The following is a 56765-nucleotide window of genomic DNA, read 5'->3' as shown; positions in this document are numbered from 1 at the left end:
TTTACCGCTCATAGGCACCTCTCTTTGCGTTAGTTTATCTAACTGAAAGGTGTCTAGGAAATTGGTGGCGATTCAACGAGCCTATTTGGTGGTGACTCCAACGAATTCCCCCTAACCATTACAAATATACCCATACAACCGCAATGTATCCTCCAAAGAACACAAACGAGTCCCTAGGTTAAGCGTTGCGGCACTGCCGGCGGCGACGCCAAAGCGTACGGTATCAATGAGATCTGCGCCTTGAGATAGTTTTAATGTCATTGCGCCAACCATGCTGTCACCTGCGCCAACAGTACTCATTTTTTTCACCGGTGGTGGCACAACTTGAACGCAATGATCACGGTCTACGGCGAGTGCCCCTTGTGGCCCGAGTGACACTACTACGCGTTCGGCGGCGCCAGACTGCACTAATTCTTTGGCTGCATTGCGCTCGTCATCAGGATCTTCCAAAGTTCGACCAATCAGTGCAGAGAGTTCATTTTGGTTCGGTTTGACCAACGCAATACCGCATAAATCTAAACACGCTTTTAGGGCATCGCCAGAGCTATCGATGATGCACTGGAGGCCGTTGGCTTTTGCTTGTTGCACCAGTTCGATTAATTTTTCTAACGGTGTGCCGGGAGGCAAGCTGCCACTAATAACCAGAATCGAACCGGCAGGTATGGCATTGACGCGCTCAGCCAGTTGGTCAAACTCGGATTGGGTTAATTGCGCTCCTGGCATCACAAAGCGAAATTGTTCGCCACTGCTGTCTACATGGACATGCAGATTTTGCCGTGTCCAATCGGCGGTGGTTAAGGTCTCGGTCTGAATCCCTTCGCGATCAAGCAGTTCTTTGAGATGCTCGCCTGTGGGGCCGCCAATCGGGAAAATCGCGTGAGCTTGACCGCCCAGATAGACGATAGCGCGCGCAACATTAATTCCACCGCCGCCCGGTTCAAATACCGGCGCGGTACAACGCAGTTTTCCTTCCGGATACATTTTGGCCGTGGTGGTTGCGCTGTCTAATGAAGGAGACAACGTTAACGTGAATATCTCGGTCATGATAATACACCCATAATGGTCGTCATTAGCGCACGACATGGTGCGTGAGCGGGGCGGATGCGAAACTGTGCATCTATAAGCCGCGTATCTAGAAGCTATGCATCTAAGTAAAGCATATAACCGAGAACTGATGAGCTGACATGTAAAAGAGTGTGATGTTGCGTTGAGATATCCCTGAGCAGGCGGCTTCGTGTATAAATGAATCAATCAATTTGGAAAATCGGACAGGGAAAGCAAATGAACATATCTATCCAAAAAATCACACCACATGATGATGCGGTGATTTGCCACATTATCAAAACCGTTGGCGCTGAGTTTGGGGCAATTGGGGACGGTTTTGGTCCTTCTGATGCCGAAGTACTGCATATGAGTGAACATTACTGCGCTTCAATGCGAAGCCAATATTGGGTAGCTCGTATTGATGGCGTGGTGGTGGGTGGCTGTGGCATTGCGCCATTTAATGACAGTACAGAGACCAGTGAACTGCGTAAGCTCTTTTTACTGCCGGAAGGTCGAGGCTGCGGGTTGGGGCGGCAATTAGTGCAGCAATGTTTGTCTTTCGCCCAAGCGCAAGGGTTTACTCACTGTTACCTCGATACCTTAAAAAGCATGCATGCGGCGATTTCCCTGTATGAATCTTTAGGATTTGAGCATTTAGCTCAACCGCTAACGGGTACGCCACATTGTGGTTGTGATGTTTGGATGCTAAAGAAAATCAATAATTAAATGAACACGGGGAAGTGTAGCCTGCTGTCGTACATCCCCCGTATCACAGCATTTTATAAATTGCAGCACTGAATTTACTGCGATTTTTGATCCAGCAGCGGCTCAATAAATGCAGCCACTTTATCGCGGATCAGTGGCTGCGCCTCGGCTGTTGGGTGGATCCCATCACTCATCATCATTTCCGGTTTTAATGCAATATCTTCTATAAAGAAAGGGAGCAGAGGCAGGCTGTATTGCGTGGCAAGCTCAGGGAAGATTTGCTCGAACTGTCTCAGATAACGTGCACCATAGTTGCGAGGAAGTTGAATCTGGGTTAATACCACGTGAGTCTGTTGCGCTTTAGCCAGCTCAATCATTTGCGTGAGGTTTTGGCGCACAAGGGCTGGGGTAAAGCCGCGCAGGCCATCATTACCACCCAGTTCAATCAGCAACCAGTCGGGTTGATGTTCAGTAAGCAGAGCCGGTAAGCGATTCAATGCACCTTGCGTTGTTTCACCGCTGACACTGGCATTAATCAGCGAGTGGTCGGTGCCCTCGGAATGCCATTTTTGCTGTAGCAATGCAGGCCAACTTTGCTCTGCCTGCATTTGATAACCGGCACTGAGGCTGTCGCCAAGAATCAGCAGTGTTTGGGCATGAACGGATGAAACCCATAAACACAAGGCAAACAGGATACGTGCCATGAATTCAACTCCCATTATTGTTGTCAGGGGCCTTGGCAAATCAGTGCGTCTTGGCCAAGAAACTCTCACTATCCTTGAAGGTATTGACTTACAAGTCAATAGCGGCGAAACCGTGGCGCTAGTCGGCGCCTCCGGATCGGGAAAATCCACTTTGTTAGGATTATTGGCGGGGTTGGATTTGCCCTCCGTCGGTAGCATCAGCATCTTAGGGCAATCGCTCACCGAACTAGATGAAGAAGGGCGTGCGAAATTACGGGCGGAGCAGATCGGCTTTGTATTCCAGTCATTTTTACTGCTTCCCACCATGACCGCACTAGAGAATGTTATGTTGCCGGCGGAGTTACGGGGCGAGACCGATTGTGAGCCTCGCGCTCGCGCGTTACTGGAATCCGTCGGCCTTGGCGATCGTTTACATCATTTACCACCGCGCTTGTCGGGTGGGGAGCAGCAGCGCGTGGCGATTGCGCGTGCGTTTATGACGCGACCGCGTTTATTACTGGCGGATGAGCCGACCGGTAATCTCGATAGTAAGACCGGTGAAAAGGTGATTGAGTTGCTGTTTGCCCTTAATCGTGAACATGGCACCACGTTAGTAGTCGTGACCCACGATCGTGAATTGGCGAGCCGCTGTCAGCGACAGGTCGTGATGGTTGCTGGCCATTTGGAGGGGCATGATGTATCGGCATGACCGCGAAAATTCTGCGCACACCTTACCGCCAAAACCGGCCATACACCTAACAATGAGCCTAACCCTTGCACTAACTCGTGCAAACCGACATTCGGCTAGTCTTCACCATAAAGAACTATGCGGAGGGATGGGCATATGACGCAATGGCGATTAGGCTGGCGTCTGTTGCGCCGCGAAGGGTTTAGCGGTGAGCTGCGTTGGTTTGTGTTAGCACTAGCTCTGAGTGTGGCCTGTGTTTTGAGCGTGGCGCTGGTGGCCGATCGCCTTGGGGCAGGGCTTAAAGCGTCAGGGCGTGATTTTATCGGCGCGGATCGCGTATTGCGAACGGCAACGCCAATCCCTTCGGCTTGGTTACAGCAAGCAACGCAAGAGGGATTAGCTGTACAAACCACCGTCAGCTTTAACAGCATGCTGTTTCACGGCGATGCGCTACAGTTGGCCTCAATCCGCGCTGTGCCTGATGGTTTTCCTTTCTATGGCCGCTTAGAGTTAACCCCTAAACAGCCGCCAAAGCCAGGGGAAATCTGGTTGTCGGCCAGAGTGATGCAGCTGTTGGATGCTAAAGCCGGTGACGATATTGAGGTTGGCAATACCGTGTTGCGCGTGGCAGGCCTTTTGGGAGAAGAACCCGATCAAGGGTTTAGTCCTTTCTTACTGGCGCCGCGCGCCTTGATCCATAGCGCGGATATTGAGGCGACGGGCGCTTTGTTACCGGGGTCACGTCAGCAATGGCGATATTTGTTTAAAGGAACAACCGAAGAACTGAACCGTTATGCCAACTGGCTAACCCCGCAGTTACAAGCCGGACAAAAATGGATTTTGCCGGATGACACCGAATCCCAAGTCGGGCGCTCTTTAGGCAATGCCGAACGCTTTTTCCGATTAGCCTCGTTGTGTGGTGTATTACTCGGTGCGCTGGCTATGGGGATTGCGGTGCGGCACTTTGCCGAGCGGCAGACCAACATGGTGGCTCTGCTTAAAACCTTGGGTGCATCGCGCGCCAGTTTATGGCAATTGATGGGCAGCTTATTGTTTTCACTGACATTGCTGGGCGCGCTGTTAGGCGTGGTAGCCGGTACCGCAATGCAGTGGGTGACCTTGCAATTACTCGGTGAGCTGCTGCCTCCTGATTTGCCGGCGCCGTCATGGAGGCCTTTTGCGCTAGGCATTGCGGTGGCATTTTTCATTACCGCATTATTGGCGTTGATCCCTTTCTTACGCTTGCTGAAAGTACCGCCGCTGCGGGTATTGCGCCGCGAACTGGAGGCCGGTATTCCCAGTTGGTTTGCCATTCCTGTCGGGTTGCTTGGGCTATTTGCATTGGTCTGGGGATTTACCGCCGATGTGCGCTTAGCACTAGGGTTAGTCGGCGGTATGGGCATATTGATGGGGCTGCTAGCTGCTGTGGCTGCGTTATTGCTTCGCTTGGGCGCACGCATCAAAGGGCCACATGCCTTGCGATTGGCGCTGTCGCATCTTTCCCGTGAGCGCGCCAGTGGGCTGTTTCAATTAGCCGGTTTTGCGCTGGCGTTAATGCTGCTCGGTTTGCTGTGGGCGGCGCGTACTGACTTGTTGGATGAGTTTGCCGCCCGTTTACCGGCTGATGCGCCTAATCGCTTTTTGGTCAATGTGGCTGAGGGCGAGCGTGATGCAATTGGGCAAGCGCTGCACGCCGCCGGAGCGGTGATGTCGGACTTTTACCCTGTGGTGCGAGGGCGTTTGACGCATATTGCCGGTGAAGCTGTTGGCGAAGGGGCGGATACTGGGCGCGAAGGTGTCGATCGAGAACTGAATTTTACCACCACGGGCACCTTACCGGCTGATAATCAGGTGACCAATGGCAAATGGTTGCAAGGTAAGGGAGAAGTCTCGGTCGATAGCGAATTAGCCAAGCGCCTAAACATTCAACTTGGCGATATGCTCGGTTTCACAATTGAAGGACGCAGCTTCGAGGCGCGCGTGACCAGTTTACGTAGCATCAAGTGGGATAACATGCGTCCGAATTTTTACATGATCTTCTCGGACGATTTGCTGGCGCCATTCTCGCGCACGTGGCTCGGAAGCTATCGCTTACCAGAGAGCGGACGGGCAGCGGAAATTGAACTGATCCGTCAACATCCTACGGTCAGCCTGATTGATGTCGATGATTTGATCACGCGTTTATCGCGGGTATCCGAGCAAGTCAGCCGGGCATTGGCATTGATGCTGGGGTTAGTGACCATTGCCGCTTTACTGGTCTTGTTGACGCAGACGCAGGCCAGTATGGCAAGTCGCCGTCGCGAGCTCTTATTGATGCGTATGCTGGGGGCCGGAAGCCATTTGCTGGGTAACATGTTGCGTTGGGAGTTGGTGGCTAGCGGTGTACTTGCCGGCTTGTGCGCAGCCATCGTGGTAGAGTTCAGTTCGCTAGCGCTGCAGTGGTGGTGGTTTGATGGGCAATGGCAACTGCATTGGGATATCTGGCTGGGCTTACCTTTATTTGGCGCGGTGTTGATTACACTGACCGGACAAGGCATGCGCCGACAGCTGTTGGCCGGTACGTTGAGTGAACGATTACGAGGCTTAGGGCAAGAGTTACAGTGAGGCGTAGGGAATATCGCGCGTAATATTCGTATGCTGAAGGTGTCGCTGTCCGGTCATTCCGGGCAGCGCATTATCCTTGCTTTGTGAAGTGGCGTTGTGCTGTTAACCTGTAATGCGCATTAGGCGGTGATGCGATTATTGCGTACTAACGCGCGTCGTACGTTTTTACACATTTTGCCGAACTGATTGAGATCATCAAAGCCGGGTGCGATCCCCCGATCTAGCTGGTGTTGCCAGTATTGCAATTCAGTATCGACCAAATCCATCAGCTTTTTCGGACATCCGACACAGGAGTTATCCGGCCCACAGGTAAAGGTATCTTGCTGATACAAAGGGAATTCGGCTTTTACCGCATCGATGATCTGTTGCATCGCGGTGATGCGATCAGGTTTGATAGACATGCATACTCCCCAGTCATTCTCCCCATTAACAACACCCACATAAAATACGAAGGCTGTGCGTATATTTAGGTTGTTTGTCTCTGAAAATAACTGTTTTCAGAAAACGGTTGGTTTGAGAGGCTGATCGGATTCAAACGAACACTCAAATTTAGCGGTGTATTGTATCGAGCGATGCAAAATAGTCTATTTTCTGTGAAGTGGAAGATATTGTCTTCGTCGGTTGCTTAATGTTTGTATTGTGTGCAGGTTTATTTGTTTTGAGTGAAAGATAATGTTGAACGCGGGCGACACCTAACTTGTAACTTGAAAATGCGGCCCGCATTCTGAGATCAGCGATCAGCGCTTTAAAATGCGAATTGAGCGAATCTTATTATCAAAATCAATCGCTTCCTGATCACCGCCCTGACGGGTGTAGTAGCCACCGGTGTAGCTGATACCTTCATAGAAACGGACAGTCCAGCCATCAGGAATACTGAAGGAAGAGAGCCGATCCGCGAAACCATAACGGGCAAGATCCGGCATATCACGGCTAATCGCCAATGATGCTCCGCGCTGGTGGCTGCCATCAAAAATCATCAACACGTTTTGTGCGTGGCCATCATCCTCGTCTAATGAGGTGGCTGTGCATACGGCATCTTTGGTTTTACAGAAAATACTGCCATTGCCTTGGCCTTGTTCACAGCGTTGGCTCACTTTGTGGCGAGCGCTGCGCTCTGAGCGGCCTGCATCAGCGTACACATCACTGAATGGAGTCAGGGTGCATACATAGATGCGTTCACGGTAGGCAGGGCGTGAGGCCGGCTCATACACCGGATCTAACCCGATATTTTGATTGATGATAATCGATGCATCGGCGCAGCCGGCAACCGTGAGGAGTAAAATCCCAGATAATTGCTTGACCATAAATGACCTTGTATTACAAATGGGGCGAGAGAATTGCATAAATAGATACGAATGACCAGTGTTTGCTGCGTGATATGCGGCAAATTGTGGTGAAAAAGAAGTAGCGAAGAGGTGGGAAAACGCATTTAAAAGAGACAAAAATGCCGCGGTGTACTGGCCGTGATGTTGATGTCACTGGCCAGCACAACGCGGCGGGAGTGCCGATTTATTCGCTAAGAGTATTAAATATCAAAGCGATCGGCATTCATCACTTTGGTCCATGCGGCGACAAAGTCATGAACAAACTTCGGATGATTATCATCTTGCGCATACACTTCGGCGTAAGCCCGCAAAATGGAATTGGAGCCAAACACCAAATCCACTCGGGTAGCGGTCCAGCGCACGGCACCGGTTACGCGGTCACATATCTGATACAGATTTTCGCCTGCCGGTTTCCATGTGTAGCTCATATCGGTCAAGTTGACGAAGAAATCGGTCGACAAGACGCCAATACGATCAGTGAATACGCCATGCGCCGAGCCTGCGTAGTTGGCTCCTAATACCCGCATGCCGCCCATCAGTGCGGTCATTTCTGGCGCAGTCAGCCCCATCAGTTGCGTTCTGTCGAGCAACAACTCTTCCGGAGTGACCACATAATTTTTCTTCAACCAGTTGCGATACCCATCAGCCAGTGGCTCTAGCACGTCAAAAGATTCTACGTCGGTCATCTCTTGTGTTGCATCACCGCGGCCTGGAGCAAACGGCACTGATACTGCCACTCCCGCTGCTTTCGCCGCTTCCTCAATGGCTGAATTCCCGGCTAGTACAATCACATCGGCAATACTGGCACCGGTTGCTGCAGCGATCGGCTCCAGCACCGCTAATACGCGCGCTAAGCGTTCAGGCTCGTTGCCTTGCCAATCTTTTTGTGGTGCTAAACGAATATGTGCGCCGTTGGCGCCGCCGCGTTTATCTGAATTACGGAAGGTACGGGCACTGTCCCATGCGGTCGTGACGCGATCACTGATAGACAGGCCGCTGGCTACAATGCGTGCTTTGACATCAGCCACATCGTAATCAGTGCGTCCAGCCGGCACCGGATCTTGCCACAGCAGAGTTTCGGCTGGCACATCGGGTCCGAAATAGCGGGATATTGGCCCCATGTCGCGGTGAGTCAGCTTGTACCATGCGCGGGCGAACACCTCAGAGAAGTAGGCTGGGTCTTTATAGAATCGCTCGGAGATCTTGCGGTATTCCGGATCCATCTTCATGGCCATATCGGCATCGGTCATGATGGGGTTGTAGCGAATGCTTGGGTCTTCCACATCAACCGGCTTGTCTTCTTCTTTGATGTTGATTGGCTCCCATTGCCATGCGCCCGCCGGACTTTTAGCCAGCTGCCAGTCATAATTGAGCAGCAACTCAAAGTAGCCGTTATCCCATTGGGTAGGGTGGGTAGTCCATGCGCCTTCCAGTCCACTGCTGACTGTATTGCGACCAATCCCTCGGCTGGTTTTATTCAGCCAACCGAAACCTTGATCTTCGATCTCCGCACCTTCTGGTGCTGGCCCTAAATCTTTGGCAGAGCCATTGCCGTGACATTTCCCTACGGTGTGGCCACCAGCGGTAAGCGCGACGGTTTCTTCGTCATTCATCGCCATACGTGCGAAGGTGACGCGCACATCATGTGCGGTTTTCAGTGGATCTGGCTGACCATCCACCCCTTCAGGGTTAACGTAAATCAGCCCCATCATCACCGCGGCGAGCGGGTTTTCCAGATCGCGTTCACCGGAGTAACGGCTATTTTTGGCGGTGCTGGGGGCCAGCCATTCTTTTTCCGAACCCCAGTACACATCTTTTTCAGGATGCCAAATATCTTCGCGACCAAACGCAAAACCAAAGGTTTTCAGGCCCATTGATTCATAAGCCATGGTACCGGCGAGAACAATCAAATCAGCCCAGCTAATCTTGTTTCCGTATTTTTTCTTGATTGGCCACAGCAGTCGACGGGCTTTATCCAAGTTGACGTTATCAGGCCATGAATTGATAGGGGCAAAACGTTGGTTACCGTGTCCTGCGCCGCCACGGCCATCGGCAGTACGGTAAGTGCCCGCAGAGTGCCATGCCATCCGAATCATTAAACCGCCGTAATGTCCCCAGTCCGCTGGCCACCACGGTTGGCTGTCGGTCATCAGCGCTTTAACATCATTTTTCAGAGCTTCCACATCCAGTGTTTTCAGGGCTTCGCGGTAGTTAAAGGCAGCGCCCATCGGGTCAGTTTTGCTGTCATGCTGGTGCAAGATATCCAGATTCAGGCTTTTAGGCCACCAATCTGCGTTGGTATTGGCTGAACCGGATGAGGTCAACGCACCATGCATGACCGGACATTTTCCGGAAGGGGTGCTGTGTTTATTTTCCATATGAGCTCCTGTTCATTTCCAGTATGAAACGCATTGCTGCCATGGTTAACATGCCAACACTCATCAACGCTAAGGGCCTCTGAGCCCTAGGTTTGAAGCGCATGTTCAGCCATAGCTGAAATCATTATGCAGAACATCAAAACGCTTTCTTGCCTGCATACTTTGCGAAGGCGCAAACAACGTTACGCTGATGTGCATGTACATAAAAACACTGCAAGTATAGGTAGAGAGTGGCCAGTCTGCTGACGACACTCCACCATTTAGATGGCGCTATCACAAACATGCCGTCACCCCTGTGTAGCACAACCTCGAAACGCTAACACTGCTGTATAACCAAAAGTGTTATGCGGTGCAGCTTCTTTAGATTTGCTATAAGTCGCGGTGTTTTAATCTGTTACAAGGAATGTTGTGCTGATTGAACGGTGGTTGTCGGAATCTGGATATGCGCGTAATTGACCACGAGAAAAGAGAATGGCTAAGCGCGGGATAGGATGCTGGAGTCAGCCACGTAATCCGCTTATAGTGCGTTTTTTAGGGATAGAACAGGGTTATTCAAGATGCATATTGTTTGTGAAACCGCACGGTTGCGAGTGCGTCATTTTACCGATGCCGATACCGCATTTATCCAGCACTTGCTGAATGAGCCGGCATTTTTGCAATATATCGGTGACAAACAGGTTCGGGATACGGCAAGTGCATTGAACTATATTCAGCACGGGCCACAAGCCTCTTACGCGCAACATGGTTTTGGTTTGAATTTGGTTGAGCTTAAAGCCTGCGGTACCCCTGTGGGGATGTGTGGCCTGTTACAGCGTAACGAGTTGGATTTGCCCGATCTGGGTTATGCCTTCTTGTCGGCGCACTGGCGTCAGGGTTATGCAAAGGAAGCGGCGCTGGCCGTGTTAGACAATGCGCGTGAACAGCATGGCGTCAACCAAGTGTTAGGCATTACATTGCCCGACAATATTGCATCTAATCATCTGCTTACCGCCTTGGGGTTTGCGCCTCATGGCACCATCGCAATGTATGGATCGGAAAATAATCTCTATCTGCGTACACTGCAGCCGCGCTAACACGCGCCTCACACATAACATGATTAGGGACACGTGCAATGAAGATAGAGATCGGCACCTTAGATGATGTGCTGCAGGTAGATGCGGGGATCCCCGAATTTGATGGCCGGACAACGCGTGCACTATTAGAAGAGCGTTTGGCTGGTCAGCCGACGCTGATCTTAATTGCGCGAGCGGAGGGAAGAGCGGTTGCCTACAAACTGGGCTATGCGATTTCCGAGCGTGAGTTTTACAGTTGGCTAGGCGGTGTATTGCCAGAATATCGTCGCAAGGGGATCGCTAGCGAACTGCGTCAAGTGCAAGAAGCGTGGGCGCGCGCGCAGGGGTATCACTGCGTGAAGGTGAAATCGATGAATCGTTATCCGGCGATGTTGCAGTTGCTGATTGCCAGCGGCTACAACATTGTCGGCTACGAAGAAAATGCGTTAGTGCCAGAATGTGGGGAAGGAAAAATCCTGTTTCAGCGCATGCTGCAAGCATGTTGAGTGCTGTTATAGTTTATTGAGTTACTCTAAATTTAATTTAAATAAATCAACATAATACATAAATTTACACATGGAATTTGTTCATGAAAGTATTGGGTCGGACTTTTTTTCGCGCCGCTGCGGTAGTGATTTCTTGCTGGTCATTCGCGGGTTTAGCGCAGAACTCCTTGGTTAAGGAACAGGATACTGCGGCGTTATCCGCGCAAATGAAATCGGTGGAGCAGACATTAGGGGCACGAGTGGGGGTATCTGTATTTATCCCGAGTCAAGGCGTGGTGTGGAATTACCACGGCGACCAGCGTTTCCCGATGATGAGTACGTTTAAAACGTTGGCTTGCGCTAAAATGCTGTCGGATGTTGATGCGGGTAAATTGGCATTGAACGATACCGTTAAGGTTCGCAGTGAAGATCTCATGGAGTATTCGCCGGTATTGCGTCCACTGGCAGGTACGGATATCACGTTACAAGCGGCGTGTCAGGCAACCATGGAAACCAGTGATAATACCGCCGCCAACTTGGTGCTTGAAAAAATCGGTGGTCCTGCTGCGCTAACAGCATACTTGCAGTCAATCGGTGACAATGTCACAAGATTGGATCGCAATGAGCCAACACTCAATGAAGCGGCCAAAAACGATCCGAGGGATACCACCACGCCGAATGCGATTAACCACACCTTGAACACATTGGTGCTCGGCGAGACCTTATCTAGTGCTTCACGTCAGCAGCTGAAAACGTGGATGCAAGATAATAAAGTGGCGGATGGGTTGTTGCGCTCCGTGCTGCCTCAAGGCGTTCAGATCGCCGATCGCTCTGGTGCGGGTGGTTTTGGCTCCCGTGGGATCACCGCGTTGGTTTGGTCTGCGCAACAAGAGCCGATGTTTGTCTCTATCTACCTGACGCAAACCGAAGCGACCTTTGATGAGCGTAATGCCGCGATTGTAACTATCGGCAAAAGCATATTTGATACATTTTTGACCCGCTAACCGGTATTATTACCGCAATAACGAAGGCAGCCAGCATGGCTGCCTTTTTGTCTGTATTTTGTACTGCATGCCGCTTATATAAACCGAACGTGTTGAGTTTATGATAAAAATTGAATGCCTGAGTGCACATCCACACCTGATTGACCATATTGCTCGCTGGCATTTCGATGAATGGCATTCGCTATACCCTGAGCGCAGCCTTGATGATTTTGCCGCTGACCTGCGCGAATCTCTGGGGGAGCACGCGGTACCGTCAACGTGGCTGATTTTCCATCAAGGTGAACTCTCGGGCACTGCGGCGGTGCTGCAACACGATATGGAAACCAACCGCGAACTCACACCTTGGCTGGCGAATGTCTTTATTAAGCAAGATAAGCGCGGGTTAGGGCTGGGGCGTAAAGTGGTGCATCATGTGATGAGTGCGCACGGTAAACAGAGTGATGAGCCGCTGTTTTTGTTCACGGAAGATCAGCAAGCGTTTTATCAAAGTATGGGCTGGCAAGAAATCAAACAGGAAAGCTACGCTAACAAACCGGTGTCCGTGATGCAGTTTATACCCGCATCTCGTACCGATATTGTGGCGTAACCCAATAGGTATTTACGTGACACTGTCACTTTTGTGCGATTATCTCGAACCATCACGCTCAATCGCAGAAAACAGGTTTTTGGCGCCATATCTGGGGAAAGGGGAACAGCAAGCATGCCAAATTTAGATAATCGTATCCCGCCACCATTGATTGCAGCGAGTGCCGCCTTGCTGATCGGGTTACTGTCATTTTTACCCGGGCATTTTCCGTTGCCGCATGGTCTGCGTATCGCGCTCATGATTGTGTTGTTCGCTATGGGCATATTACTGGGAATTGGCGGTGTGATAGCGTTTAAGCGTGCACAGACCACGGTAAATCCACTCAAACCGGAAACGGCATCTACCTTGGTGGTTGGCGGCGTGTACCAATATTCTCGCAACCCAATGTATACCGGTTTAGCCCTCTGGCTGGTGGCCTGGGCATTGTATCTGGATTCAGTCATCGCGTTAGCTGGGGTAGCCGTATTTGTTAGCTACATGACCCGTTTTCAGATTAAGCCAGAAGAGCGGGCGATGCAGGCCCTGTTTGGCGCGCAATTTGAGTTGTATAAAGTACTAGTGAGGCGTTGGTTATAAGCGCCTTATCAGTCTACTGTGCGGCAGACGCTGGCATGTGTTAGGTAACATCCTCCATACTAAAATTTCATACGAGTAAAGGCAGTGCATGTAGCGCTGCCTTTATTCTTTGTGCCTACAGCGCTACCTCTGATGGGGTAGATTCAGCTTTATCTAGTCTACGAAGTGGCTAACTGTCTGCTTATCAAGATTAATTTTTCAGCACTCACACAACATAATGCGTTTTTTTTAAGGATCGTGGATTAATCTCACATCCTGATACTGGTTTTTGTTTTCAGGGTTTGATATACCGAAATCAGAGGCAACACGGAGCATGACAGAGCGGAGGTATTGCGCATAAAACTGGGGAGATGCAAGAGGGCAACGTTCTCTTGGTTCCGACATCTCTAATGCAACTGTGGGTATGCGGGCTTCCGACATACCGGGCTATCCGTAAGGAGGGCATAATGCTGGTAAGTAAACATGGGATTGGTGGCGTCGGCATGCATGATGATGGATGTGACTACACCGCAGTAATCTTAGATCGGCAAAATGCCGCAGCGAGAGCCAGAACGCGGACGGGGTTTCGTCCCGCAGTAAAACCGGTAAAAGTCTCTGATATTTCTGTACCTGAAATCGCACAGGTTTTTTTGGGTGACAGAATGACCTTTTCAAGAGGTATTCTTGAAGGTATCTATCACCTACAAATGTTAGGGTATTCCGCTGAAACGATAGCGGAGCGAACGGGGATTGGATTGATCACCGTGAAAGATATCCTACGTCGAAAAACAAACTCTCACCGTGCGGCATTCAGTGCTGCTTCTGTTAAGCCGTTGTCTAGCGAACGGGCAATTTTTGATTTGATCCGTATAGCCGATGAGAGAGATAGGCAAGAGCGTCGAGTCAGTTAATACGTCACTCTTGTTTTCAACTACGGTGGTTCTGCGCCTCCGTAGTTGATACCGAATGTTTCAATATGTATCCGTTTATTTACTCATCGTTTGCTAACTGGCGTTATCTCGCAAAAAATAATTGTCTTTATACTTAGTTTATTCGTTGTGTAATAATTAAAAGGTTGTTTTGTTTTATCTCGCTCAATCTCTTTTCTATATGGAAAAGGTGTTTTATAAATGAGCTGGTACAAAAATAATAATTAGGCATCATGTTGTATATTGAATAGAAGATATGCGTTATGAGTGGACACTCTTGGGTATGTATCAGGTGTAAAATGCCAGCCATCCATGGAACAGGATTACAAAAACTACGTAAAAACCTTCTCACGTTTAGAGGCATTTTTGCGCTCACAACGTTTTTTCTTGCTGTGTTTTTCTTTGTTCTTCTCGTATTACAATTACGAAAAGATGAGGCCATGGATTATGAAGCGCTGACGTATTGCTGGGATCTAGGTATTTCAGCTGCGTTTATGGCATTGCTTAGCATTATTGCAATAACCAAAGCGGTTTTTTGATTGCTTAATCATTGTGACTGGCAACAGGCTTACTAAGATGTTCAACGGAGGATAAATGCCGTTTAGCATGTTGGTGAGCCTGTTTGCGTTTGATACGGAATAATCAAGAACGTAGGCATAAAGTGGTTATGAGTTGATTTTATTGGTGACCAGATGATTGCTATGTCACTGATTGGAAAGTAAATAATAGCTAGGTAAACTTAGGATAACAAGGAAGATTGCAAATGGGGGATGTAACCGTACTGTGGCATGTTGCTGTGATTTGGGGATTAGCTGTACTGACTCCTGGCGCGAATGTGCTGTTAACTTTGAATACTGCGTTGACGCAAGGTCGTCACAGTGCGTCTTGGGCTGCATTGGGCGTAACTAGCGCGGTATTTATCTGGGCTCTCTTGGGTGTGTCTGGTCTGCTTTTGCTCTTCAAAACATTCCCTTGGTTGCTCTACCTGGTGCAAGGTGCGGGTGGAATATATTTACTGTATTTAGGCTATAACAAGTTGTACAAGGTCGTGTATGAAATAATTAAACGACACGCAGTAAAAATAGAGCCAGTGCCACTGACAACAAGCATAACACCTGTGTATTCGGTTGCGCCATCAACGAAATCAATGTTTAAAACAGCGATGGTAACCAGTCTTATTAATCCTAAAACAGGTCTTTTTGTCCTCAGTCTTTTTTCTGTCACGCTTCCTGATGTATTTCCTGCCACGCTGGCATCACTGGTTGTGATCATTATGTGTTGCATTACACTTATGTGGCACATGACGTTGGCGGTAGTGTTTTCTAAATCCGCGGCCAAAAATGTATATCACAAAGCTTTTATTCCCATTGAACTTTGCTGTGGCGGATTGTTCACTTACTTTGGATTAAGGATATTATTAGGTTAAATCACTCATCTTGCCGTTGTTGTCCTAATCTTGTTCTTGAACTGGCCGTCTTGTTTAAATGTATAGCGAGCCAGAAGTTTGCAGGATAATCTAACGAGTTGTGATTTATCTCATCCTTCGACGACTTCTCTCTTCGGATATCACTTTTTGACTGGCAAGTTCACCAACCTTAACTAAACTCAATAATGGGTATTGAAAGATAATACCTTTATAAGGAATACCTATAGAGACTTATAGGTGAAAGGCATCTGTTTTTGAAAGAAAAATCAAAGACATCTGCTGCAACATAGAAAAGCAACGCGTAAAACCGAAAGCGTAAGACATGTAATCAGATGGTAATTAAAGGTAACCGGCCTGTATACCCTGTTTGATGAATGGTGGTAATGTGACTCTAGGGCATGTTATCCCAGTTGGGAGCAAACACTTCTGGTATCTGAACGCTGAAATGCAGTTTGGTTTGAAGTGATCTCGCTGGAAGCAAATGATGACAGCCCACTTTTGAATGGTATGTGTGATGATACATGTCACGGAACACTGAACACCGCGGTTGTGGTGTCAGAGTCCGGAAACGTGTAACCAAGTAAAGGAAAGGAGGCGTTATCAGGGATTATAGGTAAATCATTCAAACCAATCCTCAAAGAGGTGGCAGGATGCTGATTCCATTATCGTTAAGTGTTGTCGTGTTACTGGCTGTGGTAGGTTTGTTTATGATGAACCGAAAATCCACGAGCAATGGTCAAATGGGTAGCTTCTATGGTGCGTCCAAAACACCATCAGGCTGGGATCAGGAAACTGATTGAAAACGGTAATTTGATATACTAATGTTTGATTAGTGAATCAACGCGATGCGGTCATAAGGAGGGTGACAAAAGGAAGCATAACTCGCGTATCCTTGCTAGCAACAGCAGGAAAATCCTAGCCTAGCGGCAAGTGACAAGAGGCAACAGCAAGATGCAGGAAAGCTAAGCAAGAAACGCAACAAGCTAGATCTAGATATGGTAAACACCGTAAATATACTCAGGAAAGTAGAGTAAGCAGGAAGTAAAGTCAGTAGTACGTATCAGTGATAAGTAAACGTTATACTGTAATGCGTTACCGGCCATGTAAGGTTCCACGTGAAGATGGCCATCAGGTAAGTGCATGGGGTAATTGACCGGACAGTCAAACAGTAAAATGCAAAGTACCAATACAGCGAGTCTGTAGCTAATACACCTTGTTATAAGGGTATAACTCAAGTGATAGCACATGAATTAACATGCTGTTGTATCGCAAACGAGTGAGCAAAAACTGTAACGTTAAACGTAAAGATACAAATCGGTCAAAACTGACGTTAAATGAGATAAAGCGAAGCAACAAGGTAAAGGTTAGTAAAGATAAATCGCAACGAAACGCAATGAAAATCAAACACGTAAGGCCTGATTTACGAGCTAGCAATTAGCTAACGGAATCAGTGAAGTCCGGCAGTTACAGATGTTAAACGTAAAACAATCTGGCTGAAGGAGCCAAACGAGTCTGGAGATAGGTTGGGCGTGTTATTGTTGTAGTGATACGGCAATGAGACGAGATGAGAATAGCGACATAATCCGTTGTTAAGTAGAGGTTTTGTGGTACGAGTAATAACCGGTGAAGTCCTTGGTGGTGGAAAACATTGCTGATGACTTTAGTGATTAACGTAAACATCGATAGTATGTACACCTAAAACCGGAATCGCTGATAGAGGATTCCGGTTTTTTATTGGCTATGCTTTGTGAACTTACTTTGTGAGCGAGCAGTGTGAACGGTTGCTTCTCAGCTGCTTCTCTCCCTCCGTGACGCTGTTAATACACCCAGTCTTTCAGCTTAAATCGCATCGTATGTTGCCCATCCGTCAGATGAAGAATCTGGTTTTGCCATGTCAGCGTTGCCCCTTGCTGTAGCATATGGGCAAACATTGCGTCCCATTTCTCCCATTCGGGATTCGCACAATTTTGTTGTGTTAGCGGGCGAAGGTCACTGACGAGCCGTTGTCCATCAATACGGTAAGTGCCTTGTAGCTCATGACAAAAGGTCGCCCCCAGTTGGCTATTTTCATAAAAATCGATACCGGGATACATGGTGTTGCCTTGTTGAACCGGAGTCTGGTCAACCTGAGTCAACACAAAATGACGATGCGCTAGCATTTGTGGCGTGATCAATGACTCTGACGCAGAGGATGTTGCTATGGCGTTTGCTGATGTGGCGGCGGTGTTGGTGCATGCGGTCAGTGTTAACAAGGGGAGGAGTAGCAGCAGTTTGTTCATAAGGTCAGCCAGCGATTTAATTTGCTTAGTAAAATAATCAGTTCCAGAGTGTTGGCTCTCTGTAATCTTGATGCGACATAATATGAAAATCATACCTTAAATCTGCAAGCGAAATAGCACTATTCTGACTTGGCTGCGCTTTAATGATAAATCCTTTTGTGATGGGCTAAGGCCAAATTATAATCTCTCTTTTCTTGTGGATGCGGTGAGATCTCGTTCATATGCTGAATGTGTTGGATTTTGTGTTTCCAGTATTACTGGGCATTGCGGTGATGGTCAATGTGGTCATTGCGGTGGTTCTGTGGAAGGGGCAAATCTGTCCGGGGCAGCGTCGTCGCTTGATTAAGCAGGGGCGTGGGTTGACGGTTTTATGGTTGTCAACGTTGGCTGCGGGTGCCGTTTCTCTAGAAAATTCAGTATTGGTATTTTTGGTTGCTGTAGCGGGGATTGCGTATGAATTTTCTCGCCACCAGCCAGTGCGAGCACGAAATGCATTGTTTGCTTCAGCGATTGTCGGCGTGTTTGCCTTTATAGCTGCGCTGTTTGTGCTGCCGGCGAAAGCGGTGATGGTGGTCAGTTTGCTGACATCTGGCGCTGCAGTAACACATACGTTGATGGTTTCTGCACGTTGTCGATTACAAGCATTTTACCGTCTATTACCTGCGACGGGGTTATTGGGTATTTTAGCCGCATGTGCTGAAGCAGTGCGATCCGCACTTAATGTAAATCTTATCAATGCCGTTTCTGCACAATATGCAACCGCAGGGGCATTGCTGATGCTGGCTGTTGCATTTGTCATTTGGATTTGGCCTGAGTTTAGTAAAGAGAAGCCTGGGTTGGGTCGAATGGCGGTTGTAAGTGCTATTTGTGTGATAAGTAACTTGTTTAATGGTGCGATTAATATTGGATATTGGATTTAACTTACTTTGATTGCTTATCGCATGAATGAAATGCTGATAACGGTTTTGAGATAAGACGAGCCGTAATCTCACAGATTAATTGTAGTATTAATGCAGTGAAACTATTTAATAGAGTTAGTGCTGATGTATTGACCGCTGGGGCAATATAAAGGGTAGGGTAACAGGCCGATCCTTGGCCAGTGGTTTACTTACTTTTTAATCCAAACAGCAGATAAAGCATATTGCGTAATTCAGCAAAATAATCATCTAACTGTGCTGTGCTGTCTCGTGAGCAATCACGCAGTACAGCCGTTACAATCAGTGGGATCATTCTACGGATAGTGGGTAAGCGGCTCTCATCAAAATGAGGGTTTAAATGAATAATCAAATTACCCCAAACATCAGATAACCATTCGTTTTCCAACTCATACAGGTTATGCAGCTCTGGTGTAATCGCTACAGAAGACCATACAGCCTGATAGCCGGGCTCTTTACTCAGAAAATGGATATGTACGTTCAGTAGAGCATTAATCAGCTCTTCGCCATCCAATCGTTGATCTCTGACCTGACGGAATTGCTCGCGGAGCTTTTCCAGATGGCTCAGAGCCAGTGCATGAATGACTGAGGTTTTATTAGGGAAGTATCGGTACAGTGAAGTCCGAGTAATACCCGCATGATTAGCGATATCACCAGGGTTAACCGCATCAATACCTTTCTGGTCGAATAGTTCTGCTGCAGCATCCAAGATGCGTTGAACGCGCTCCCGGCTACGGCGTTGTAGTGGTTGTTGTCGCTGCACGACGTGATTCCTCATGTGTTGTGATTTTATCGGTGACCACTGTTCGAACTTGTTTTATCACAATTGGTGTTGTTTTATTTATAAAGCTAGAAGCGAAAGCTTGAGTTCGTCAAATAGCATTTGAATAAATCGTTCAATGTATTTTTGTCGGGTTTCCGACAGCATTGATATCAATTTCCATTCATAAAAGTAACGGTATTCGACGAATTGACATGTTTTGCCTATATTCTGCGCAAAAGAAGGCATAACTTAGCAGAAAATCAGAAACAAACAAGCGGGAGTATAGTGTCGTATCTCACGGATATTTCAGCGTTATTTTTAAGACAGTGTGTTTTAAAATTAATTAACTTAATGAAATATCTTTAGTTCTTTGAGGAGGGCTTGGGGAAAATAGGACAGGAGGTATACAACCCCCTGTCGATAATTTTTTTTGGTCAGAGCTCGGATGTCGGATTATATTTCGACTTTATTTACACAGTGTTTTGTTTTAACGAACTCTGCGATATTGCTCAGTGTGGTTTCGGCGATATTGGTCAGCGCTTCTTCGGTTAAGAACGCTTGGTGACCGGTGAACAGTACGTTGTGGCATGCCGACAGACGACGGAACACGTCATCTTTGATCACGTCATTGGATTTGTCTTCGAAGAACAGATCGCGTTCATTTTCATACACATCCAGACCCAGAGAACCAATCTGCTCTTGCTTCAAGGCTTCGATAGCATCTTGAGAGTTCAGCAGAGCACCACGACTGGTGTTGATGATCATCACGCCTTTCTTCATCTTGGCAAACGCATCAGCATTCAGCAGATGGCGATTTTCCGGTGTCAGTGGGCAGTGCAGTGAAATCACATCTGACTGGGCAAACAGGGTATCAAGATCCACATATTTACCACCGAGTTTAGCCACTTCAGGGTTTTCGTACGGATCAAAGGCCAGCAGATTCATGCCAAATCCTTTCAGGATACGCATGGTGGCAATACCGATTTTACCGGTACCGATGATCCCCGCGGTTTTACCGTGCATATTAAAACCGGTCAGGCCTTCCAGTGAGAAGTTGGCATCACGGGTGCGCTGGTAAGCGCGGTGAATCCGGCGATTCAGGGTCAGCATCATACCGACCGCATGTTCTGCGACGGCTTCCGGGGAGTAAGCGGGCACACGCACGACGGTGATGCCGTACTCTTTGGCGGCTTCCAAATCGACGTTATTAAATCCGGCACAGCGCAGAGCAATCAGTTTGATCCCCTGTTGAGCAAGCACCTGAATAGCTTCACGATCGGCGGTATCGTTCACGAAGATACAGACAACGTCAGCGCCTTCGGCCATCCGCGCGGTCTTCGCATCAAATTTAAAGTCGAAAAATTCGATATTAAAGCCAAAATCCTGATTTACCAGGCTGAAAAACTTACGATCGTATTGTTTGGTACTGAATACAGCGATATTCATGGTCACATTCTCCGCAACTCAAGCTGTAATTAAATTACAGAAATAATTGATGCAAATCAAATAACGTGCCAGGTCGCACTGTAAGTAGACGTTAACAAAGGTGTACAGCTCTAATTTATGTTATTTATTTTCATAAATTGGCGAGAGAACCCGCAGCGACAGAAGCCGCAGTGGTGTTGGCTGCGTTCGTTCACCTCAATCACGTAGTTTGCCTATGCTCATGGGGCTTCATGCACTGGCCACCAGCAACTTCACGTTGTTTGGGTATATCGACTCTCGCCACTTAATGTTTGTACACATCATGTTTCTACACACGTCTCGCCATACTTCCCAATCAATGCTGAACTTCAATCTCAATCGGTAACCTCGGCACGAGTCCCGTATAAGTATGGATGAAGCCAGATGCTCGGTGAGTGGTACGTCTGTGAAATTCTTTGCCTAGGTCATCGGGTTCACACTTTACGGACTATACACTGGCTACATGGACTCTTGAGTCTCGCTGCGGTTGAGTGTCGTGGTCGCATTTTGCTGCGTGCTGACGGCGCGTTGCGGCTCGAATCACCGACAATGTTCAAATAAGCTGGGCTGGTGACTTTGTTATCTGCTGAACCTTGTCTATCTTTAGAAGAAAATACCGAACATTATTCTTTGCTGCCGTGTTTTCTTTCGCTAGAAGAGGGGATTGCCATGGAGTCCATTAAAGTTGCTGATTATATGCATCGCAAGATCGTGACACTGTCACCTAAAATGACGCTGACGGGTGCGCTAAAGGTTCTGCTGGATAATCAGCTGACTGGCGCTCCGGTGGTTGATGCGCACGGTATGTTGGCCGGATTTATCTCCGAACAAGACATGATCAAACGCTTGCTCAGTGCGTCGTACCATAACAGTGAGTTTTCCTATGTGTCTGATTTGATGCGAACCGAAGTCCTGACGGTTGCCCCTGATGACTCTGTGGTGGAGATTGCACAGATGATGGCGCAACAAAAACCGAAGATTTATCCGGTTTGTCTGGATGGTCGTGTGGTGGGCATTATAGATCGCCATGACATTATGCGCGCTATATATAACCATCTTTCCAAGAATCACAATGTCATATAACTGAGTTGGTTTATGGCAGTAGTGATATTAACTGTTCTTTGCGCACAAGTTCGGAGTTTTCCATTGTGCCGTTCCGAGCTGTGCGCTTGGTCCAAAAATAGATATCTAATTGATTCATTATGTTTTTCTGACATAACTCACGGCGATTTTTCCCCAGTCTGAGATGATATCCGTAACTTTTTTATGGATTATTAAAGACGGTGGTTACGCATGGATAGAGAAACCTACGGTTCATGGCGGTTTTGGCTCAAAACCTTGCCCTTTTTGTTGTTTATCCTCATTTTATTAGCTCCTTCCGACTGGTTTATGATGCCGGGCTTGACCACCATCGAGCAGCGCGTGATTGCTATTTTTGTCTTAGCCGCGCTCTGTTGGATCCTCGAACCGATTCCTATCTATGCCACTTCAGTGCTGATTATTGTGCTGGAATTACTGCTGATCTCCGATAAATCGATTTGGCTGGCACTGCCCGCAAACGATGAACTGGCATTCGGCACCCAACTGGGTTACCAAGAGATCATGGCGACCTTTGCCTCGCCAATCATCATGCTGTTTCTGGGCGGGTTCTTTCTGGCCATGGCGGCGACCAAATACCGCCTTGACGTGAACTTGGCCCGAGTTTTGCTCAAACCGTTCGGACGTAATCCACGCAATGTGATGATGGGGCTGATGGTGGTGACGGCAGTGTTCTCGATGTTTATGAGTAACACGGCGACCACGGCCATGATGCTGTCTATTTTGACGCCGGTGCTGGCGGCATTGCCGGCCGGCGATCGTGGGCGGGTGGCCTTTGCGCTGTCTATTCCCGTTGCGGCGAATATTGGCGGGATTGGCACGCCGATTGGTACGCCACCGAATGCGGTTGCACTCAAGTATTTGACTGGCGAGAACGCGATTTCCTTTGGTGAATGGATGATGTTCGGCGTGCCATTTGTGATGGTGATGCTGGTTATCAGCTGGATCTTGCTCAACACCTTCTATGCTTCAGAACAAAAAGAAATTGATGTTCAGATTCGCGGTAAGTTTTTGAAAACCGGTAAAGCCTATCTGGTGTATGTCACTTTTATCGCGACCGTTTTGCTGTGGATGTTTGGCAGCGCGCACAACATGAATTCCTACGTGGTGGCACTGATCCCTGTGGCGGTGTTTGTCTCTTCTGGGGTGATCACCCGTGATGACATGAAAAAGATGTCGTGGGACGTGCTCTGGTTAGTATCGGGCGGTATTGCACTGGGCTTGGCGTTGGAGAAAACCGGTTTAGCGGCGCGCTTGGTGCACAGCATTCCGTTTGCCGACTATCCGGCAGTAGCAGTGCTGTTAGGGGCGGTTGCGCTGACCTTGATCATGGCCAACTTTATGTCTCACACCGCCACGGCCAACTTGTTGTTACCACTAATGGCGGCGCTGGCGGGTACGGTTTCTGGCCTGAATGAAGTCACACTTATCTTGGCGGTGACCTTTGCCGCATCTTTAGGAATGGCGCTGCCGATCAGTACGCCGCCTAACGCTCTGGCCCATGCCACGGGAATGGTGGAGTCATCACAAATGGCAAAAACCGGCACGTGGCTTGGCATCATCGGCGTGGTGCTGTGCTTGATGATGTTGGCGCTGCTTGGGCAGTTAGGGGTGATCTGATGCCCGTATCTGCAACGCAACCGACTGTGTTTGAGCGCATTATCCGCGATTATTTCACGCATCCGGCGCAGCGGATCACCTTGCTGCCCGGTGATGTGCTGATGGACCAAGGCGAGTTCAATGAGCGGCTCTATTACGTGCATTCTGGGCAGCTGATCGCCACGGTCAGTGCACCGGATGATGTGGGGGAAGAGGAGCAAGCCGAGCTGTTTTTGGCAAGCCCGGGCACCTTTATCGGGGTGCACAGTTTCTTCTCTTATCGGCTGGTGGCCTCTAGCCGCGTAGTCGCGCAGACGGAGGCTGAGCTGGCGTGGATAGATATCCGTACGCGGCCGGTCGATCCTGAATTGCACGGCAGCTTGAGTGAGCAGTTTATGCCGGTGATCGTGGAGGAGTTGCAGCGTCGGCAATGGCGTTTGAGCCAGATGGCGCGTGAGCGCGAGGCTGCCAACCGCCGTTTGCATATGGCGGAGAAGCTCTCGACGCTCGGGCAGCTGGCTGCTGGCTTGGCGCATGAGTTGAATAATGCCGTCGGGGTACTGGCGCGCAAATCCGATTATCTGAGCGGGGTGTTGCGGATTTTGTTGCAGGAGAAATCGCCGTCGTTGATCAGTTGGTTTGACCGAGGTCAGCAGACCGGACAAACCGCATCAAGCTCGGTGGTGCGCCAACAGGCGGCGGAGTTGCGTCGTCGTTTTGGGTTAGCGCCGGAGCAAGCGAAAACCTTGGCGCGAGCGCTGGATGATGGCGCTATCCCAACCGAATTACCACAGCCGCTCGAGGGCGCGTTGCAGCTCTGGGAAATAGGGCGTGATTGCTATGACATGCAACTCGCGGCGTCTCATGCCTCTGGCATCGTCAAATCGGTGAAGCAGTTGGGGGGCGGCGATTATCAGCGGCAGTGGGGGATTGATGTCAATGAATCTGTCCGCGAAGCCTTGGCGCTACTGCAAAGTCATTTGCGTGAGGTTAATGTTGATTTGAATCTGGGGCAATTACCGCCTTTGTATGGAAATACCACCGAACTGGTGCAGGTTTGGGTCAATATCATCAAAAATGGTTGGGATGCGATGAAAGATGCGCAAACCCCTGATCCCACCATCAAGATTTCTACCCGCGCCGGTAAACGCTCGATTCAGATCTCACTGGCCAATAATGGCCCGATGATCCCTGAAGAGGTGGCGGCACGTATTTTCCAGCCCAATTTTACGACCAAAACCATGTCGGCGCGTCGCCAAGGGCAAACGGTCGGGTTGGGGTTGGGTTTGTATATCGTTAAGCGTTTGGTGGAGAGTTATGGCGGAGACTTGCTCTTGAAAAGCACGCCAGAATATACCCGTTTTCGTGTTCGTTTGCCGTTGCAGGCGGAGCCGCTGTCATCGCCAGAACGCCATGATGACGATGAATAATCGTGTGTTTGCAGCAGGCAAAACGGGTGTGCGCTGGGGTTGGTGGTGAGTTAGCCATTATCGAGGCTAATTATTTATCTTCGCTACCAAAATCAGCCTTCGCGCCACAACTCGCGACACCCTACGTGAGCCTGTGCAGGTACAAGCAAAGGGATTTTACAGGAGGTCAAAATGGAAAAGCTGTATCTGATTTGTGTGGATGATCAGCGAGATGTGCTGAGCGCTGTCGTCAGAGATCTCGAAAAGCTGAGTGACTGGGTCTGTATTGAAGAGTGTGAGTCTGCCGATGAAGCGGCGGGGTTAATGGACGAGCTCGATGCTGAAGGTTGTCCGATTGCGTTAGTGATTTCCGATCATATTATGCCGGGCAAAAGCGGCGTCGATTTTCTGGCCGATATTGCCCAAGACATGCGCTTTATCCAAACCAAAAAGATTTTGCTGACCGGTCAGGCATCGCACAAAGACACTATAGATGCGGTGAACCGCGCCCGTATTCAGCACTACATTGAAAAACCGTGGCAACCGGAGCCGCTGTTGGCAATTTGTCGTAAATTGCTGACCGAGTATCTGTTTGATACCGGTATGGATGTAACGCCTTATATTGAGTTTGCCGACCAAGCGGTGTTGCTGGAGCGTATGCGCGACTAGCACCATCTTGATTGCCGCAGACAAAAAGAGCCCCAGTATTGGGGCTCATTTGTTTCGGTATACCCGATTTCCCGGCAGTGATTCTAGTTATTCGCGGTACAGCTTCGCCAGCTCAGGATCGAGTACCCCTTGTGGGGTGAGTGTGACGCGCAGACTCATCATCAGCATTAAAGTGGATGACAAGGTGGTGCATGCCAGCAGTGAAAGCATCACCAGAATCTGGTATTTAATTGCCAACAAAGGGCTATTACCGCCCAAAATCTGACCGGTCATCATGCCCGGTAACGAGACAATCCCCAATGTTGCCATCGACAAAATTGTCGGCGACCATGCCGAGCGCATAGCTTGGCGGACGTACGGTAAGGCGGCTTCCCACGGCGTTGCACCCAGCGACAGATCCATCATCCACATCGGTTGTTGATTGACGACAGCGCGATAAAAGCGATCTAACACCAGATAGTTCGCGGTGAGCGCATTACCCAGCAACATACCGGCTAGCGGGATAGCAAAGCGCGCATCAAACCACGGCGTAGGCTGCAAAATCACCACCAGCAAATAGCCGAGGATCAGCAATGCGCCGCAGCTTATCCCCGCGAAAACCGGCAAGAACAGACGTTTGCGTGGCAGCGGGGTGCGTTTGATAGCGTTGGAGGCGGCGGCGCTCATCATCACCAGCAGCCATGCTGCGTTGACCCACAGATTGTTCAGTTTAAACAGGTATTCCAAATACACACCGATCAGCGCCAGCTGCACAATCATGCGCAGGCTCGATTTCACGATGTCTTTGCCCAGTTTCAGTTGTAACCAGCGGCTGAGAAGCAGGGGAATACCCAGCAGTAACACACCGAGCGCGACATCGGTCCAGCTGACAAATAACTCATCCATGTGCCAGTACCTGCAATTGTTGGTTTTCGATATGCCAATGCTGGTTGCAGAAGGCCACCATATCGGGGTCATGGGAGACGCTAAGCAGCGTGCAACCTAATTGCTCCAGCAAGGCAAACACGCGCTGCTTGCTATCGGCATCCAAGGCTGAGGTGGGCTCATCGGCAAACAAAAACGGACGATTCAGCTGCAAGCAACCGGCTAGCCCGATACGTTGCCGCTGTCCGCCAGAGATATCTGCCATGCGTTGTTGCAAGGTCTCCGGCTCTAAGCCAAGTGCGGCCAGCAGCGCTTGTGGCTGGCAAATGTCTGGCGGTGTGGAGGCGGTGGCTTGATTGAGCTTAAAGCTGCGCAAGCGCTCCAGATAAGTGTCTACCTGCATATCCAGTGGTGGGATCTGCTGTGGTTGATAGGCGATTTTTTGCCGAATAGCCTGCTGCGTGAGCGGAGACACCGGTTGGTCAAACAGCCAGACTGTACCACTGTCGGCCGGATACATACCGGATAAAATTCCCAGCAGGGTGGTTTTGCCGCTGCCGGACATCCCCGTTAGCGCGACGCGTTCGGCGCGGCGAATTTCGGCTGAAAACGGAGCAATCAAGGGTTGTCCATTCAGCTCAACGCTAACCTGATCGGCGCGTAATACCGTATTGGTCATAAGTGATGTGTAATGATTCGTGGAGTGATGAGTGAGAGTATGCATCTGGCTCGTATCAAACGCGCTAGGCGATTGACCAAACAGATGTTTTCTGGGTAAGTATCATGCATGGAATAGGTCAGGTAGACAAGTTTCTGCGCACTTTATTCATACAAATCGTATCTGTAATTCATTCAAATCGTGCCGATGGGGATTACCGGGCATTTAGCGCATCTTTAGTTGACGGGCTCGTTGGGGGACGAAGATGATGTTTGTGTTGTTGATGCTTTAGTGACTGAAGGGGCATCAGTGTTACGCGCACTACGGCCAAAGGGCAGGATTTGAGCCTGTTGCCCCATAAACTCGCCAGGGCGGTTCAAAACCTGCTGCAACGTACCGAGTTGACGCATCAGTAAGCGATTCAGTAACACGCAGGTGTGCAGGGGATTTTTGCCGGTCGAAATGCAGCGGTCAATATGGCCTTGCAAAGCGCGCAAATGCGGTTGCGAGCGTGGTGAGGCGGCATTAATTAGCGCTTCGGCATGCGCATGACGCAGCTTTTCCAAAGCTTGCGGGTCTTCTTTGGCCAAACGCACTAACTCATCAAACGAAGGTAACAGCAGGTTCGGCGATGCGGATGTTGCTGACGATGTCATGGCCTTCACCCTCTGATTCGCTCCAGCGGTTCTGTTGTATACCGCCTTCTACACATTTCACACTTAAGTACGCAGGGTACTTGCTCTGAGTATTAGCGCAGTCTGCGGGTTTTGCCATGTTGCACGAGAGTTGGCTCTGTTGTGAGTGCTTAAAGTCAGCGAACCCAAGCACATTGAGCAAGACTTTTGTATGGCGATGATGAAATAGCGCTACATTTTCGGATGGAATGTCAGATGATTCACAGATGACGGCAAAGTTACACACAGGTTCTGTGGATAAAATTGGGAAAAGTGATGAATTCAGGGTTCAGCTAATTGAAAATAAAGAATAAATAAAAAGAAAAGAGGCAGCGTTCTGATAGAACAAAAAAAAGCCCGCAATGCGGGCTCGAGTAAGAATCTGATCTAGTTTCTCATCGGCTATCACGCAGATTTGCGTTTGTGATCCCAGCTCAGTGCGCCTGCGCCATATTGCACCATCATCAGCAGACCACCGGCCATTGCGATGTTTTTCATGAACATGATCATTTGCATACCATCTTGTGGATGCAGGTGGAAAATCACAGCGCTTGCCACACAGAACAGCGCCAGTGCTGCGGCGATGAGGCGTGTCTGGAAGCCCACCAGCAGCGCAATACCACCACCGAGCTCCAACAAGATCACCAGCGGTAACAAGAAACCCGGTAAACCAACAGATTGCATGTAGGCCTCGGTTCCGGCATAACCGGCGCCCAGTTTGCCCCAGCCAGCGATGATGAAGATTTGTGCCATCAGAGCACGAGCGAGTAAATCAATGAATCTCATGGGATGTTCCTTCTATTCCTGCAACCTTGAATGCGTCTGTAAAAAGCATGTCCTGCAATAAAACGGTATTGCGATGGAGCCTTTCTTATTGTGTTGTTGCTTGTATTCAGCGATGTGACTTACGCCCATCACATCAGTTCAGCAATTGCTTCCTGTGCGGCATGTTGCGCTTGCGCGACAGCTTCCGGGCCAAATGCCAGCGCTTCGGCGTAAATGTACTGAATGTCAGTAATGCCGATGAAATTGAGTATAGTTTGCATATACGGGGTGATCAGGTCAGAAGGTAAACCTTTGTGGATCCCGCCGCGACTGGTCAGGACTACGGCTTTTTTCCCCTTCACCAAACCTTCAGGGCCGTTTTCGGTATAGCGGAAGGTCACACCTGCACGCAGCACCATATCGATGTAAGTTTTCAGTTGCACAGGGATGCTGTAGTTGTACATTGGCGCAGTAAACACAATCACATCATGGTCATTGAGCTCGGCGATCAGTTGATCTGACAGTGTTGCTGCTTCTCGTTGACGCTCGCTTAACTCACCGGAAGGGCGTAGCGCACCCACGGTTTCGCTATCCAGCATCGGAATTGGGTTTGCCACCAGATCGCGCACAGTGACACTGTCACCTTTTTCTTGGTGCTGCTCAATCAGGAAATCTGCCATCCGGTTGGATTGAGAGTGCTCAGCCATAATGCTGGATTTTAAAACCAATACCTTACTCATGATGTTTCTCCGTTCATTATTCGGGGTCGTGGATTCCGTTTACTGCAACATCATCCCTCGTTGTTTATTCAATTTACGCGAAATATCGGTGTGAAAAAGCGCAAAAAATCGCGCTCATTTTTCTAAAAAATAGAATAATTTGGTTATCGCTTGGTACGAGTGGGCTGTGTAATCGGGGGGAAGAGGAGAGAAACGTGGAGAGAAACTCAGTGGTGATGGATGCGGTAAAGTGACTAGCAAGAAAAGGAATAACTCACCACCGGCCATATATGGGTACCGGCAGTGAGTGAATACGTGCGCAGATTAACAGCGCAGCAGCGATTCTGGCTCGCTTGGCTCGCTTGGCTCGGCGTCGGTTACCGTACCGTGCGTAAAATGCTGAATGATTTGCTGCACGGCCGGATTGCGCGCGGCTTCCACGCTATAACACCAACCGATGCGACGCGATAGGGCGAGTTCTGGCACCGGACAATGCAGCAAGGTCGGCCAATCCGCTAACAAGCTTTGTGGCAGTAGCCCAATACCTAAACCCGCATTAAGCATGGCGGCCAATTGCTGGTGGTTGTCGGTGGTGCCTTTGGGGGTTAACACCAGTGAGTGCTGCGACAACACGCCCATAATACGCTGATAACTGGCACTGGCGTGGCAGGCCAACCATTCTTGTGCGGGAACGTCGGCCAGCGTAAGGGATTGCTCCGAACTTATCGCTTCCCGCACCTGCTGCGCAAAGGGATGTCGTGCTGAAACGGCCAGATGGTAGGCATCATCCAGCAGGGGGAAGAACAGGTCATCGTCACACAGAGCGTCATCGCGATCAATGCGCATATCGCCAGCGCAGCCTTGTAGCAACGTCAGTTGTAATCCGGGAAGGGCGGCATAGCATTCGGCTATCAATTGGCTTTGCCAGTATTGCCCCAGATCGGCCATCAATCCCACCGACAAACTCACCGCGCCACCTTGCTGCGCAAACAGCGTGGGCAGGTTTTGCAACTCATTCACCAAGCGGCGGGCGCTCGGATACAGTCGGCGCGCTTCATCCGTCAGTGCGACGCCTTTGGGTTGCCGAATGAACAGGGTGACATTGAGCTGCTCTTCCAACTGGCGAATGCTGGCTGATAAAGCCGGTTGCGACACGTGGCAACGCTGCGCGGCGGCAGTCATATTTTTTTCTTCAAACACGGCGGTAAACGCACGCAGCAGACGGTAATCCATAGTGATAACTGTTTTTTATTTCTGATCGGCTTGTATCGCCAGATTGTATCAAATTTCTCGGGGCGATATACCGGATAAATGTCATTTACCTTATTTTGCTATCGGTATTACTTATCACTGTAGGCGTAACTTGCTTTTATTTGGTGAAAAATGCGTCATTTATGGGGCGAGAAATTCGTTGCTATCAATCTCGTGCAGTCTGTTTTCGCTATGTCGTTGAGGTATGGCTAAATTTTGTTCGTATGCTGATCAAACAGGCCAATATTGTGGTTGCTAATAGCTTCTTTAGCCGTTCATAGAGAGTCTGACGAGATCGTTGTCATAGGTTTTAGTTATGCTTGCCAGTGATTTTTCCCATTTCAGTCTCATTTCTTACGGGGATATAGTACGCCACATCGAACAGACACGGATTATGCGATTACTCTTGTTTATAGAGCGATGTTTATCACCGTGTCTCTCACAGTGATGTCTTGCGTTGTTTTGAGGCCTCACTGCGATTTATTTGAAATATTTATTTGAGGTAGCCATGAAAGACTCTAAATCCCTGATCGTGATCACCGGTGCAAGCTCTGGGATCGGTGCCGCCACTGCGCGTTTGCTGTCATCTCGCGGTTACCCATTGCTGCTGTTGGCGCGTCGTGTTGATCGTCTGCAAGCGTTGAATCTGCCAAACACCCTGTGCTGTCAGGTTGATATCACTGATGGTAACGCGGTGAAAGCGGCGATAGCACAGGCCGAAGCGCAGTTCGGTCCGGTAGATGCACTGATTAACAATGCCGGTGTGATGCTGCTGGGTAATATGGCCGAGCAAGATCCGAAAGAGTGGCAACAAATGCTGGATGTTAACGTGAGCGGTTTGCTGAACGGGATCCATGCCGTACTGAAAGGGATGCGCGAGCGTAAGAGCGGCACCATCATCAACATCAGTTCGATTGCTGGGCGTAAAACCTTCCCTGATCACGGCGTGTATTGCGGTACCAAGTTTGCGGTACATGCGATTACCGAAGGGCTGCGTGAAGAAGTGGCGATGGACAATGTCCGTTGCATCACCATCGCACCAGGTGCGGTAGAAACTGAGCTGCTGTCTCATACCACCAGCGATAGCATCAAAGAAGGCTATGAAGCGTGGAAAACGGAGATGGGCGGCGTAGTGAAAGCTGAGCAAATTGCCGAGGCGATCCGCTTTGCTTACGAGCAACCACAATCGTTGTGTATCCGTGAAATCGTTCTGGCGGCAACACGTCAGCAGCCGTAATTTAGCGCAAAAGCGAAAGCGTGGCGCGATAACATAATGCAACTTAATGCGGTGGCTCAATTTAGCTAATAAAATGAGTCACTTGATTGAAAAAGGCGAGGGAGAGCGAGACTCCTTCGCCTTTTCTTTATGGCTTTCCCTGTTTACGACTGTACCGTTTATTACTGCGCATTAGCTTTCCATCATTCCAAGCGTTCTATCCATCCCTTATTTTAATCTCCTCTCCATATCATCTCCCGTGCATAATGGTTAATACGCGGTTCAGACTCTGCAGGTTAGAGTGCTGTAATCGGGTAAAATCGCGCATACACGCGGCAACGTTATTGGCATTAAGGATGCTGACCTGTGGCGTGTTTGAATTTCGTGTACAGGAGTCTGCATGTTGTATCCCAAGCGCCATTATTGGCAGCAAACGCTCGGAGCTATCCGAACTTGCGGCAGAAAACTGATCGAGTTTGAGCTGGTCTTTGCCCTGATTTCGGCGGGGGTGATGGTGCCAGCATTCGGCTGGTTGCTGAATCATCTGATTGCCCGTAGCGGCAATGTCACCATCACCAATTACGACTTGGTGGATTTTGCCATATCGCCCTATGGCGGTTTGTTCATTCTGACGGCGCTGTGCAGTGGCTTTACGCTGTTTTTTACCCAGCGTGCTGGGGTGACGATTTTGGCCGCCTCCGGATTATACGGTTACCCGATTGGACCGGTGCGCGCATTGGTGTTTGCTCTTGGTCGCTTACCGGTATTTCTGCGCTTAGGGATCTTGTATGCCGTGACGCTGTTGGCGCTCAGTGTGCCTTTTGCCGGTTTGGGTTACCTGCTGTTTAGCCTGCTGCTGCAAGGACATGACATCAATTACTACCTCTATTACAAACCGATGGAGTGGTATTTGGCGCTCGGCGGTGGCGCTGTATTAGCGCTCGGTTATGCCATCTTGGTGCTGCATTTGTGGGCGCGAACGGCGTTTGCGTTGACCATTATGGTCAGTGAGCCGGTGAATGTGGTTACGGCATTGCGCCGCAGTTGGCGGTTGAGCGCGGGCCATGAAATGGCGATTGTGTGGCGCGCGGCTGGCTGGTGGTTGTGGGTTGGCGCAGTGGCGTATCCGCTGATCCGCTTGATTTCTTGGAGCGCTGATCGGCTATTGGATCAATTAGCCCTTAATCTGTCTGCCGAAGTGACGTTTCTGGCGTTAGTCTCCGCGCTGGTGTTTATGCTCAGTGCCGGTTGGTCATTGCTGGGGATGTTTGGCGAGGCGTACATTATCCAATTGCTGTATCGTGATTTTGGCGAAAAACCGGCCGGCTTGGAGCGTCTGGGCCGCGAAGCAGTGAAGCAGGCATCCGATTTGTCGGTGCGCACCTTAGGCGGCGTGTTGACCGGTGCATTTGTGGTGATGCTTGGATTCGGCATTTATGCACTCAGTGGCGAGCCGCAGCGCGATGAAATTCTGATCACCGCGCACCGCGCGGGGGCTGCGCGAGGCCCAGAAAACACCGTAGCGGCATTGCGCCAAGCCATTGCTGAGAAAGCCGATTATGCTGAAATTGATGTGCAAACGGCCGCGGATGGTGAATTGGTGGTGCTGCACGATGCGGATTTGATGCGTATTGCTGGCGATCCGGCGCGCGTTGCCGAATTGAGCCACGAAGAGCTCCAACAGCGCGATGCTGGTGCTTGGCATAGCGAAGCATTTCGTGGTGAACCGGTGCCGACATTACGCCAAATGTTGGATGAGGCGCGTGGGCGCATCGGTCTGAATATCGAGCTTAAATACAACCGCCCAGATCCGACATTGGCCGCGGCGGTAGTGGCGATGCTGCAAAAAGAGGGGATGACCCAGCAGGTGGTCATTACTTCCTTGGAAGCCAAAGCCATCGAAGAGGTGCGAAAACTTGACCCATCAATTCGTACCGGATTGATTGTGACGCAGTCTATTGGCGATCCGATTAAAGCCGATACTCAGTTTTTGGCCGTGAATCAGAGCGTGGCGAATGAGAAGTTTATCGCGCGAGCACACAAAGGTGGCAAGCAAGTGCATGTGTGGACTGTCAACAATCCACGTCAGATGATCCGAATGCTGGCGTTGGGAGCAGATGTGCTGATCACGGATTACCCGCAAGAAGCTGCGGATATTCGGGCGCAGTGGCTGGCTCTGTCACCGGTCGAGCAAACGGCGCTGCGCTTGCGCTATATCTTGTAAATAGTCCTGTAAATGGTTCTGTAACCAGTTCTATAACAGGCTCTATAAAAGCGCGGTCAAAACCCTGTAATTTTCTCCGATATAAGCGCCGGTGCTAGCCATGCACCGGCGCTGCGACTTTAGTCTATATTGTCGACAATTTTCTTGAGTTACTGCATTACTGGTGCTTAATTAAGCATCAGAGTACGGATGCAGTTGCATAATCTCATGCGCTGCTGAATCCGTGTCGACAGGAGCGCAGGATGGCGTCGTCCTCTTCATCACTATCTTTATCTACATCTTCGCGTGTAACGACTGAGCACTCATCGACTGACGCAGCAGCGCATGCCGCGGAGATGCTGACTTTGCCACTGCGCGATGCCACTAAAGCTGCAAGTCTGACCGACAGTTTGCGTGAGGCAATTGTCAGCGGTGAAATTGCTGCCGGAAGCAAGCTGTCTGAGCCCGAGCTGGCGCGCCGTTTCGGGGTGAGCCGTGGGCCGCTGCGTGAAGCCATGATGAAGATGGAATCGCTGGGATTGGTCGAGCGGGTGGCACATGTCGGCGCACGGGTTGTGACGTTGTCACTGGCTCGCTTAAGTGAATTGTACGCCGTGCGCGAGGCGCTTGAAGGAATGGCGGCGCGGTTGGCGGCAGAAAATATTACCCCTGAGCAGCTGCAAGCCTTGCAGCAATTGCTGAATACCCATTGTGACTACATTCGTGATGTTGATGGCGCATCTTATTTCCATCAGCAGGGCGATTTTGACTTTCACTACCGCATTATTCACGCCAGCGCGAATCGTCGTTTGATTACGTTGCTGTGCGATGAGTTGTACCACCCATTGCGCATGTATCGCAGTCAGGCACCGACTAGCCATTCCCGTCCGCAAGCGGCATTAGAAGAACATCGCCAGATTTTAATGGCGGTAGCCGCCGCAGATGGGGAACTGGCAGAGCTGCTGATGCGTCGCCATATTGCACGCAGTCGCAAGCTGATTGAGCAGCAACTGGCCTAATTATCACCACAACACTGACAGCGACAAGGAGAGATGCTGATGCCCACCCTAGACGGTCTGAAGCAAGGAAAATCGCCCGGCGCGCGCTTTCGTCACGCAGTCGCGCAAGGTAATACCAATCATGGAGGCCCCCTTAAAATTGTGGGCACTGTGAACGCCTATTGCGCCTTAATGGCGGCGCAATCAGGTCATCAAGCATTGTATTTGTCTGGTGCTGGGGTTGCGAATGCCTCGTTTGGATTACCGGATTTAGGCATGACCTCATTAGACGAGGTGCTGACGGATGTGCGTCGTATCACCGCGGTGACCGATGTGCCGCTACTGGTGGATATTGATACGGGCTTTGGCGGCGCGCTCAATATTGCCCGCACTATTCGCGAGATGGAGCGCGCTGGCGCGGCGGCGGTGCATATTGAAGATCAGGTGAGTCAGAAACGTTGTGGTCATCGCCCGAATAAAGCGGTTGTGAGTCAGGCTGAAATGGTGGATCGGATTCGCGCCGCAGTGGATGCGCGCACCGATCCTGATTTTGTGATTATGGCGCGTACCGATGCCTTAGCCGTTGAAGGCATGGATGCGGCCATTGAGCGCGCATTGGCTTGTGTGGCTGCTGGCGCTGACATGATTTTCCCTGAAGCGATGCAAACCTTAGCGCAATACCGGCGTTTTGCCTCGGCTGTCGGTGTGCCGGTATTGGCGAATATCACCGAATTTGGGCAAACCCCGTTGTTTGAATGTCGAGAATTGGGCGAGCAGGGCGTGGCGATGGTGCTGTATCCCTTAACTGCTTTTCGTGCCATGAATCGCGCCGCCGAGAGGGTGTATCAGCATTTAGCGCAGGCGCAATCGCAGGCCGTGCTTATGGATCAAATGCAAACGCGCGCCGAGCTGTACCACTATCTGGATTACTTGCGCTATGAGCAAACCTTAGACCGGTTATTCAGCCAAAATGCCGAAAAAAGCGCCCTTTAATAACGGTACTTAATTCTGAATATATTGAAAACATAACGAAAATGACATCTAGAGCGCAGCGCGGCGGTGCCCTGAACCTACAGGCATCGGATGTCCTGGTCTGCCTCTCCGAATATGCAGTTCTCACTGATACGGAAGGAATGGATTATGACAAGCTCTCCAACACCGGCTGCGCTGGGTGGCGCAGGATTACGCGGACAAAGTGCAGGGCAAACAGCGCTCTGTACCGTCGGGAAAAGTGGCACTGGATTGACCTATCGCGGTTATGATATCAGCGATTTGGCGCGTTTTGCCTGCTTCGAGGAAGTGGCATTTTTACTGCTGCGCGGTCATTTGCCCAACGAGCAAGAGCTAGAAGCCTATCGCCAACATCTGGTGGCATTACGTGGCTTGCCGGAAAAACTGCGCATAGTCTTAGAGCACATTCCGGCCTCCGCGCATCCGATGGATGTGATGCGTACCGGCTGCTCCGTGCTAGGCAATTTGGAGCCGGAAACTGATTTTTCGCAACAAGTGCACGTTGCCGAACGCTTACTGGCCGTTTTGCCCGCAATGATTTGCTACTGGTACCGCTTTAGCCACCAGCATGTGCGAATTCGCACTGACTCGCCAGAAATCAGCACCGGCGGCTATTTCCTGCATCTGCTTTATGGCTATCGCCCTGATCCTGAATTTGTGCAAGCCATGCACTGTTCCCTGATTTTGTATGCCGAGCATGAGTTTAATGCCTCTACCTTTGCTGCTCGTGTGTGTGCGTCAACGCTGTCTGATTATCATTCAGCGATTACGGCGGCGATCGGTACATTGCGCGGGCCATTACATGGCGGCGCGAATGAGGCGGCCATGGAGATGATTGAGCGTTTTGCTAGCGCAGAAGACGCCGAGCAGGGGATTTTAGACATGCTGGCGACGAAGGCGAAAATCATGGGGTTTGGTCATGCCATCTATCGTACCCATGATCCGCGCAATGCCTTAATCAAAGCATGGGCGCAAAAGCTGGCAGAGAAGACCGGAGATACCCGCTATTACCCAGTATCTGAGCGTATTGAAACGGTGATGATGCGTGAAAAAGCGCTGTTTGCGAACGCCGATTTCTACCATGCCAGTGCGTATCACTTTATGAAAATTCCCACACTGTTATTCACCCCCATTTTTGTGCTCAGTCGGGTGACTGGTTGGTCGGCGCACATTTTCGAGCAGCGCGCTAATAATCGCATTATCCGCCCCAGCGCTGATTATATCGGCCCTGAGCCGCGCAGTTGGTTGCCCTTGGCTGAGCGATAAAGCAGAGCGTTAATTGATGGATGAGAAGAACCAAGACTATCAATATAAGTCATCATCCAATAATTTGCTGTTTTCAATAGCAAGAACGCGCGCTGTAGTAAAAATATCTAATATCAATATCTTATCACGCAAAAATGCTATACCCGACAAGGAGTTCAACCATGCACGGAATCAATCAAGCGGAATTAAATCAGCGACCAGCACCGGATGCCTTATTGTGCCAAATTGCCGATTATGTGATGGATTGCACTGAACCATCCGCCGAAGCATTAGCCACGGCGCGCTATTGTTTGCTCGATACACTCGGCTGCGGATTACTCGCGCTGCGGTTCCCTGAATGCACCAAGCACTTGGGGCCGCTGGTGGAGGGTACCTCAGTGCGCCATGGTGCGCGTGTTCCGGGGACGTCACATGAGCTGGATCCGGTCACCGCCGCATTTAACATCGGCTGCATGATCCGCTGGTTGGATTACAACGATACGTGGTTGGCTGCCGAGTGGGGGCATCCCTCTGATAATTTAGGGGCTATTTTGGCGGTGGCTGATTATTTGAGCCGCAAAGCCGTGGCGCAAGGCAATGCGCCACTGACTTTACGCGATGTGCTGGTGGCCATGATTCAAGCCCATGAGATTCAAGGCGTATTGGCCTTGGAGAACAGCTTTAACCGTGTCGGGGTGGACCACGTGTTGTTGGTGCGTGTGGCATCCACGGCGGTGGTGACGCGGCTGTTAGGCGGTGATCGTCAGCAGGTGATCGATGCCTTATCACAAGCTTGGGCTGATGGTGGCGCATTACGGACTTATCGCCATGCACCGAATGCTGGTTCACGCAAATCGTGGGCGGCCGGTGACGCCACTTCACGCGCGGTACGTTTGGCGATGATCACTATGAAAGGGGAAATGGGCTTACCATCGGTGCTCAGCGCGCCGCGCTGGGGTTTTTGCGATGTGTTGATGCATGGCGAACCACTGCGAGTGAGTCAGCCTTTTGCGTCTTACGTGATGGAAAATGTGCTGTTTAAGATTTCGTATCCGGCAGAGTTCCATGCACAAACTGCCGTGGAGTGCGCGATAACGTTACACTGTAACGAATCGTCGCGTTATCTTTCTCAGCGTGGTAGTGAACAACCGGGCATTGAAGATATTGAACGTATTGAAGTGACGACCCATGAGTCAGCTGTGCGCATCATTTCCAAAACTGGTGCGCTGGCTAATCCCGCCGATCGTGATCACTGCTTGCAGTACATGATTGCAGTGCCGTTGTTGTATGGTACGTTGACCGCTGAGCAGTATGAAGATGCATTCCATCGTGCTGACCCCCGTATTGATGCGCTGCGCGAGAAGATGGTGGTACGCGAAGACAGTGCCTATTCCCGCGATTATCTTGACCCGACTAAACGTTCGATTGCCAATGCGGTGCAGATTTTTTATCGCGATGGCTCATGCAGTGAGCGAGTTGCGGTGGAATATCCGGTCGGGCATCGTCGTCGTCGGGAAGAGGGCATTCCGTTGTTGTTGGCCAAATTCCGCGCTAGCTTGCAAACTCGATTCCCAGCGGCACAATGTGCGCGCATTCTGACTCAGTGCGGTGTAGACGACGCCAACCAGGGGGATCTCGGATACTCTGCAAACGCTACAAATTCGTTGGATGCATTTGCTGCGATTCCGGTTAACCAATTTATGGATTTGTGGGTGATTAACTAAGTCTAATCGCATAGAAACTCCAGCATAGAAAATTCAAATCGTGAAAACTGGCGCGTCTCTTAACCATTAAGCTAATTGGCGAATGCGTTAATGGGCGCGTCATTTTTTATCTGCTGGTTAATCCTCTTCCGCTCACTCTTTTTAGGGCGAGTCGGCGAGTTGTATCCGTTTTCCTTAATCGTTTGTGATAACGATATTTTTCATCTGTTAATCTTTACGACAAGAGTCGTTCTGAATTCACCCATTTTGCTTTATGGTAGAGCTGAATTCGCAAAGGGAGTGTGGCATGAGAAAGTGTCTGGTTATGGGCGCGGCGGGTTATATCGGATCTTACCTTGTCCCTCATTTGCAAGCGCAGGGGTATAAGGTGGTGGCGGGAGCGCGGCGTTCGTGCCGTTTGCCAGAGGGCGTGGAGTTTCGTCTGGCCGACAGCCTCAAACCGCGCACCTTACAGGTTGCATTAACCGGCATCGACACGGTTTTTTATCTGGTGCATGCCATGGGCTCAGGCGCTGAATTTCACCGTTTAGAGCAGCAAGGGGTGAAGAACTTTGCGGCGGCAGCGCGCGCGGCAGGTGTGCGCCGGATCATCTATCTTGGGGCGATTCAGCCCGAATCTTGCCACAGTCGACATCTTAACTCGCGCCGTTATTGCGGTGAGCTATTTCGAGATTCAGGTGTTCCAACCGTCGAGTTGCGGGCGGGGATCATCATTGGGCCGGGCTCTGCCGCGTTCGAGGTGATGCGGGATCTGGTCTATAACCTGCCATTGATGGTAACGCCCAAGTGGGTGCGTTCGCGCACGCCGCCGATTGCGCTGTCGAACTTGCTCTACTATTTGACCGGCCTGATTGAAGCTGAGGGAATCGAAGGACAGATTTTCAATGCTGCTGGCCCAGAGTTGCTCAGTTACCAGCAACAGTTACAGAAATTTGCTGCGCATATCGGTAAGCGTTGCCCGATTATTCCGGTACCGTTTTTGAGCCCCAAATTATCGGCGTGGTGGTTGCAGTTTGTCACCTCGGTACCGCAGCCGGTGGCAAAAGCGTTAGTCGGCGGACTTAAACACGATATTCCTGCCGATGATGCGGCGTTACGTGCGCTATTGCCGCAAACCTTGCTGAGCTTTGATCAGGCGCTGGCGGAAAGTTTGGCGTTGGAGCAAAAGCTTGGTGCGGAGCAGCAAGGGCAAGAAACGCCGTTGGGGCTACGCTGGCGTCATCCCGAATATGGTTTTTACGATCGCACCGCCAGTGGCGAAGCACTCTGTTTAGCCAGTACCGATACGGTGTGGCAAGAGCTGCAATTACTCGGTGGCGAGCAGCGATATTTTTACATGAATGAGCTGTGGGTGATTCGTGAGTGGATGGATCATCTGATTGGCGGGCCAGCGTTAACGCGCGGTCGAACCAATCCGGATAAATTTGTGAAAGGCGATATGCTCGATTCTTGGCAAATTTTGGGCGTTGATGAAGGGCGGCGGTTAGATTTGCTGTTTAATATGAAAGCGCCGGGTGTTGGGCGATTAGAGTTTCTGATTCTTCCCGAAGAGTCAGGGCTAACGCGCATTCGCGTAACTGCCCATTGGCACCCACAGGGCGCGTGGGGATTGGCCTATTGGCTGGCTATGTTGCCGTTTCATCTGTTTATCTTTCAAGGGATGACCGAGGCTATCGCCAAGCAAGCCGAGCAGCGCGCCGGCATTCCCGTGATGGATTAATGAAAAAATAAAGGGATAAACACCAAACGGTTTATCCCTTATTGTTTTTAGCTTTTAAGCCGGTTTCTAGGCTAATTACGTTATCGCGACTGCAAGATTAGCCACGTGCATTCCAACGATACATGCGCCACGCTTTTTGCTGGGCTGGGGTGAAGAAGGTCCAAGCGATAAAGCGGCTGATTTTCTGCCCTTGCGACATTTCGATAGTTTTCACTTCGGTCGCGCCCACTTCGCTCAACGCTTCATACAGCGCTGGCAAACTGGTCTTTTTCGATACCAATGACGTAAACCAGAAACACTGGCCGGCAAATTCGCGGCTTTCGTGGATCATGTCACTGATGAAACGCACTTCGCCGCCATCGCACCACAGCTCATTATGCTGACCGCCGAAATTGAGTGCCGGCTGGGCATCAATGGTATTGGCATTACCGCGCGAGACTTGGTTGTAGGCCAACTTGCTGCGCTTACGCTGGGTCGTTTCTGCCGCTTCTTGCGCTGAGGCGTGGAATGGCGGGTTGCACAGGGTGAAGTCAAACATTTCGCCCGGCTGAATAATGCCACGCAAAATGTCGCTAAGTTGAGTTTGTGTACGCAGCGTAATCGCTGATTGCATGGCTGGATTGCGCTCTAAAATAGCCTCAGCAGACGCGATGGCGACAGTATCAATCTCCGAACCGACCATATTCCAGCCATAGCTGTGATGGGCCAGCAGCGGATAAATCAGGTTCGCGCCAGTACCGACATCCAAACCGGTAATGCGTTTACCTTTCGGAATGCGGCCTTGATTGGCTTCGGCCAGCAGATCAGCTAGATGGTGAACATAATCGGCACGCCCCGGAACCGGTGGGCAGAGGTAGCCTTCAGGAACATCCCAGCCTTCAACTGCATAAAAATGCTTCAGCAACGCCCGGTTCAGGGCTTTCACTGCATTTGGGTCAGAGAAATTGATGGAATCGGTGCCATAGGCGTTGCGCTGGACATAGTTGGCCAGCTCTGGGCTTGCTTCGGTCAGCGCCGCGAAGTCATACGAAGAGCGGTGCAGGTTACGTGGGTGCAGATTAGATTTGGTGTCACTCATCAGGATGTCTGGGTTTCAGGCTACAAAGATTGACAACAATAATAGCGGAAAACCGGACATCTTTCGCATTTATCGTTGTTTCTCGGCTTAGGTGGTGTTTTGCGCGTCGGTTACTGGCCATGTGTCACTCATGTTTGTGGCCTGCCTCTTTAAAATGGGTCACATACTGTGCGTATTGCGGTACGCAATGGAATGAGAAGAACAGCAAGCATTCGGAGAGGATCTCATTTTGCCGACACTAAATTTATACGGTGATAGCTTACACGGGGAATGGACGCTGACATCGCCGCAGCACCCTCAGATTCACACGCGTTGCTCGTTGCCGGGCGATATCCACAGCGCCTTGTTAGAGGCGAATTTGATCCCCGATCCCTATTTTGCCTGTAATGAACAGCAGGTGCAGTGGGTAGGGGAAAGTGAATGGCATCTGTCTCGTACCTTTACCTTATCTGCGCACGAATTGTCGGCCAGTCGGCTGCTGCTGGGTCTTACCTTTGTCGATACCATGGCGACGGTATGGGTCAATGGGCAGGAAGTGTTGCAGTGCCACAATATGTTCTGGCGTTTTGAGGCAGATATTTTGCCGTGGGTCGTGGCAGGGGAAAACCAAATCCAAATTCGGTTGTTGCGTAATGACGTGGAAGCTGTGGATCGGGCGTCGCGCCTGCCTTTCCCTATCCCTTGGGCGCAGGGGAATAATCAGATTCCGCACATGAATTTGCTGCGTAAAACCCAATGTCATGCCGGTTGGGATTGGGGGATCTGCTTATTGGTCAGTGGCGTATATGGCGAGATCTCGCTAGAACCGGTATTTGCCGTTCAGCCGTTGCAAGTGCGTACCGAACAAGAGTGGCGAGCTGATGGCAGTTGCCGCTTGCACGTAGATTGTACCTATCAGGTGGATAAAGAGAATGTGCCGTTAGTTGCGCAAGTAACCTTGCTCTCACCGACATTCTCAGCTCAGGGAAGCAGACAAGAAAACTCGCAGCATCAGGTAGAGCAGATTCATCTTGAGTTACCGCCACAGCCTTGCGGCGAAGGGCGTTTTCGCCATCGCATTGATATTGCACATCCCCAGCGTTGGTGGCCGGCAGGCTACGGCCCACAGCCACTGTATACGCTTCAGGTAACTTTTATTGATGTTAGCGCACCAGATACTGACGCACCGATTACTGCGCGCAAAAAGTTGATTGAAAAGCGTATTGGCTTACGCCAGTTGGAGCTGATAACGGAAGACGATGCAATTGGCAGCAGTATGCTGTTTCGGGTCAATGGCCAAGCAATCACCGCCAAGGGCGCTAATTGGATCCCGCTAGATGCACTTCCGTCGCGTCACACGCCAGAGCGTTATCGGCGCTTACTTGAAGATGCGGTGGCCGCAAATATGAATATGCTGCGCGTGTGGGGCGGCGGCATGTATGAGCAGGATATCTTCTACGATCTGTGCGATGAGCTGGGTTTACTGGTGTGGCAAGATTTGATGTTTTCCTGCGCGCTGTATCCTTCAATCCCTGAATTCTTGCTCGATGTTGAGCATGAAGTGCGTTATCAGGTGCAGCGTTTAGCCGACCATCCATCACTGGCGTTATGGTGTGGGGATAACGAGGTGATAGGCGCGATTGGTTGGTATCCAGAATCCCGTGAACAGCGCGTTAAATACACGGTGAATTACGATCGCCTGAATCGTCTGTTGGCCGAAGTTGTTGAGCAGGAAGACCCGTCGCGCCGCTTCTGGGCCAGCTCGCCGTGTAATGGAGAGTTAGATTTTGGTGATGCGTGGCATGATGACAACCGTGGCGATATGCATTTTTGGGATGTGTGGCACTCCGGTAAATCCTTTGATGCTTACCACAGCGTGAAACCGCGTTTTTGCTCCGAGTTCGGTTTTCAGTCATGGCCATCGTTGCCCACCGTGAAATCCTTTGCCGAGCCGGATGAGTGGAATATCACTTCGCCAACATTTGAACAGCATCAGAAAAACGGGCGGGGCAATAGCATTATCACGGAGATGATTACGCGCTATTTTCGCTTTCCGATCAGCTTTGAACAGCAGTTGTACTTAAGTCAGGTACAACAGGCGCTGGCTATTAAAACGGCAGCGGAATACTGGCGCGCTTATAAAAACCACTGTCGCGGCATTTTGTTCTGGCAGCTCAATGATTGCTGGCCGGTGAGTTCGTGGTCGAGCATTGAGTATTCAGGCCGCTGGAAATTGCTGCATCACCATGCGCGTCATTTCTTTGCGCCGTTAATGGCGACGTTTATTCATGAACCTTTTGCTCATGAACCTAATGCGCAAGGCCAGCCGATGTTAACGTTGCATCTGGTTAATGAACGGCATGTCACGCAATCGCTGCATGGGGAAGTATTGCAGATCAGCTGGCAGGGGGATGTGTTACAGCGTTGGCCGCTAACATGTACCGCTGCGCCAGATAGCTCTGCACCAATTTGGCAAATTCCGCTGCCCGAGCGTAATCCGAGTAACGCCTCCGGTAGTGCGAATGCGTCAGAAAGCGAGGCGCGACGGGGCTTTTATCATGTTGTTCTACATCCTGCGTCACCAAACCATCAGCCTAACGAACGTTTTGAAAACAGCTTCTATCCCGATGTGTTTAAGCGTTTACCGTTGAAACCGGCGCAGATTGAGTACCGCATTGGCGAAGATGAGCAAGGTAGCTATATCGAGTTGTGGAGTCAGCATCCGGCGCTGTTTGTGCATATCGAATATAGCGGCGAAGGGCGTTTTGAGGATGCAGGGTTTACCTTACTGCCTGAGGCTATTGGAGGGCGTCGTCGTTTACGTTTTATCGGCGCTGCGAGTTGTGCGGAATTGGCCGCAGGCGTGACGGTTTACGATTTGCGTTCGACTTACTGAGTACTGATGTATACGAACATGATTTATACGCATTTACTCTGTATTGATTACTGCATTCTGAATCGCCACTAATAAACCAGACCTTTCATAGGCTAAGCGCAGAAGTGCTTAGCTCGAAAGAAGGGATACAAGGGATACTAAGAGGGAAGCGCGGCCTGCTCACACAGGCCGCTTTTTTATGTCTGTCTTTTGTTGCCGTAGCTCCCTTTGGATGATCGCTATTGGCTAACTCCGCACTTTCCGCACTTGGTGAGATAGGTGTTATCCCTGCACTTGATTGAATTATCACTGCTCATAAAACAATCTATCGATAAAACAAACACCTAAACAGCAGAATAATTTATTCTTAATTAAACTGCCGTTTAAAACAGATTAAGCGCTTAGCTAATTTTCACCATGCTGAGTAACTATGCCGAATAACTATGCCGAATAACTATGCCGTTCAGCTATGCAGAGTAAAAGGTTGCATCAAAATTGATAGCTGGCCGAAAGTTTGAGATTACGCCCAGGCTCCAATGTGCCGTATTCTGGTGCGCCCCAGTAGAAACCAAAGGCGGTCGGTTCGGCATAGGCGGCATCAAACAGGTTATCAATACCCGCCATGAGTTTCAGGCCGTTAATCTGTTGCGGTTCATAACTTGTCCACAAATTGACTACGGTGAAGCCTTTGCGCTCAACGCGGAAGGTGTCTACGCTACCTTGCTTGTTGCGTTCATGCTGGGTGTAGGCGTTATTGGGGGTAAAGCGCATGTCAGTACCAACAACCACTCTTTCGGTTAGGGTATAGGCGCCACCCAGCTTCACGCTGTGATAATGGGTTTGTGGCAATACTGCTTTCATGCCTTGATGATCGGTGAGTGTGCCGCTGCTGTAGCTGTAATTGGCATACAGGTCGACACGCCCAAATCCGGCATTTGCATTTAACTCGCCGCCCCATACTTCGGCATCGCCTTGGCTGACCAGTGCAGTGTTTTTGGTCGGGTGTAGGTAGTTATCCAGCGTATAGCGATACAAGGTAAAACCGCTGGTGGCATAATCAGCTTGGGTCAGCGCAGTAAGATCGTAATCCGCACCAGCTTCGATGTTGTAGCCTGTTTGCGCTTTGACATCTTTAGGTTTGACCATGTTATCGCTGATCATAAAGGTTTCCGGTAAACCGGGACCTTTAAAAATCCGGCCATAACCGGTTCGCACCGACAGATTATCGGTCAGACGATAGCTAGTTTTGAGTTTTGGCGACCATTGGTGGAAATCGCCTTCATACAAACCGCCCATTGTAATCTGGTCGTAACGCAATCCCGGCGTCAGCGTTAGTCGGCCTAGCGTCATTTTATCTTCCGCATACACGCCGTAACTGGTCATTAAACCACGACCTTTGACATCCTCCTGTACCACTTTGCCGTTTTGCGCCCCGCCAATATAGCGGGTGACGCCATCGGCTTTTTTGGTTTGCTCAGTACGATAGGTTTCTACGCCATAAGTCAGCTGATGCTCACCAAAGAGACCGGTCAGACGATTGCGGTTTCGCAGATCGGCGCCTGTGGTAGTGTTGTAATAGCTACGGTTTGGCGCATGCTTTTCTGAGCCTTTCTCTTGAGTAATTTCGGCTTCGCGATCAATGCCTTGCTTGGTTTGATACACATTTAACGTCATGTCTAACGGCGAGCCGGTTGGCGCAACGCGCAGTTCAGAGCTGTAGGTATCGCGCGTCATGCCGGAATAGCTATAACGACCATCGTCACTGATACCGGCTTTTTCACCGGCTAGCTGCCGATTACCGCCATCTTCGTAGTGCTGGGCATTGAGCTTCAGCGTGCTGTGCGGCGCCAGCTCGAACACCGCTTTGGCCATGCCAGATTTCAACTTACCTTGTTTGGACTCAATATCCGTACCATCGCCCAAACGCATGGTGCCATCATCATCGCGATGTCCGTACACCAATAACTGCGCGCTATCGCCAACCTTACTGAAGAGGGCGGCACTGCCACTGTTACGGTGATACGCATCTTGATAGCCACCTTTAACAAACGCGCCGACTTGCTCACCTTCGCGCAGCAAATCTGAAGGATCGCGGGTTTCATAGCGGAAGCTGCCGGTGACGGTGCCACCGCTATCGAGTGCTGAGTTAGGGCCAAACTCGATAACGGCACGTTTGAGCAATTCAGGGTCGATGGTTTGATCGCCTGAGTGGTGGAAGATCTGACCTTCCTGACGTGCGCCATCAATCGTGACCAGCGCAAACTTGTCTTCCAAGCCGCGGATCCACACTTTGCGGCCATAGCGTTTACCACCATCCACGGTAACGCTCGGTAGGGTGTTGAGCACATCCTTGATGTCACTGGCTTGGCGGTTACTCAATTGTTCGGCATCAATTTGCTGCTGTACATGTACGTCAATCGCTTCACCGGTGACCACGATGGTTTCGCTGGTGGATGCTAACGCGGCATGGCTGTGGGATACCATGAGTGGGGAACTCAATAGCGCCGCTACAGCAATAGCCAGTGGTTTGATTGCAAAAGGTGAAAAGTCCACGTTGTTTTGTGTTGTTGGCATGGATGCCATTGTTATTGTCATAATTAATTACGGTCGTTATCTGAAAAGAGGGTGCATCTCAACAGGCGTTAATATCCCCGTTGATGGTGCGGCTCAGTCGACCTTACTCACCAAAATCAAGTTGCCAAAAGTGATGCTAATGCGCTCTTAATTGAAAGGCTTGATGCGAGACATTGATGACAATGGTGTAAACCACTAATTCATCACCATCTCAGCAGCACAAGATTTCAATTTGGCGATTAGTCTATTTTGTGTTGCAAATGATACCTATTATCATTTGTGTGGCAAGTGATAATTGCAGCTAAGTTGTTATTTTTAAATGATATTTATCGACGCTGAATCTAAGGCGTGAGAAACCCTTCCGCGTCTTTTAAAACGCAGAATGGAAACGATAAATAGCGAGGGAAAAACGTAAACCCTCGTAGGGCGCGAGGAGTGCAACCCTACGAGTTAACCCATCTAAATAACCATCTAAACCAGCATCATCTCGGGATTACGCTCAGAAAGAGGTGTTAAAAGATGAGCTGAGGTATCGATTCGCGGCAAATGCCGACTCACCGGAACAATCATTGGCGTACCGTAAGCCGGATCGGGAATCACATCGGCATGCAGATTAAAGACCTGCTGCAATAAGTCGGCGGACATAATCTCACTGGGCTTGCCTTGCGCACACACACCACCGTTATGCACGGCAATCAGTTGATCGGCATAGCGACAGGCTAAATTCAAATCATGCAGCACCATCACAATGGTTTTGCCGTGCTCACGGTTCAGCATCACCAACAAATCCAGCAATTCGACCTGATGGTTAAGATCGAGATAGGTGGTCGGCTCATCAAGCAGCAGGATGTCTGCATCTTGCGCGAGCGTCATGGCTATCCATACCCGCTGGCGTTGTCCGCCTGACAAACTTTGTACCGGTTGATGCATCAGCTCATGTGTGTGAGTGAGCGTCAGGGCCCATTCTACTTTTTCTTGATCGTGTGCTGACCACTGGCTAAACCAACGTTGATGCGGATAACGGCCTTGTTTGACTAACTGCAGCACCGTCATTTCTTCAGGCGCGACGGGGCATTGCGGCAATATGGCTAGCTCGCGTGCGACATCGGCCGCTTTCCATTGTGTAAGAGGTCGACCATCTAAAGTAACCTGTCCCTCTATAGGGGGAAGTAAGCGCGCCAGTGATTTGAGTAACGTTGATTTACCACACCCGTTCGCACCGATAAATACGGTGATCGCACCATCAGGAATCTCCAACGATAAATCATGGATAATGCTGCGTGGGGTAGACGTGCGAGAGGCCTGTGGATAGGCCAATGTCAGGTTGTGGGTTTGTAAGCGGCTCATAGTTATCACCGGCGTAAAAGAAGATAGAGAAAATACGGAGCGCCTAACATGGCGGTAAACACACCTGCAGGAATATCCAGCGGGATCATGATGGTGCGGCCTACGGTATCGGCAATAAGCAGTAATAAGCTTCCTGTCAGCGCAGCGCACACCAACAGAAAACCTAATTGATTACCTACCCAGCGCCGCGCAATATGCGGAGCCATCAATGCGATAAAGCCAATTCCACCGACAAACCCCACCGCTAACGCTGACAGCGCAGCGGATAACATCAATCCAGCCCACTGCCAGCGCGATAACGCGCAGCCTAAGCTGGTGGCCGTATCCTCGCCCAATAATTGCACGGTTAAGTGCCGCAGAAGGCCTATCAGGAGTGGAACCAATAGCACTAATGCCCCAGCCAATAACCACACCTGATCAAAGCGGGCACCATGTACTGAGCCGGTCATCCACACGGTGCTTTTGCCCAGCAGCCATGTCGGCGCGTACATCACTAATAAGCTGCGTGATGCATCGAGCAACGTGGCACAGCCAATACCGGCCAAGATCATCTGTCCTGGTTTTAAGCGCAGCAAACGGCTTAAGCCCAGCAATGTTAGCATCATCAGCGCCGCGCCAGTAAAGGCAATAAGCGGAAGCCACACGATAGGGATTTGCTGCTGCGCGAACAAGAAAAACAGCACCACGGCGGTTGCCGCGCCACTGTTGATACCCAAAATGTCAGGGGAGGCTAAGGGATTGCGGATAATGCTTTGTACCAGCACACCAGACATGCCCAGCGCCGCCCCTGCACAGAGAGCTAACAGGATCCGCGGCAGACGAAACTGCCCGACAATGAGTTGTGTTGCGCCATCGGCATCACCCCGCATCCATTGCCATAACGCTTGCGGCGTAAGCCACTGATTGCCAGCACTGATCGCCATGAGGGTCATGATTGTCAGCAAAACGGCAAGCATCGCGACCACGTGGAGTGGATGACGTGGGATCAGCATACTCACTTGACGATGGCGTACGTGCAGGTAGCGATGGCGGTAAGGAGCCATAGAATCAGACATCATATTCTCTCTTTACAGCACATTTACAGAACCGTGCCGCGACGACGGCAAGCCAGATAGATGAAGAACGGCGCGCCCAAGACCGCCATCGCTAACCCTACGGGCACTTCAGACGGGAAGAATAAAAATCGTGCGCTAATATCTGCGGCAGTGAGTAATGATGCGCCTGTCAAAGCGGCTGCCGGTAGCAACCAGCGATAATCAATGCCCAACAAGGCGCGGCACACATGCGGCACAATCAGGCCAATAAAGCCAACCGGACCGGCCATCGCTACGGCGCTGCCGGTAAGCAGTACCACCGCAATCAGCGCACCTAAACGTAAACGACCAAGATTGATGCCCAATCCTTGTGCGGTCTCTTCGCCTAGCGCCAATGTATTTAAACTACGGCTCAGCCCTAGTGCGACTAAGGCTCCGGCCAAGGCAAATGGCAGCAAAGGTAAGGCATGGGCTAATTTGCGACCTTCAATATTGCCGGTCAGCCACAGCATCAGTTCACTCTGCGCGGCCTCATTGAGCACTAACAAACCCGACGACCATGACGACAGCAGCGCACTCAGCGCAATACCGGCCAATGTCAGCCCCAATGGGCCTGATACGGTAGCGCTAGCACCGGCCAATAAGAAAATCAGCGCCGCACTACCAAGGCTGCCGAGAAAGGAAAACCACATTATCTGCTCAGGTGCGCTGATGCCAAACAGGGTATAGGCCACCACAATGCAAAAACCGGCGCCGGCGGTAATACCTAGCACACCCGGTGACGCCAATCCATTTCGGGTAATACCTTGGGTGAGTACGCCAGCCATACCTAAACACGCGCCCACCGCAGCGGCAATCGCTGCCCGCGGTAAGCGCAGGTCACGGACCACGCTCAGGAGATTTTGCATTTGTGGATCGGTAACCGCATCGTCTGACCACAACTTTTGCAGCAATGACCATAAAGGCACGTCGGACAATGCGGTATAGCCAAATCGTAGGCTGGCAACAAACAGCATACCCAGCAACGCGGTCAGCACGAGCAGCAGAACACTTCTATTCCGCAAACTGTTAGGCAGTGATCTATAAAACTGCGAAGCTGGATTCGCGTCGCGCGTAGAGGTGATGGGCTGGCTAGACATCAGCGCTTATCCCTTATTCTGGCTATCACTGCGGTTATTGTTGATATCGTTATCAGATCCGTTCGGTAGTAAGGCGGCGCGCAAATCTTGCAGAACATAATCGGCGGCTAAAATGCCGTAAGACTTGTTCCACGTTTCGTGGTTTACCTTATGAACGGCGTTATTTTTTACTACCGGTAATTGCTGCCACAGCGGCTCGGCCAGCCAACTTTGTTCGGCGGCACTCGCTTTCCCATTACCGGTTTCCATCACGAAGTAGAACAGCTGATCGGCATTCACTTCTGGAATGCGCTCACGCGTCAAACCTTCCGCGAAGCCTTCTTTATCATGCAATGGTGGGCGCGCAAGTCCTACGCGGCGGATAATGTCAGTGGCAAACGAATCATTGTAGTAATAACGCGCCCCTGAACTTTGGAAGCGCACCACGGCAATCTGTTGCTGCAATTTACCGGCAGCGTCTAAATCGGCTTTCAATTGTTGAGCATTGGCATCCCAGGCAGCGAGCAGGGCGGTAGCGGCTTCTTTTTGACTCGCACCGTCAGCATAAGTCAGCAAGTTTTCACGCCATGCGCCCATAAAGGTTTCACTGAACACGGTAGGGGCTACGGCGGATAACTGATCGTAGATTTTCTCCTGACGCTGCTTGATCCCCAAAATCAAATCCGGCTTCAGCGCGGCAATGGCTTCCAAATTCACTTGTTCTTCATCGCCTAAATCCACGGTACCCGCATTTTGCAGCGTTTGACCAAAGTGGGAATACCAGACGCCATTATCCTGACCGGCCACCGTCATCGAACGCACAGCACCCACAGGCGTAATCCCCATCGCCAGCATCGCTTCAGTCGCTTCGTTGGTGAGCGTTACAACCCGCTCAGGATGCGTGCGTACCTCGGTAACTCCCATCGCATGTTGCACGCTGCGGGTCTGTTTATCATTGGTTGCCGAGTCAGCGCGGGTCGCTAGTGCTGAATGGGTTTGTGAGGTTGAGTCGGGTGTGGCGTTATCGCACCCAGCGAGAATAAATACGGAAACTGCACCTGCAAGGAGTAGAGAATGTCGCATAACACCATCCCAGTAAGAGTTATAAAGCCAACAATTCAAAATGAAGCGAATGAAATAAAGCGAATCGTAATGTTCAATTGCTGCGAATGATATTTACTATCATTATCAAATGCAACCAGAGGCACGCGTTAAAGCAAAAGAAGGGGGGATGAGAAGCACAAAGACACAAAAACGAGAGGGATTAAGAACAAGAAAAAGAACGAGAAAAGCCAAACAACCCAGCGGCATAAACGCACCGAGCCGCTAAGTCTGTGATAAAATTCACGACAATTATGGCCGCTATGCATTTTTCCTCGCACAGTCGCGGCCTTCAGAATGAATACGAAGAGCATAATGAACGGAAACCAGAAAGTACCATCGCCTTTTTCCGCCTTGCTGCCAAAGCTCAACGGCTTGACCCTGCGGGATCGCCGACGTTTGCTGCGCCGTATTGAAGGTGCGAAGAAAGTAAAAAATCCCCAGGCTCAAGAAGCCATCGCGCAGGAATTGGCGGTAGAGATTCAGAGCGCCCAAGCGCGTGTCGATGCCCGTCGCGCGGCCGTACCAAGTATCAACTACCCAGAAATCCTGCCGGTTAGTCAGAAAAAAGACGAGATCCGACGCGCTATCGAACAGCATCAAGTTGTGATTGTGGCGGGGGAAACCGGCTCGGGTAAAACAACGCAGTTGCCGAAGATCTGTCTTGAGCTCGGGCGCGGGATAAACGGCCTGATTGGCCATACTCAGCCACGTCGTCTGGCCGCACGCTCTGTGGCCAACCGGATTGCCGAAGAGCTGCAAGTTCCGATGGGCGGTGTCGTCGGTTATAAAGTGCGATTTAACGATCAAGTTAGCGATACCACGCTGGTCAAACTGATGACCGACGGTATTTTGCTGGCCGAGATTCAAAACGATCGCATGCTGTCGCAATACGACACCATCATTATCGATGAAGCGCACGAACGCAGTCTGAATATCGACTTTATCCTCGGCTATCTGCGTGAGCTGCTGCCAAAGCGCCCAGACCTGAAAGTCATCATTACCTCGGCAACTATCGATCCGGAGCGTTTCTCGCGTCACTTTAATAATGCGCCGATTATCGAAGTTTCCGGACGAACCTATCCGGTGGAAGTGCGTTATCGTCCGCTGGTGAGCGAAGAGGACAACGATCCGGATCGCGATCAGCTACAAGCGATTTTCGATGCCGTCGATGAGCTCTACCAAGAAGGGCGCGGCGACATCCTGATTTTCATGAACGGCGAACGTGAAATTCGCGATACCGCCGATGCACTGGAAAAACGTCAGCTGCCGCATACCGAAGTGTTGCCGCTGTATGCGCGTCTTTCTGCTGCCGAGCAAAATCGCGTGTTCCAACCTGCGGTAGGGCGTCGGATTGTACTGGCGACCAACGTGGCGGAAACCTCTCTGACCGTACCGGGGATCAAATATGTCATTGACCCGGGTACGGCGCGAATATCCCGCTATAGCTATCGCACCAAAGTACAGCGACTGCCTATTGAGCCGATTTCTCAAGCCTCCGCCAATCAACGTAAAGGGCGTTGCGGACGGGTTTCCGATGGTATCTGTATTCGTCTGTACTCCGAGCAGGATTTTATGTCCCGTCCGGAGTTTACCGATCCAGAGATCCTGCGAACCAACTTAGCCTCTGTTATTTTGCAGATGACATCGCTGGGTCTAGGCGATATCGCAGCATTCCCATTTGTCGAAGCGCCAGATAAGCGCAATATCCAAGACGGCGTGCGTCTGCTGGAAGAGCTCGGCGCGCTCAATCCTGAACAAAATGATCCGAAAAAACGTCTGACCGCGATGGGGCGTAAACTGGCTCAGCTGCCGGTCGACCCACGTTTGGCGCGGATGGTATTGGAAGCGCCGAAACACGGTTGTGTGCGTGAAGTCATGATCATCACCGCCGCGCTATCGATTCAAGATCCGCGTGAGCGTCCATTGGAGAAACAACAAGCCTCCGATGAGAAACACCGTCGCTTCCAAGATAAAGATTCCGATTTCATGACTTTCGTGAATCTGTGGAATTATCTGCGCGAGCAACAAAAAGAACTCTCGAGTAATGCCTTCCGTCGTCAGTGTAAGAGTGATTTCCTCAATTACCTGCGCATTCGTGAATGGCAAGATATCTATACCCAATTGCGCCAAGTGGTGCGTGAGCAGGGTATGGCGATTAATGATGAGCCTGCCGATTTCCGCTCGGTTCATCTGGCTTTGCTGTCTGGCATGTTGTCCCATATCGGGATTAAAGATTTGGAGAAGAACGAATTTCAGGGCGCGCGAAATGCCCGTTTCGCTATCTTCCCAGGCTCAGGTCTTTTCAAGAAGCAACCGAAATGGACCATGGTGGCCGAGCTGGTGGAAACCTCCCGTTTGTGGGGACGCATTGCCGCGCGTATTGAGCCTGATTGGATCGAGCCGCTTGCCCAGCATTTGGTGAAACGCAGTTATAGCGAGCCGCATTGGGAGAAAACCCAGAACGCCGTGATGGCGAGCGAAAAAGTCACGCTGTACGGCATTCCGATTGTTGCCGATCGCAAAGTCAATTACGGTGCGATTGATCCGGTGATGTCGCGTGAGCTGTTTATCCGCTCAGCGCTGGTGGAAGGGGAATGGAATACTCGCCATAAGTTCTTCCGTGAAAACCGTAAGCTGTTAGCGGAAGTTGAAGAGCTGGAGCATAAATCCCGTCGCCGCGATATTTTGGTTGATGACGAAACGCTGTTTGCGTTCTATGACCAACGTCTGCCGCATGACATCGTTTCCGGTCGTCATTTCGATAGCTGGTGGAAGAAATCCGAGCGATCGCAGCCTGATCTGCTGAATTTTGAAAAATCGATGCTGATCAAAGAGGGATCGAACAAAGTCAGCGAGCTGGATTACCCGAATTTCTGGCATCAAGGCAACTTCAAGCTAAAGCTGTCGTATCAGTTTGAACCAGGCCAAGAAGCGGATGGGGTGACGGTACATATTCCTCTGCCGGTGCTTAACCAGATTGAAAATATTGGTTTTGATTGGCAAATTCCGGGGCTACGCGAAGAGCTGATTGTGGCATTGATTAAATCACTGCCTAAACCGGTGCGTCGTAACTTTGTGCCGGCGCCGAACTATGCGCAAGCGTTCTTAGGCCGCGCTGAAGCTTTGCAAGGCAATTTGCTGGATGCCTTGGAGCGCGAATTCCGCCGCATGTCAGGCGTGACAGTGTCACGTGAAGAGTGGAATCTGTCGCAAGTACCTGACCACCTGAAAATCACATTCCGCGTGGTTAACGAGCACGGTAAGAAACTGTCGGAAAGCAAAGATCTTGATGAGCTTAAATATGGGCTTAAAGAGAAAGTGCAGGAGACCTTATCGGCCGTGGCCGACGATGGTATCGAGCAACGCGATCTGCATGTTTGGAGTTTTGGCGATTTGCCGCAGTGCTATGAGCAAAAACGTGGTGGCTACGCCGTTAAAGCTTATCCTGCGCTGGTGGATGAAAAAGATTCGGTCAGTATCCGCTTGTTTGAAACGGAGCATGATCAGCAAAAAGCCATGTTGCAGGGGACGCGCCGTCTATTGCTGCTGAATGTGCCGTCACCGATTAAATATCTGCATGAAAAATTACCGAATAAAGCCAAATTAGGGCTGTATTTCAACCCATTCGGTAAAGTGTTGGATCTGATTGATGACTGCATTGATGCCGGTATTGATAAGTTAACTGCAGAGTTTGGTGGTCCAGCGTGGGAAAGCGAGCGCTTCGAAGCACTGCGGGAGCATGTGCGCGCCAACTTGAATGAAACCGTGGTTGAGATCGCCAAGCAAGTCGAACAAATCCTGACTACATCGCATAACATCAACAAGCGCTTGAAAGGGAAGGTCGACTTCACCATGGCCTTTGCACTGTCTGATGTGAAAGCGCAAATGGGCGGTTTGATTTATCGTGGTTTTGTCAGTGACACCGGCTGGCAGCGTTTAGCAGATCTGCAGCGTTATCTGAATGCCATCGAACGCCGCTTGGAGAAGTTACCTACCGATCCGAATCGCGATCGCGCACAGATGCTGAAAGTGGAAAGCGTGCAGCAGGAATACCAACAGTTGTTGGCGAAAATTCCGAAAGGGCAGCCAATTCCAGACAAAGTACAAGCAATTCGCTGGATGTTGGAAGAGTTGCGCGTGAGCTTCTTTGCTCAGCAACTGGGTACGCCATATCCGGTTTCGGATAAACGTGTGCGCATGGCCATTGATGAAGCACTACAAGGCTAACTTGCTCATTACTTGCTAATTGTTACTACGAACCTCTTGTTACTTTGAGGTCGTGTGTAAGAGATAAAATTAAGGTCACCACAAGATTAAGCACATACTCAGTGTTTATCCTGTGGTGACCTTTTTACATTCTTACCGCGCTTTCAATACGCTATGCGGTAATTAGTTTGACTTATCAAAATATCAAAAGCGATACAGCAAACCGGTAGTAAAGTTAGTCAGGGTGGTGTTGAAGAAATTCACATCCGAATTAATTTCGCCGTATGCCACGCCTGCATAGGCAGACAATTTTTTCACGTCAAAGATATTATTTTTGAACAGTACCACGTTGGCGGCAAAATCAGTGGAGTCAGTTTTTTGGCCGAAGACTGGGTTGGCATCTGAATAATCGGTTTTGCCTAAATACAGGTTACTTACGATGTTGTATTGCGAATCCTCAGAGCGCCAGAAATAACTTAACAAGCCACCGAATTGTGTATTGCTCATCGCATCGCCGTCCAATGAGTTATCGACATAACGAAACTCAGGGATCAGTGATTGTCGTTGATCAATAGCATAGAAGTAGGAGACTTTGCTGGTATGACTCTTACCGCTACGCTTGAGCATGTTAACTTCTTGCTGAGTTAAGGTGCGGCCCAGAATTGGGTCGATATTGTTCAACAAAAATTGGCCGCTGTTCTCGCTGTCGACTGAGATATCAC

Annotated in this window: 48 protein-coding genes (1 of these 48 only partly in view); 27 read left to right on the top strand and 21 right to left on the bottom strand. The window is 50.3% G+C overall.

Annotation, left to right across the window (positions count from 1 at the left end):
• Positions 1–111: 111 nt before the first annotated feature.
• Complete coding sequence (pfkB, locus tag L975_RS10815) at positions 112–1044, bottom strand: 6-phosphofructokinase II (protein WP_047708618.1); 933 nt, start codon at positions 1042–1044, stop codon at positions 112–114.
• A gap of 237 nt (positions 1045–1281) precedes the next feature.
• Here pfkB and L975_RS10810 point away from each other — a divergent pair, with 237 nt between their 5' ends.
• Positions 1282–1770 (top strand): GNAT family N-acetyltransferase, encoded by a 489-nt coding sequence (locus L975_RS10810; protein WP_047708616.1) that lies wholly within the window; start codon positions 1282–1284, stop codon positions 1768–1770.
• A 74-nt stretch (positions 1771–1844) separates the two neighbouring features.
• Here the strand turns inward: L975_RS10810 and L975_RS10805 are convergent, their stop codons facing one another.
• Positions 1845–2453, bottom strand: a complete 609-nt coding sequence (locus L975_RS10805; protein ID WP_047708614.1) for an arylesterase — start codon at positions 2451–2453, stop codon at positions 1845–1847.
• Between L975_RS10805 and L975_RS10800 the strand changes: the two genes are divergently transcribed.
• Positions 2452–3141 carry an ABC transporter ATP-binding protein gene (locus tag L975_RS10800; RefSeq protein WP_047708613.1) on the top strand — a complete coding sequence of 230 codons (690 nt, stop codon included), beginning with the start codon at positions 2452–2454 and terminating at the stop codon, positions 3139–3141. The two genes, L975_RS10805 and L975_RS10800, sit on opposite strands and share 2 nt — an antisense overlap.
• Positions 3142–3276: 135 nt before the next feature.
• Complete coding sequence (locus tag L975_RS10795) at positions 3277–5724, top strand: ABC transporter permease (protein WP_047708612.1); 2448 nt, start codon at positions 3277–3279, stop codon at positions 5722–5724.
• Between the two features lie 119 nt (positions 5725–5843).
• Here the strand turns inward: L975_RS10795 and L975_RS10790 are convergent, their stop codons facing one another.
• The 3 genes from L975_RS10790 to katG form a co-directional block, all read right to left on the bottom strand.
• The gene (locus L975_RS10790; protein WP_010863499.1) at positions 5844–6125 is read right to left on the bottom strand and encodes a hypothetical protein; all 282 of its coding nucleotides are present in this window, start codon (positions 6123–6125) and stop codon (positions 5844–5846) included.
• A 336-nt stretch (positions 6126–6461) separates the two neighbouring features.
• Positions 6462–7028: a beta/gamma crystallin-related protein gene (locus L975_RS10785; RefSeq protein ID WP_047708609.1), complete on the bottom strand. Its 567-nt coding sequence runs from the start codon at positions 7026–7028 to the stop codon at positions 6462–6464.
• 221 nt (positions 7029–7249) lie between these two features.
• Positions 7250–9427, bottom strand: a complete 2178-nt coding sequence (katG, locus tag L975_RS10780) for a catalase/peroxidase HPI (protein WP_047708607.1) — start codon at positions 9425–9427, stop codon at positions 7250–7252.
• Positions 9428–9984: 557 nt separating this feature from the next.
• Between katG and L975_RS10775 the strand changes: the two genes are divergently transcribed.
• The 9 genes from L975_RS10775 to L975_RS18190 all read left to right on the top strand — a co-directional run bounded on the left by L975_RS10775 (position 9985) and on the right by L975_RS18190 (position 16264).
• A complete protein-coding gene (locus L975_RS10775; protein WP_047708605.1) occupies positions 9985–10500 on the top strand; it encodes a GNAT family N-acetyltransferase in 516 nt (171 codons plus the stop codon).
• A gap of 38 nt (positions 10501–10538) precedes the next feature.
• A complete protein-coding gene (locus L975_RS10770; protein WP_047708603.1) occupies positions 10539–10985 on the top strand; it encodes a GNAT family N-acetyltransferase in 447 nt (148 codons plus the stop codon).
• A gap of 83 nt (positions 10986–11068) precedes the next feature.
• The gene (gene bla / locus L975_RS10765; protein ID WP_047708601.1) at positions 11069–11968 is read left to right on the top strand and encodes a class A beta-lactamase; all 900 of its coding nucleotides are present in this window, start codon (positions 11069–11071) and stop codon (positions 11966–11968) included.
• A 100-nt stretch (positions 11969–12068) separates the two neighbouring features.
• A complete protein-coding gene (locus tag L975_RS10760; RefSeq protein ID WP_047708600.1) occupies positions 12069–12554 on the top strand; it encodes a GNAT family N-acetyltransferase in 486 nt (161 codons plus the stop codon).
• 114 nt (positions 12555–12668) lie between these two features.
• Complete coding sequence (locus L975_RS10755; protein ID WP_047708598.1) at positions 12669–13130, top strand: isoprenylcysteine carboxylmethyltransferase family protein; 462 nt, start codon at positions 12669–12671, stop codon at positions 13128–13130.
• A gap of 446 nt (positions 13131–13576) precedes the next feature.
• A complete protein-coding gene (locus L975_RS10750) occupies positions 13577–14020 on the top strand; it encodes a hypothetical protein (protein ID WP_052181418.1) in 444 nt (147 codons plus the stop codon).
• A 317-nt stretch (positions 14021–14337) separates the two neighbouring features.
• Complete coding sequence (locus L975_RS10745; protein ID WP_047708596.1) at positions 14338–14577, top strand: hypothetical protein; 240 nt, start codon at positions 14338–14340, stop codon at positions 14575–14577.
• Positions 14578–14801: 224 nt separating this feature from the next.
• Positions 14802–15464 (top strand): LysE family translocator, encoded by a 663-nt coding sequence (locus L975_RS10740; protein WP_047708595.1) that lies wholly within the window; start codon positions 14802–14804, stop codon positions 15462–15464.
• A gap of 650 nt (positions 15465–16114) precedes the next feature.
• Entirely contained in the window at positions 16115–16264 is a 150-nt protein-coding gene (locus L975_RS18190) for a hypothetical protein (RefSeq protein ID WP_156121201.1), read from the top strand.
• A gap of 1017 nt (positions 16265–17281) precedes the next feature.
• Here the strand turns inward: L975_RS18190 and L975_RS10735 are convergent.
• Complete coding sequence (locus tag L975_RS10735) at positions 17282–17743, bottom strand: META domain-containing protein (protein WP_177326638.1); 462 nt, start codon at positions 17741–17743, stop codon at positions 17282–17284.
• 221 nt (positions 17744–17964) lie between these two features.
• On the opposite strand from L975_RS10735, the gene L975_RS10730 reads away from it, so the two are divergent.
• On the top strand, positions 17965–18663 hold the full coding sequence (locus L975_RS10730; protein ID WP_047708592.1) for a hypothetical protein: 699 nt from the start codon (positions 17965–17967) through the stop codon (positions 18661–18663).
• A 184-nt stretch (positions 18664–18847) separates the two neighbouring features.
• Here the strand turns inward: L975_RS10730 and L975_RS17305 are convergent, their stop codons facing one another.
• Entirely contained in the window at positions 18848–19441 is a 594-nt protein-coding gene (locus L975_RS17305; RefSeq protein WP_010863513.1) for a TetR family transcriptional regulator, read from the bottom strand.
• Between the two features lie 453 nt (positions 19442–19894).
• Entirely contained in the window at positions 19895–20887 is a 993-nt protein-coding gene (locus L975_RS10720) for a 2-hydroxyacid dehydrogenase (protein ID WP_047708591.1), read from the bottom strand.
• A gap of 588 nt (positions 20888–21475) precedes the next feature.
• On the opposite strand from L975_RS10720, the gene L975_RS10715 reads away from it, so the two are divergent.
• From L975_RS10715 to L975_RS10700, 4 genes are all read left to right on the top strand, one after another.
• The gene (locus tag L975_RS10715; protein WP_197665258.1) at positions 21476–21988 is read left to right on the top strand and encodes a CBS domain-containing protein; all 513 of its coding nucleotides are present in this window, start codon (positions 21476–21478) and stop codon (positions 21986–21988) included.
• A gap of 210 nt (positions 21989–22198) precedes the next feature.
• Entirely contained in the window at positions 22199–23623 is a 1425-nt protein-coding gene (locus tag L975_RS10710; protein WP_010863516.1) for a DASS family sodium-coupled anion symporter, read from the top strand.
• Positions 23623–25032: a sensor histidine kinase gene (locus L975_RS10705; protein WP_047708589.1), complete on the top strand. Its 1410-nt coding sequence runs from the start codon at positions 23623–23625 to the stop codon at positions 25030–25032. The genes L975_RS10710 and L975_RS10705 overlap by 1 nt, the downstream gene beginning before the upstream one ends.
• Before the next feature lie 171 nt (positions 25033–25203).
• Positions 25204–25680, top strand: coding sequence for a response regulator (locus tag L975_RS10700; protein WP_010863518.1), 477 nt, complete (start codon positions 25204–25206; stop codon positions 25678–25680).
• Between the two features lie 87 nt (positions 25681–25767).
• On the opposite strand, the gene fetB is transcribed toward L975_RS10700, so the two are convergent.
• From fetB to L975_RS10670, 6 genes are all read right to left on the bottom strand, one after another.
• Complete coding sequence (gene fetB, locus L975_RS10695; protein ID WP_047708587.1) at positions 25768–26565, bottom strand: iron export ABC transporter permease subunit FetB; 798 nt, start codon at positions 26563–26565, stop codon at positions 25768–25770.
• Complete coding sequence (locus L975_RS17300; protein WP_052181417.1) at positions 26558–27223, bottom strand: ATP-binding cassette domain-containing protein; 666 nt, start codon at positions 27221–27223, stop codon at positions 26558–26560. Before L975_RS17300 ends, fetB begins: the two co-directional genes overlap by 8 nt.
• Positions 27224–27438: 215 nt before the next feature.
• Positions 27439–27858 (bottom strand): DUF3135 domain-containing protein, encoded by a 420-nt coding sequence (locus L975_RS17295; protein WP_052181416.1) that lies wholly within the window; start codon positions 27856–27858, stop codon positions 27439–27441.
• A 423-nt stretch (positions 27859–28281) separates the two neighbouring features.
• Complete coding sequence (locus tag L975_RS10680; RefSeq protein WP_010863522.1) at positions 28282–28662, bottom strand: DoxX family protein; 381 nt, start codon at positions 28660–28662, stop codon at positions 28282–28284.
• 128 nt (positions 28663–28790) lie between these two features.
• Positions 28791–29381: an FMN-dependent NADH-azoreductase gene (locus L975_RS10675; RefSeq protein ID WP_047708584.1), complete on the bottom strand. Its 591-nt coding sequence runs from the start codon at positions 29379–29381 to the stop codon at positions 28791–28793.
• Between the two features lie 303 nt (positions 29382–29684).
• A complete protein-coding gene (locus L975_RS10670) occupies positions 29685–30593 on the bottom strand; it encodes a LysR family transcriptional regulator (RefSeq protein WP_052181415.1) in 909 nt (302 codons plus the stop codon).
• Between the two features lie 526 nt (positions 30594–31119).
• On the opposite strand from L975_RS10670, the gene L975_RS10665 reads away from it, so the two are divergent.
• The 7 genes from L975_RS10665 to L975_RS10635 all read left to right on the top strand — a co-directional run bounded on the left by L975_RS10665 (position 31120) and on the right by L975_RS10635 (position 40728).
• Positions 31120–31848, top strand: a complete 729-nt coding sequence (locus L975_RS10665) for an SDR family oxidoreductase (RefSeq protein WP_047708583.1) — start codon at positions 31120–31122, stop codon at positions 31846–31848.
• Positions 31849–32227: 379 nt separating this feature from the next.
• Entirely contained in the window at positions 32228–34051 is a 1824-nt protein-coding gene (locus tag L975_RS10660) for a glycerophosphodiester phosphodiesterase family protein (protein ID WP_047708581.1), read from the top strand.
• 242 nt (positions 34052–34293) lie between these two features.
• Positions 34294–35049: a GntR family transcriptional regulator gene (locus L975_RS10655; RefSeq protein ID WP_081995671.1), complete on the top strand. Its 756-nt coding sequence runs from the start codon at positions 34294–34296 to the stop codon at positions 35047–35049.
• Between the two features lie 39 nt (positions 35050–35088).
• Positions 35089–36021 carry a methylisocitrate lyase gene (prpB, locus tag L975_RS10650; RefSeq protein WP_047708660.1) on the top strand — a complete coding sequence of 311 codons (933 nt, stop codon included), beginning with the start codon at positions 35089–35091 and terminating at the stop codon, positions 36019–36021.
• 147 nt (positions 36022–36168) lie between these two features.
• Complete coding sequence (prpC, locus tag L975_RS10645; protein ID WP_047708580.1) at positions 36169–37305, top strand: 2-methylcitrate synthase; 1137 nt, start codon at positions 36169–36171, stop codon at positions 37303–37305.
• 170 nt (positions 37306–37475) lie between these two features.
• Positions 37476–39008, top strand: a complete 1533-nt coding sequence (locus tag L975_RS10640; protein ID WP_230400805.1) for a bifunctional 2-methylcitrate dehydratase/aconitate hydratase — start codon at positions 37476–37478, stop codon at positions 39006–39008.
• Positions 39009–39294: 286 nt separating this feature from the next.
• The gene (locus L975_RS10635; protein WP_047708576.1) at positions 39295–40728 is read left to right on the top strand and encodes a DUF2867 domain-containing protein; all 1434 of its coding nucleotides are present in this window, start codon (positions 39295–39297) and stop codon (positions 40726–40728) included.
• A 97-nt stretch (positions 40729–40825) separates the two neighbouring features.
• On the opposite strand, the gene rlmF is transcribed toward L975_RS10635, so the two are convergent.
• Positions 40826–41806 (bottom strand): 23S rRNA (adenine(1618)-N(6))-methyltransferase RlmF, encoded by a 981-nt coding sequence (gene rlmF, locus L975_RS10630; RefSeq protein WP_047708574.1) that lies wholly within the window; start codon positions 41804–41806, stop codon positions 40826–40828.
• A gap of 229 nt (positions 41807–42035) precedes the next feature.
• On the opposite strand from rlmF, the gene L975_RS10625 reads away from it, so the two are divergent.
• A complete protein-coding gene (locus L975_RS10625) occupies positions 42036–44681 on the top strand; it encodes a glycoside hydrolase family 2 protein (protein WP_047708572.1) in 2646 nt (881 codons plus the stop codon).
• Positions 44682–45149: 468 nt separating this feature from the next.
• Here the strand turns inward: L975_RS10625 and L975_RS10620 are convergent, their stop codons facing one another.
• Complete coding sequence (locus tag L975_RS10620; protein WP_052181413.1) at positions 45150–47144, bottom strand: TonB-dependent receptor domain-containing protein; 1995 nt, start codon at positions 47142–47144, stop codon at positions 45150–45152.
• On the opposite strand from L975_RS10620, the gene L975_RS18350 reads away from it, so the two are divergent.
• Positions 47143–47385, top strand: a complete 243-nt coding sequence (locus L975_RS18350; protein ID WP_052181412.1) for a hypothetical protein — start codon at positions 47143–47145, stop codon at positions 47383–47385. The genes L975_RS10620 and L975_RS18350 overlap by 2 nt on opposite strands.
• 320 nt (positions 47386–47705) lie before the next feature.
• Here the strand turns inward: L975_RS18350 and L975_RS10615 are convergent, their stop codons facing one another.
• The 4 genes from L975_RS10615 to L975_RS10600 all read right to left on the bottom strand — a co-directional run bounded on the left by L975_RS10615 (position 47706) and on the right by L975_RS10600 (position 51816).
• Positions 47706–48581, bottom strand: coding sequence for an ABC transporter ATP-binding protein (locus L975_RS10615; RefSeq protein WP_052181411.1), 876 nt, complete (start codon positions 48579–48581; stop codon positions 47706–47708).
• 5 nt (positions 48582–48586) lie between these two features.
• Positions 48587–49639 (bottom strand): iron ABC transporter permease, encoded by a 1053-nt coding sequence (locus L975_RS10610; protein ID WP_052181410.1) that lies wholly within the window; start codon positions 49637–49639, stop codon positions 48587–48589.
• A gap of 20 nt (positions 49640–49659) precedes the next feature.
• Positions 49660–50652: an iron ABC transporter permease gene (locus tag L975_RS10605; RefSeq protein WP_218185593.1), complete on the bottom strand. Its 993-nt coding sequence runs from the start codon at positions 50650–50652 to the stop codon at positions 49660–49662.
• A 108-nt stretch (positions 50653–50760) separates the two neighbouring features.
• On the bottom strand, positions 50761–51816 hold the full coding sequence (locus tag L975_RS10600) for an ABC transporter substrate-binding protein (protein WP_081995669.1): 1056 nt from the start codon (positions 51814–51816) through the stop codon (positions 50761–50763).
• 333 nt (positions 51817–52149) lie between these two features.
• Here L975_RS10600 and hrpA point away from each other — a divergent pair, with 333 nt between their 5' ends.
• Positions 52150–56064 (top strand): ATP-dependent RNA helicase HrpA, encoded by a 3915-nt coding sequence (gene hrpA, locus L975_RS10595; RefSeq protein ID WP_047708570.1) that lies wholly within the window; start codon positions 52150–52152, stop codon positions 56062–56064.
• Positions 56065–56247: 183 nt separating this feature from the next.
• Here the strand turns inward: hrpA and L975_RS10590 are convergent, their stop codons facing one another.
• A protein-coding gene (locus L975_RS10590) for a DUF2860 family protein (RefSeq protein ID WP_039044714.1) crosses the window boundary here: on the bottom strand, positions 56248–56765 show its 3' end. It continues 532 nt past the right edge of the window; the window shows 518 of its 1050 coding nt (coding positions 533–1050); its start codon lies off the right edge, out of view; it ends in the stop codon at positions 56248–56250.

Source organism: Plesiomonas sp. ZOR0011 (assembly GCF_000800945.1).
In the GTDB taxonomy this organism is placed as follows: domain Bacteria; phylum Pseudomonadota; class Gammaproteobacteria; order Enterobacterales; family CAMTGL01; genus Plesiomonas; species Plesiomonas shigelloides.
This window is presented reverse-complemented; position numbering and strand designations above follow the sequence as displayed.

Bases quoted from the DNA above. Each gene is read 5' to 3' on its own strand.
- pfkB (WP_047708618.1), bottom strand. From the start codon at position 1,044: ATGACCGAGATATTCACGTTAACGTTGTCTCCTTCATTAGACAGCGCA.
- L975_RS10810 (WP_047708616.1), top strand. From the start codon at position 1,282: ATGAACATATCTATCCAAAAAATCACACCACATGATGATGCGGTGATT.
- L975_RS10800 (WP_047708613.1), top strand. From the start codon at position 2,452: ATGAATTCAACTCCCATTATTGTTGTCAGGGGCCTTGGCAAATCAGTG.
- L975_RS10805 (WP_047708614.1), bottom strand. From the start codon at position 2,453: ATGGCACGTATCCTGTTTGCCTTGTGTTTATGGGTTTCATCCGTTCAT.
- L975_RS10795 (WP_047708612.1), top strand. From the start codon at position 3,277: ATGACGCAATGGCGATTAGGCTGGCGTCTGTTGCGCCGCGAAGGGTTT.
- L975_RS10790 (WP_010863499.1), bottom strand. From the start codon at position 6,125: ATGTCTATCAAACCTGATCGCATCACCGCGATGCAACAGATCATCGAT.
- L975_RS10785 (WP_047708609.1), bottom strand. From the start codon at position 7,028: ATGGTCAAGCAATTATCTGGGATTTTACTCCTCACGGTTGCCGGCTGC.
- katG (WP_047708607.1), bottom strand. From the start codon at position 9,427: ATGGAAAATAAACACAGCACCCCTTCCGGAAAATGTCCGGTCATGCAT.
- L975_RS10775 (WP_047708605.1), top strand. From the start codon at position 9,985: ATGCATATTGTTTGTGAAACCGCACGGTTGCGAGTGCGTCATTTTACC.
- L975_RS10770 (WP_047708603.1), top strand. From the start codon at position 10,539: ATGAAGATAGAGATCGGCACCTTAGATGATGTGCTGCAGGTAGATGCG.
- bla (WP_047708601.1), top strand. From the start codon at position 11,069: ATGAAAGTATTGGGTCGGACTTTTTTTCGCGCCGCTGCGGTAGTGATT.
- L975_RS10760 (WP_047708600.1), top strand. From the start codon at position 12,069: ATGATAAAAATTGAATGCCTGAGTGCACATCCACACCTGATTGACCAT.
- L975_RS10755 (WP_047708598.1), top strand. From the start codon at position 12,669: ATGCCAAATTTAGATAATCGTATCCCGCCACCATTGATTGCAGCGAGT.
- L975_RS10750 (WP_052181418.1), top strand. From the start codon at position 13,577: ATGCTGGTAAGTAAACATGGGATTGGTGGCGTCGGCATGCATGATGAT.
- L975_RS10745 (WP_047708596.1), top strand. From the start codon at position 14,338: ATGCCAGCCATCCATGGAACAGGATTACAAAAACTACGTAAAAACCTT.
- L975_RS10740 (WP_047708595.1), top strand. From the start codon at position 14,802: ATGGGGGATGTAACCGTACTGTGGCATGTTGCTGTGATTTGGGGATTA.
- L975_RS18190 (WP_156121201.1), top strand. From the start codon at position 16,115: ATGCTGATTCCATTATCGTTAAGTGTTGTCGTGTTACTGGCTGTGGTA.
- L975_RS10735 (WP_177326638.1), bottom strand. From the start codon at position 17,743: ATGAACAAACTGCTGCTACTCCTCCCCTTGTTAACACTGACCGCATGC.
- L975_RS10730 (WP_047708592.1), top strand. From the start codon at position 17,965: ATGCTGAATGTGTTGGATTTTGTGTTTCCAGTATTACTGGGCATTGCG.
- L975_RS10720 (WP_047708591.1), bottom strand. From the start codon at position 20,887: ATGAATATCGCTGTATTCAGTACCAAACAATACGATCGTAAGTTTTTC.
- L975_RS10710 (WP_010863516.1), top strand. From the start codon at position 22,199: ATGGATAGAGAAACCTACGGTTCATGGCGGTTTTGGCTCAAAACCTTG.
- L975_RS10705 (WP_047708589.1), top strand. From the start codon at position 23,623: ATGCCCGTATCTGCAACGCAACCGACTGTGTTTGAGCGCATTATCCGC.
- L975_RS10700 (WP_010863518.1), top strand. From the start codon at position 25,204: ATGGAAAAGCTGTATCTGATTTGTGTGGATGATCAGCGAGATGTGCTG.
- fetB (WP_047708587.1), bottom strand. From the start codon at position 26,565: ATGGATGAGTTATTTGTCAGCTGGACCGATGTCGCGCTCGGTGTGTTA.
- L975_RS17300 (WP_052181417.1), bottom strand. From the start codon at position 27,223: ATGACCAATACGGTATTACGCGCCGATCAGGTTAGCGTTGAGCTGAAT.
- L975_RS17295 (WP_052181416.1), bottom strand. From the start codon at position 27,858: ATGACATCGTCAGCAACATCCGCATCGCCGAACCTGCTGTTACCTTCG.
- L975_RS10680 (WP_010863522.1), bottom strand. From the start codon at position 28,662: ATGAGATTCATTGATTTACTCGCTCGTGCTCTGATGGCACAAATCTTC.
- L975_RS10675 (WP_047708584.1), bottom strand. From the start codon at position 29,381: ATGAGTAAGGTATTGGTTTTAAAATCCAGCATTATGGCTGAGCACTCT.
- L975_RS10670 (WP_052181415.1), bottom strand. From the start codon at position 30,593: ATGGATTACCGTCTGCTGCGTGCGTTTACCGCCGTGTTTGAAGAAAAA.
- L975_RS10665 (WP_047708583.1), top strand. From the start codon at position 31,120: ATGAAAGACTCTAAATCCCTGATCGTGATCACCGGTGCAAGCTCTGGG.
- L975_RS10660 (WP_047708581.1), top strand. From the start codon at position 32,228: ATGTTGTATCCCAAGCGCCATTATTGGCAGCAAACGCTCGGAGCTATC.
- L975_RS10655 (WP_081995671.1), top strand. From the start codon at position 34,294: ATGGCGTCGTCCTCTTCATCACTATCTTTATCTACATCTTCGCGTGTA.
- prpB (WP_047708660.1), top strand. From the start codon at position 35,089: ATGCCCACCCTAGACGGTCTGAAGCAAGGAAAATCGCCCGGCGCGCGC.
- prpC (WP_047708580.1), top strand. From the start codon at position 36,169: ATGACAAGCTCTCCAACACCGGCTGCGCTGGGTGGCGCAGGATTACGC.
- L975_RS10635 (WP_047708576.1), top strand. From the start codon at position 39,295: ATGAGAAAGTGTCTGGTTATGGGCGCGGCGGGTTATATCGGATCTTAC.
- rlmF (WP_047708574.1), bottom strand. From the start codon at position 41,806: ATGAGTGACACCAAATCTAATCTGCACCCACGTAACCTGCACCGCTCT.
- L975_RS18350 (WP_052181412.1), top strand. From the start codon at position 47,143: ATGAGTGGGGAACTCAATAGCGCCGCTACAGCAATAGCCAGTGGTTTG.
- L975_RS10620 (WP_052181413.1), bottom strand. From the start codon at position 47,144: ATGGTATCCCACAGCCATGCCGCGTTAGCATCCACCAGCGAAACCATC.
- L975_RS10615 (WP_052181411.1), bottom strand. From the start codon at position 48,581: ATGAGCCGCTTACAAACCCACAACCTGACATTGGCCTATCCACAGGCC.
- L975_RS10610 (WP_052181410.1), bottom strand. From the start codon at position 49,639: ATGATGTCTGATTCTATGGCTCCTTACCGCCATCGCTACCTGCACGTA.
- L975_RS10600 (WP_081995669.1), bottom strand. From the start codon at position 51,816: ATGCGACATTCTCTACTCCTTGCAGGTGCAGTTTCCGTATTTATTCTC.
- hrpA (WP_047708570.1), top strand. From the start codon at position 52,150: ATGAACGGAAACCAGAAAGTACCATCGCCTTTTTCCGCCTTGCTGCCA.